56 protein-coding genes, 1 tRNA gene and 1 pseudogene (1 of these 58 running past the window's edge) are annotated in these 57,671 nt (G+C 37.9%); 29 read left to right on the top strand and 29 right to left on the bottom strand.

The genetic code is table 11. The features are described 5' to 3' along the window. From HNR32_RS07755 to HNR32_RS07695, 14 genes are all read right to left on the bottom strand, one after another. A protein-coding gene (locus HNR32_RS07755; protein ID WP_183861365.1) for an IS3 family transposase crosses the window boundary here: on the bottom strand, positions 1 to 251 show its beginning. The gene continues 577 nt to the left of window position 1, outside the view; 251 of the gene's 828 nt are visible here — the first part of the coding sequence; the start codon lies at positions 249 to 251; the stop codon falls past the left edge of the window. Continuing rightward, positions 235 to 573, bottom strand: coding sequence for a transposase (locus HNR32_RS07750; RefSeq protein WP_182185465.1), 339 nt, complete (start codon positions 571 to 573; stop codon positions 235 to 237). Before HNR32_RS07750 ends, HNR32_RS07755 begins: the two co-directional genes overlap by 17 nt. Positions 574 to 626: 53 nt before the next feature. Further along, entirely contained in the window at positions 627 to 791 is a 165-nt protein-coding gene (locus HNR32_RS07745; RefSeq protein ID WP_183861363.1) for a hypothetical protein, read from the bottom strand. Between the two features lie 124 nt (positions 792 to 915). Continuing rightward, positions 916 to 1,698 (bottom strand): hypothetical protein, encoded by a 783-nt coding sequence (locus HNR32_RS07740; RefSeq protein WP_183861361.1) that lies wholly within the window; start codon positions 1,696 to 1,698, stop codon positions 916 to 918. A 13-nt stretch (positions 1,699 to 1,711) separates the two neighbouring features. Beyond that, on the bottom strand, positions 1,712 to 2,653 hold the full coding sequence (locus tag HNR32_RS07735; RefSeq protein ID WP_183861359.1) for a YqaJ viral recombinase family nuclease: 942 nt from the start codon (positions 2,651 to 2,653) through the stop codon (positions 1,712 to 1,714). Positions 2,654 to 2,740: 87 nt separating this feature from the next. Then, positions 2,741 to 3,679 (bottom strand): TIGR03299 family phage/plasmid-derived protein, encoded by a 939-nt coding sequence (locus HNR32_RS07730; protein ID WP_183861357.1) that lies wholly within the window; start codon positions 3,677 to 3,679, stop codon positions 2,741 to 2,743. Positions 3,680 to 4,350: 671 nt separating this feature from the next. Further along, positions 4,351 to 4,485, bottom strand: coding sequence for a hypothetical protein (locus HNR32_RS14140; protein ID WP_375782634.1), 135 nt, complete (start codon positions 4,483 to 4,485; stop codon positions 4,351 to 4,353). A gap of 173 nt (positions 4,486 to 4,658) precedes the next feature. After that, complete coding sequence (locus HNR32_RS07720; protein WP_183861355.1) at positions 4,659 to 6,152, bottom strand: DUF5677 domain-containing protein; 1,494 nt, start codon at positions 6,150 to 6,152, stop codon at positions 4,659 to 4,661. A 135-nt stretch (positions 6,153 to 6,287) separates the two neighbouring features. Next, positions 6,288 to 9,239 carry a type I restriction endonuclease subunit R gene (locus HNR32_RS07715; RefSeq protein WP_221300582.1) on the bottom strand — a complete coding sequence of 984 codons (2,952 nt, stop codon included), beginning with the start codon at positions 9,237 to 9,239 and terminating at the stop codon, positions 6,288 to 6,290. Between the two features lie 11 nt (positions 9,240 to 9,250). Next, positions 9,251 to 10,630, bottom strand: coding sequence for a restriction endonuclease subunit S (locus HNR32_RS07710; protein ID WP_183861351.1), 1,380 nt, complete (start codon positions 10,628 to 10,630; stop codon positions 9,251 to 9,253). Between the two features lie 4 nt (positions 10,631 to 10,634). Continuing rightward, on the bottom strand, positions 10,635 to 12,749 hold the full coding sequence (locus HNR32_RS07705; RefSeq protein ID WP_183861349.1) for a type I restriction-modification system subunit M: 2,115 nt from the start codon (positions 12,747 to 12,749) through the stop codon (positions 10,635 to 10,637). A 103-nt stretch (positions 12,750 to 12,852) separates the two neighbouring features. Further along, a complete protein-coding gene (locus tag HNR32_RS07700) occupies positions 12,853 to 14,658 on the bottom strand; it encodes an N-6 DNA methylase (RefSeq protein WP_183861347.1) in 1,806 nt (601 codons plus the stop codon). Between the two features lie 320 nt (positions 14,659 to 14,978). Continuing rightward, positions 14,979 to 15,107 (bottom strand): hypothetical protein, encoded by a 129-nt coding sequence (locus HNR32_RS14135; protein ID WP_260162606.1) that lies wholly within the window; start codon positions 15,105 to 15,107, stop codon positions 14,979 to 14,981. Beyond that, complete coding sequence (locus HNR32_RS07695) at positions 15,085 to 15,561, bottom strand: hypothetical protein (RefSeq protein WP_183861345.1); 477 nt, start codon at positions 15,559 to 15,561, stop codon at positions 15,085 to 15,087. The genes HNR32_RS14135 and HNR32_RS07695 overlap by 23 nt, the downstream gene beginning before the upstream one ends. Before the next feature lie 48 nt (positions 15,562 to 15,609). Between HNR32_RS07695 and HNR32_RS07690 the strand changes: the two are divergent. Both HNR32_RS07690 and HNR32_RS07685 read left to right on the top strand, forming a co-directional pair. Then, positions 15,610 to 16,095, top strand: a pseudogene (locus HNR32_RS07690) (transposase); the annotation flags it as partial. A 98-nt stretch (positions 16,096 to 16,193) separates the two neighbouring features. Next, positions 16,194 to 17,582 (top strand): IS3 family transposase, encoded by a 1,389-nt coding sequence (locus HNR32_RS07685; RefSeq protein ID WP_183861343.1) that lies wholly within the window; start codon positions 16,194 to 16,196, stop codon positions 17,580 to 17,582. Between the two features lie 235 nt (positions 17,583 to 17,817). On the opposite strand, the gene HNR32_RS07680 is transcribed toward HNR32_RS07685, so the two are convergent. From HNR32_RS07680 to encB, 11 genes are all read right to left on the bottom strand, one after another. Further along, the gene (locus HNR32_RS07680) at positions 17,818 to 19,242 is read right to left on the bottom strand and encodes a hypothetical protein (RefSeq protein WP_183861341.1); all 1,425 of its coding nucleotides are present in this window, start codon (positions 19,240 to 19,242) and stop codon (positions 17,818 to 17,820) included. Then, entirely contained in the window at positions 19,236 to 20,123 is an 888-nt protein-coding gene (locus tag HNR32_RS07675; protein ID WP_183861339.1) for a TerB family tellurite resistance protein, read from the bottom strand. The genes HNR32_RS07680 and HNR32_RS07675 overlap by 7 nt, the downstream gene beginning before the upstream one ends. Before the next feature lie 33 nt (positions 20,124 to 20,156). Further along, a complete protein-coding gene (locus tag HNR32_RS07670; protein ID WP_183861337.1) occupies positions 20,157 to 20,867 on the bottom strand; it encodes a YaaW family protein in 711 nt (236 codons plus the stop codon). Between the two features lie 57 nt (positions 20,868 to 20,924). After that, positions 20,925 to 21,839: a helix-turn-helix transcriptional regulator gene (locus tag HNR32_RS07665; protein ID WP_196611184.1), complete on the bottom strand. Its 915-nt coding sequence runs from the start codon at positions 21,837 to 21,839 to the stop codon at positions 20,925 to 20,927. Between the two features lie 371 nt (positions 21,840 to 22,210). Continuing rightward, positions 22,211 to 23,680: a TniQ family protein gene (locus tag HNR32_RS07660; protein ID WP_183861335.1), complete on the bottom strand. Its 1,470-nt coding sequence runs from the start codon at positions 23,678 to 23,680 to the stop codon at positions 22,211 to 22,213. After that, positions 23,677 to 24,927, bottom strand: a complete 1,251-nt coding sequence (locus tag HNR32_RS07655) for an AAA family ATPase (RefSeq protein WP_183861333.1) — start codon at positions 24,925 to 24,927, stop codon at positions 23,677 to 23,679. Before HNR32_RS07655 ends, HNR32_RS07660 begins: the two co-directional genes overlap by 4 nt. Then, entirely contained in the window at positions 24,924 to 26,753 is a 1,830-nt protein-coding gene (locus HNR32_RS07650; protein WP_183861331.1) for a TnsB C-terminal domain-containing protein, read from the bottom strand. Before HNR32_RS07650 ends, HNR32_RS07655 begins: the two co-directional genes overlap by 4 nt. Then, entirely contained in the window at positions 26,740 to 27,222 is a 483-nt protein-coding gene (locus HNR32_RS07645; RefSeq protein WP_231038160.1) for a PDDEXK family nuclease, read from the bottom strand. The genes HNR32_RS07650 and HNR32_RS07645 overlap by 14 nt, the downstream gene beginning before the upstream one ends. Positions 27,223 to 27,577: 355 nt before the next feature. Continuing rightward, a complete protein-coding gene (gene guaA, locus HNR32_RS07640; protein WP_183861329.1) occupies positions 27,578 to 29,128 on the bottom strand; it encodes a glutamine-hydrolyzing GMP synthase in 1,551 nt (516 codons plus the stop codon). Between the two features lie 221 nt (positions 29,129 to 29,349). Beyond that, a complete protein-coding gene (locus HNR32_RS07635) occupies positions 29,350 to 30,165 on the bottom strand; it encodes a family 1 encapsulin nanocompartment shell protein (RefSeq protein ID WP_183861327.1) in 816 nt (271 codons plus the stop codon). 35 nt (positions 30,166 to 30,200) lie between these two features. Further along, complete coding sequence (gene encB / locus HNR32_RS07630; protein WP_183861325.1) at positions 30,201 to 30,557, bottom strand: encapsulin nanocompartment ferritin-likeEncB family encapsulin nanocompartment ferritin-like cargo protein cargo protein; 357 nt, start codon at positions 30,555 to 30,557, stop codon at positions 30,201 to 30,203. A 229-nt stretch (positions 30,558 to 30,786) separates the two neighbouring features. Between encB and HNR32_RS07625 the strand changes: the two genes are divergently transcribed. The 4 genes from HNR32_RS07625 (at position 30,787) to HNR32_RS07610 (ending at position 32,832) form a co-directional block, all read left to right on the top strand. Continuing rightward, positions 30,787 to 31,308, top strand: coding sequence for a nitroreductase family protein (locus HNR32_RS07625; protein ID WP_183861323.1), 522 nt, complete (start codon positions 30,787 to 30,789; stop codon positions 31,306 to 31,308). A gap of 249 nt (positions 31,309 to 31,557) precedes the next feature. Beyond that, complete coding sequence (locus HNR32_RS07620; RefSeq protein ID WP_183861321.1) at positions 31,558 to 32,142, top strand: hypothetical protein; 585 nt, start codon at positions 31,558 to 31,560, stop codon at positions 32,140 to 32,142. 96 nt (positions 32,143 to 32,238) lie between these two features. Further along, a complete protein-coding gene (locus tag HNR32_RS07615) occupies positions 32,239 to 32,622 on the top strand; it encodes a hypothetical protein (RefSeq protein ID WP_183861388.1) in 384 nt (127 codons plus the stop codon). Between the two features lie 135 nt (positions 32,623 to 32,757). Further along, a tRNA-Arg gene (locus HNR32_RS07610) sits at positions 32,758 to 32,832 on the top strand. 394 nt (positions 32,833 to 33,226) lie between these two features. Here HNR32_RS07610 and HNR32_RS07605 read toward each other — a convergent pair. The 3 genes from HNR32_RS07605 to HNR32_RS07595 form a co-directional block, all read right to left on the bottom strand. Next, complete coding sequence (locus HNR32_RS07605; RefSeq protein WP_183861319.1) at positions 33,227 to 33,529, bottom strand: hypothetical protein; 303 nt, start codon at positions 33,527 to 33,529, stop codon at positions 33,227 to 33,229. Between the two features lie 338 nt (positions 33,530 to 33,867). After that, positions 33,868 to 34,167, bottom strand: a complete 300-nt coding sequence (locus HNR32_RS07600) for a hypothetical protein (RefSeq protein ID WP_183861318.1) — start codon at positions 34,165 to 34,167, stop codon at positions 33,868 to 33,870. A 421-nt stretch (positions 34,168 to 34,588) separates the two neighbouring features. Continuing rightward, the gene (locus tag HNR32_RS07595; RefSeq protein ID WP_183861316.1) at positions 34,589 to 34,801 is read right to left on the bottom strand and encodes a cold-shock protein; all 213 of its coding nucleotides are present in this window, start codon (positions 34,799 to 34,801) and stop codon (positions 34,589 to 34,591) included. Between the two features lie 256 nt (positions 34,802 to 35,057). Between HNR32_RS07595 and HNR32_RS07590 the strand changes: the two genes are divergently transcribed. Next, complete coding sequence (locus tag HNR32_RS07590) at positions 35,058 to 36,005, top strand: AEC family transporter (protein ID WP_183861314.1); 948 nt, start codon at positions 35,058 to 35,060, stop codon at positions 36,003 to 36,005. 13 nt (positions 36,006 to 36,018) lie between these two features. Here the strand turns inward: HNR32_RS07590 and HNR32_RS07585 are convergent, their stop codons facing one another. Beyond that, positions 36,019 to 36,537 carry an acyl-CoA thioesterase gene (locus HNR32_RS07585; protein ID WP_183861313.1) on the bottom strand — a complete coding sequence of 173 codons (519 nt, stop codon included), beginning with the start codon at positions 36,535 to 36,537 and terminating at the stop codon, positions 36,019 to 36,021. 260 nt (positions 36,538 to 36,797) lie between these two features. On the opposite strand from HNR32_RS07585, the gene HNR32_RS07580 reads away from it, so the two are divergent. The 22 genes from HNR32_RS07580 (at position 36,798) to HNR32_RS07475 (ending at position 57,523) form a co-directional block, all read left to right on the top strand. Beyond that, a complete protein-coding gene (locus HNR32_RS07580) occupies positions 36,798 to 37,187 on the top strand; it encodes a winged helix-turn-helix transcriptional regulator (RefSeq protein ID WP_183861311.1) in 390 nt (129 codons plus the stop codon). 28 nt (positions 37,188 to 37,215) lie between these two features. Then, positions 37,216 to 37,587 (top strand): TIGR02328 family protein, encoded by a 372-nt coding sequence (locus HNR32_RS07575; RefSeq protein ID WP_183861309.1) that lies wholly within the window; start codon positions 37,216 to 37,218, stop codon positions 37,585 to 37,587. Positions 37,588 to 37,704: 117 nt separating this feature from the next. Further along, positions 37,705 to 40,107, top strand: a complete 2,403-nt coding sequence (priA, locus tag HNR32_RS07570) for a primosomal protein N' (RefSeq protein WP_183861307.1) — start codon at positions 37,705 to 37,707, stop codon at positions 40,105 to 40,107. Between the two features lie 61 nt (positions 40,108 to 40,168). After that, a complete protein-coding gene (gene def / locus HNR32_RS07565; RefSeq protein WP_183861305.1) occupies positions 40,169 to 40,639 on the top strand; it encodes a peptide deformylase in 471 nt (156 codons plus the stop codon). Continuing rightward, entirely contained in the window at positions 40,632 to 41,564 is a 933-nt protein-coding gene (gene fmt / locus HNR32_RS07560; protein WP_183861303.1) for a methionyl-tRNA formyltransferase, read from the top strand. Before def ends, fmt begins: the two co-directional genes overlap by 8 nt. Positions 41,565 to 42,043: 479 nt before the next feature. Continuing rightward, positions 42,044 to 42,748: a TVP38/TMEM64 family protein gene (locus HNR32_RS07555; RefSeq protein WP_183861301.1), complete on the top strand. Its 705-nt coding sequence runs from the start codon at positions 42,044 to 42,046 to the stop codon at positions 42,746 to 42,748. A 442-nt stretch (positions 42,749 to 43,190) separates the two neighbouring features. Beyond that, complete coding sequence (gene dapB / locus HNR32_RS07550) at positions 43,191 to 43,979, top strand: 4-hydroxy-tetrahydrodipicolinate reductase (RefSeq protein ID WP_183861299.1); 789 nt, start codon at positions 43,191 to 43,193, stop codon at positions 43,977 to 43,979. Between the two features lie 18 nt (positions 43,980 to 43,997). Next, on the top strand, positions 43,998 to 45,026 hold the full coding sequence (locus HNR32_RS07545; protein WP_183861297.1) for an aspartate-semialdehyde dehydrogenase: 1,029 nt from the start codon (positions 43,998 to 44,000) through the stop codon (positions 45,024 to 45,026). Between the two features lie 329 nt (positions 45,027 to 45,355). Continuing rightward, a complete protein-coding gene (gene thrS / locus HNR32_RS07540) occupies positions 45,356 to 47,266 on the top strand; it encodes a threonine--tRNA ligase (protein WP_183861295.1) in 1,911 nt (636 codons plus the stop codon). Positions 47,267 to 47,436: 170 nt separating this feature from the next. Next, positions 47,437 to 47,835: an Asp23/Gls24 family envelope stress response protein gene (locus HNR32_RS07535; RefSeq protein ID WP_183861293.1), complete on the top strand. Its 399-nt coding sequence runs from the start codon at positions 47,437 to 47,439 to the stop codon at positions 47,833 to 47,835. Between the two features lie 15 nt (positions 47,836 to 47,850). Continuing rightward, positions 47,851 to 48,420 (top strand): alkaline shock response membrane anchor protein AmaP, encoded by a 570-nt coding sequence (gene amaP / locus HNR32_RS07530; protein ID WP_183861291.1) that lies wholly within the window; start codon positions 47,851 to 47,853, stop codon positions 48,418 to 48,420. A gap of 24 nt (positions 48,421 to 48,444) precedes the next feature. Next, complete coding sequence (locus HNR32_RS07525; RefSeq protein ID WP_183861289.1) at positions 48,445 to 48,705, top strand: DUF2273 domain-containing protein; 261 nt, start codon at positions 48,445 to 48,447, stop codon at positions 48,703 to 48,705. 19 nt (positions 48,706 to 48,724) lie between these two features. Further along, positions 48,725 to 49,129, top strand: coding sequence for a transcription antitermination factor NusB (nusB, locus tag HNR32_RS07520; protein WP_183861287.1), 405 nt, complete (start codon positions 48,725 to 48,727; stop codon positions 49,127 to 49,129). Between the two features lie 47 nt (positions 49,130 to 49,176). Beyond that, a complete protein-coding gene (xseA, locus tag HNR32_RS07515) occupies positions 49,177 to 50,376 on the top strand; it encodes an exodeoxyribonuclease VII large subunit (RefSeq protein ID WP_183861285.1) in 1,200 nt (399 codons plus the stop codon). A gap of 2 nt (positions 50,377 to 50,378) precedes the next feature. After that, the gene (xseB, locus tag HNR32_RS07510) at positions 50,379 to 50,630 is read left to right on the top strand and encodes an exodeoxyribonuclease VII small subunit (RefSeq protein WP_183861283.1); all 252 of its coding nucleotides are present in this window, start codon (positions 50,379 to 50,381) and stop codon (positions 50,628 to 50,630) included. Beyond that, positions 50,623 to 51,498, top strand: coding sequence for a polyprenyl synthetase family protein (locus HNR32_RS07505; protein ID WP_183861281.1), 876 nt, complete (start codon positions 50,623 to 50,625; stop codon positions 51,496 to 51,498). Before xseB ends, HNR32_RS07505 begins: the two co-directional genes overlap by 8 nt. 14 nt (positions 51,499 to 51,512) lie before the next feature. Then, complete coding sequence (gene dxs, locus HNR32_RS07500; protein ID WP_183861279.1) at positions 51,513 to 53,396, top strand: 1-deoxy-D-xylulose-5-phosphate synthase; 1,884 nt, start codon at positions 51,513 to 51,515, stop codon at positions 53,394 to 53,396. Continuing rightward, positions 53,396 to 54,220, top strand: coding sequence for a TlyA family RNA methyltransferase (locus HNR32_RS07495; RefSeq protein WP_183861277.1), 825 nt, complete (start codon positions 53,396 to 53,398; stop codon positions 54,218 to 54,220). Before dxs ends, HNR32_RS07495 begins: the two co-directional genes overlap by 1 nt. Positions 54,221 to 54,239: 19 nt before the next feature. Continuing rightward, positions 54,240 to 55,106: an NAD(+)/NADH kinase gene (locus tag HNR32_RS07490; protein ID WP_183861275.1), complete on the top strand. Its 867-nt coding sequence runs from the start codon at positions 54,240 to 54,242 to the stop codon at positions 55,104 to 55,106. Further along, complete coding sequence (mnmM, locus tag HNR32_RS07485) at positions 55,090 to 55,650, top strand: tRNA 5-(aminomethyl)-2-thiouridylate-methyltransferase MnmM (protein ID WP_183861273.1); 561 nt, start codon at positions 55,090 to 55,092, stop codon at positions 55,648 to 55,650. The genes HNR32_RS07490 and mnmM overlap by 17 nt, the downstream gene beginning before the upstream one ends. Positions 55,651 to 55,656: 6 nt before the next feature. Further along, positions 55,657 to 56,109 carry an arginine repressor gene (gene argR, locus HNR32_RS07480; RefSeq protein WP_183861271.1) on the top strand — a complete coding sequence of 151 codons (453 nt, stop codon included), beginning with the start codon at positions 55,657 to 55,659 and terminating at the stop codon, positions 56,107 to 56,109. A 31-nt stretch (positions 56,110 to 56,140) separates the two neighbouring features. Further along, positions 56,141 to 57,523, top strand: a complete 1,383-nt coding sequence (locus tag HNR32_RS07475; RefSeq protein ID WP_183861269.1) for a DNA repair protein RecN — start codon at positions 56,141 to 56,143, stop codon at positions 57,521 to 57,523. Positions 57,524 to 57,671 lie beyond the last annotated feature (148 nt).

The following is a 57,671-nucleotide window of genomic DNA, read 5'->3' as shown; positions in this document are numbered from 1 at the left end:
ACTTTCAGCATTAACCGGCGCACAGTCTTACGACATACGGGAAAGCCGTCTTCCAGCAGCTTGATGATAATTTTACGAGATCCAAGATAAGGACATCTGGTATGCCAATGGTCGATACGCGCCATTAAAGACTCTTCGAATTCAACAGCTGTTGCATCCGGCAGGATGGCATTGTAATACAGGCCGGAGCGATTCAGCCTCAACAGCTCGCACTGACGACGTATGGAGAGCTCATTATCCCTTTGAATCATATTCTGGGATTTGTGGGATGGCTTCTCCAGCTTGGCAAAAGCAGTCCTGAAGAAAGTCGCGTTCCAGCGTCAACTGACCGATGGTCTTAAGCATCTGGTCGTTCTTTTTCTTCAGGTCATCCTCCTTTCTCTGAACGGCCTTACGTTCAGAATCTATACCAAAGGCGAGATGGGCATTTTTTAGAAAATCCTGCTTCCATTTTCGGACCATGCTCGGATTCAAGTCGTTCTCAGAACAGATAACATTGAATTCCTTATCGCCTTGAAGAATCGACAAAACCATCTTTGTTTTGAACTCAGCAGTGTACTTTTTTCTTGGCATGATAACAACCTCCTATTTTGTTACCTATACTATATCATGTGCTCTTAAAATTTTCAGTACTGGTCTGAATCCTTGGGTCCATTATAACTGCTGATTTCTTTTTCACTAGCGTTCATTAATGTACTAATATTGGGGTAGTTCTCAATCAGAGCATCTACAACATACCCATTGGCACTTTCACGCAAGCAACCCGCTAATAAACTTCTCATTCCTTCCATTTTCATACACTCCTTACAAAATAAATTGCCAGCCCTGAATTACAAGGCTGGCTTCTTTTAATACTCATTGGCTAACATCATGGTTGAGTGACTACCGTCATCAAATACCAAGCTGTTTTTCAATTTAACTAGCTTCTTGAACAATTGGTTCCAAATCAGCATCATTGAACATCTTCATAAACTGCTGACCAAAATTTCTAGCTTGCGTAGCTTCTTCCGAACTAAGTTTACTAACAGTTTCAAAATTGTACAAGGAATAAGGCTGTCCCGTTTTATTAGTGGTTTTTGCTAAAGTAATTTTGGTAACAACTCCAGAGAGTGGCAGCATTTTCCCAATCAATCTTGTCATATAGCGTTGGAAGATTAGCTTACTTGATACTGGAACTCTAATAATGATTGGCATGATATTATCCGGTCGGAGAAGGAAAATCATAACTGATTCCTTACAAGCCTTGGCATTAGATTCTCCATCTTTTGAACCAAAATCATTAAACGGGCAACGACTACATGCCTTCCCTTCATAAGAGATTATGCTGTCGTGGCTGTAACAAACAGGTGGCGTACCTTCCACCGGGTCTGGCGTATCCCAATAAGCACGAGGAGTAGCATAATCAAGCACAATTCCAGTTAATTCTTTATACATTTCATCTCCCGCTATCCCTGGTACAGTAAACATAGTAGCTCCACCAGATGGTGACTTAACAATATCGAAAAGTTGAAAGGATAAAGGTTGCTGCTTCAGATTTTCCCGGATAATATCAATTGCATTATTTGTCAACGCAATATAATTAGAATTTACTGTAGCTAACGCTTTTTTCGTCATAGTCTGAACCTGCCTTTTTTCTGTATTTTCTTGTAACCCTTGTAATTTATCACCGAGGCGATTTTTAAGTTTTGTTATATTCATATATTCCTCCCATTTATATATCCGCCTTTATAGAAAAACGGCGATATGATGTTTTATTAGCATACTTTTTGTAAAGAATCGGATGTTCTGCTTTTAATGTCTTACTATCTAAACGTTCGCTTGACATGCTTTTCCACGTAATTACCCTTTCCCCCACTGTACCAATTTCATGATCTCCAATCATTTGTTTTAGCTTGTTTTCGGCTTCCTGTTTCTGCTCAGTATACTGATGTATATTTTCACTGGCGGCTTCGTATTGCTCTATTAAACTGGCAGCACTATCAGGTAACTTAATTTCTGATTTAGGCAAACTATTGGGAAACTGGTCGCTAAGAAATTTGGCCGCTGCTGCTGAGCCATCTATCGCTGGAGGAGTCATAGTTTGAACATGTTCCCAGAAGTCACCTTCCAACTGGATCAACATTGAAATTATTTCCTCATCCCGTTCTATAAACTTCCAACGAAACGTATTCCCTCCGATCAGAACAGCAATGTACGCTCCTCTGTACCCAGTAACTGCCATATAATGTTGAACCTGCAGCACATATGCGTCTGGAATGGCATCATCCCATTCTCCCGTTTTATATGCCGAAGCTGTCTTAGCTTCAAAGATGCACTTCCCATAGGTGGGGTGAATGCATTCTCCATCTAAATTTGCCAACATAAACGGATGCTCCTTACTTTGCAGGAGTTGCTCAACCTGCTTAACCGCAATGCCTGTTCTTTTGGCAAACTCAGTCCTTACTAAACTTTCAAGCTGTGTTCCCCAATAGGCAGCTTCCCCGGCTTCTTGGTATGGGAGCTGATTCGTTTTTTCCATCCAGAGTTCCACTGGCGACTTATATCGGTTAATTCCGCAAACGATAGAGGCATCCGAACCTCCGATACCTTTTTTGCGCCAGTCTAGCCATTCCCGATAGTCCATGTCTTCAGTTGAAGCTAAAATAACTGCCATACATCGCACCTCGCTTTACATAATCAAATATGGGTATGCAGTGAATTCACCACATACCCTTTGCTCAATTAACTTTTAATGCTGGTATTATGCCGCTGATTGTACGATTTCATATGCCTTATCAATCAGCGGATTGCCATCCACCGTCTTAGCAAACATATTCTCCCTGTAACTAATAGTTTCACGTAGCGGCTTCGCATGAGTAGCAAAGTCTGACACTGCGCAAATAAACCGATAGGCATTCTTGCCAACAATCCCCTTGAGGTCGGGAGCATCGAAATATCGAAGTTTTAAATCCTCGCGGATTCTAGCTATATTTTTCTTGTGAGTATCCGTAGGATTGTCATTCATCGGCAGCAGCATATCAACATACTCCATTACCTTAGCATCGGTCAACTTTATTTTGGATAGCCGCGAAAACTCTGCGCCCAATCTCCCCATGTAATTCTCTGCCAACAAAAGGGTATTATGAGCATCATCCATCTTGCGGGCCAAATCACCCACATGAACAGTTGACCAAGTACGTCTAGCCGTAGCCAAGGCAATGTTGAGCGTATTCTGGCATACCACCCGCACCGGAGTCATGGCTACCTTAATAGCGCCATTACCATCATGAGAGCTGCTGAATACAAGGTAAGGCTCAATTTGTTCACCCTCAATGATGTACTTGTCTGGAAGTTTAGCAAGCAGCCAAATCTTACGGCCTTCTTGTAACGCTCCCGCCGTTTCATAGCGCACTCCCTCGCCCAATAGAGAGTCTGTAAACGCAAAGGCTTCCGAGTTTTGGACAACCTTATACCGGTCAGTAACTACGCCAAGAATTTTTTCATCGCTATCGCGGATATTGGCTTTGTAACCGGGGATGGGGGTATAGTTGCTGGTCATGATCGGGCGTTGGATAACATCCCAGTTAAGTCCCGACTGCTCAATGGCTTCGCCTGAGCTTAAAGCATCTTCTACACAAACACCAAGACCGTGCCATGGGGCTACCCTCGTGTAAAACATAGTTTCTACATTTGCTGACATTGAAAACATCTCCTCTATAAGTTTTATTGTTGAATTAACGTGAAGAACCCTTCGATTTCATACTTGTCTAAGCAGATAAACAAAGGACTTCCTCAACGGGAAGCCCTTTGTTTGGTAATTATGAAGTTTCATCGTTATCTTCTTTGGGTTCTTCTTGCTCGACAATAGCTTTTACCACAGCTAGTAGCACAGAAGCTGCCATCAACACTATATCCATTATTTTATTCTTTGACAATAAAATCCCCCGCCTTCTATATATCACTCATTTCATAATATATAGGCGAAGAATAAGGCTATTCGATTTGCAAAACATTCCTGCGAATCAATTACCACAAGTCGAAAAACATGCTTCTTCATAGAAGTTCAGGACTTATGCTTGCCTTCCATAAGCCTATAATACATTTGGTAGTTATTTGACTTACAACTTGGACAAGGGTTATCGATAAATTTCACTTGCCCGAGAGTATATGGACATTTGGGGCAAGGTGGTTTTATTAAATGAATTAATTTCATTTCGACCTCCTGTTAAACAACGTTTCCGTGAAAAACGCCTAATAAATTCTTCATCGCTACCATCTAAAACGCCAACTCAAAAATCTTTCAAGCAATCCCACAATGCCCAGTATGAGCATTGCCACCAATACGGATTTTCCCACAACACGCTCCAGCAGTTAAAGGTCGTTCTGCCCTTTGACCTGATACTCTTTTAGCATTGCGTTAAAACCTCCGGTGGTGTCACTTTCAAGCCCTTCCATGGAACCGCTCTTGTCGATAATAAATACCATTTCACTTAAGCCTTTTTTCATGTTAAATCCTCCTTGTTTTGCATTATGTCAATAATATATAAGTGGTTTAGCGTGATATACGCTTAAACGTTTATAAAGAAAAGCCCGCGGATTGCAACCGAGAATTATATTTAAGTGCCATGGCGTTCTATGTGCCAGAATAACAATAGACCGGCAAACGCCGGCCTATTTCTTTATTTCGCCTTGTCACTTTCAACTGCGCTTGGTGCGGGCAATCTTTCTGTAAATCCTGGATAGCTTCCATCAAGCAAATCAAGAACCATGCTTACGAGAACAACGGCATCCGCCGTAACATCGTTCAATTCTCGGCGATTATTCGGTATTCGATGGAAATTATGCAGTGGGTTCGCGCACGTCACAAAAACAGAGTCCCTGACCGCGCCCCAGTGTCCATGTATATAACCAGATGGCCAATCATATAAGGCATCGTAGACATCTTTGACTCCCGCTTCTTCACTTAATTTTCTCAGATTTGAGGCACCCCAGTTACCAAGTTCTATCGGCAAAAACTCTTGCCAATAGTCCTCATTGGCCAACATTTCCAGATCTTTGACACTAACCGAGGATGTCTCCAGATCCACCTTTTCCGTCAGCTTTAGAAGAGAGAGTTTTGCTTGTCCTGTTCCGTATTGCCGATAAGCTTGCCAAAGATCGCTTTGATCCTTTTTTGTTAAATATGCTAACGTAATATAACATTCAACAAGGCTACGAATCCCTGATCTTCCGAGAATTCCGGTGCTGTTGCCACTCTGAACTAATTCCTCCAAAATCGACAAGCAATAAAAGGCAATGCCAAAGACGGTATCTCTTTTGGGGTTAATATCCGTATCATTAACTGTTTGGTCCCAATGCATCTTCAGCTTTTCGACCAGTTCGGTCACTTCTTGTTTTGTCACGTGAGATTTAAGTACTGCATCGTTATCTGATAAGTCTACAGGAATACAATCTGTACGTTCCATGCATATCCTCCAAAATGTTTTGGGCCAACTTAGATCAGGCTTTGCACCAAAATCAAGCTGCATCTCAGTTTCCCTGATTCGGGGACGAACAGTTGTCATATCCCCTGCATAAGGATAATCGAACAGCGTTTCCGCAAAGTCCCTACGTTCATGAAGCTTTCCAATTACCATCCAGTAGAATACTCTTAACCACCTACAGTCAGTAGCGGTTTGTGACTGATGGTCGATCACTTCGAGTACAGCTTTGGCTAGGATATCGCCCATTTCAGGTTCGGCAGTACCCTGCAAAGCCTCTTCCCAAATTGCGCTACCAGGAAGTTCCGGGCAAAATAGCAGTAATGGTTGCAATGCCTGTTGGCTAGCTTTGTCGGAGCATAATTTCTGAAGGAATTCACGCAGAATTTCACCGGGAATACTTGCGAGCCCAGTGTGTGTAATATCGTAGGGTTGCTGATCTTTGGGCTTTCCATACCAGAATTCAACCGCTTTCTTCATTACCGCTATTGCTTTTGCACGCCCTAATCCGACAAGCAACAATTCAGCCCAAAGCCACTCTGGCAACCTATCATCCATCCATGAAACTCTTTGCATCTTCTGTATTTTCATGATAGGGGGGATTAACGTCTTTCCCTTGCGGTCATGTGAGACAAGAGAAGTTGTCATTAACCGTTTTTGCGATCTCTGCAATTTACGCTTAAATGATGCCATCTATTCACCCCATTCTTATTAAGCTGCGTCATATAATTACACTATATACCAATCTCTCACTACCATCAATGTAGGGCCTCTATAACAAGACGACATCTTCCGCAGCGAACTTGATTTTACACTATCATTTATCGCCTAAATCCTAGGCTGCCCTTGATAAACACTGCCATCCGTATTAAACGTCAAATTGAACACCATATCCGACAGCCATTTTTTAAATGATGGATTGTCCTGAAACTGCTTGAATACTTCCATGTTATCCGCCATTGTATTGAGTACCGCGCGATTCAATGCTTTGTCGCTCTCTATTTTTGCATTTTGCTTATCCGAATTTTTCATGGCATTTTGATAATCTTTATTTTGGGCAACCATTTCCGGAAACTCTGAGATACGTTTTTTAACCTGATCCATATCTTTCCATTCTATATTGCCAAAAAGATCGTTGAAGTCAGAAAGAATATTACTTAATAAATCAAGCTCCGATTCTCCTTTCCCGCCTCCTGCACTGGTTGGCACAGGATCTATACCGTATTCACCTTGATCTTCAAGAACAATAGACATCGACGTTTGGGCCTCCACGCGATAACTATCTAAATCTATAGCCTCTAATATTCCCGCTGACAAATCATCTTCGACAGGCGCTGGAAGCTTATGAATTAGGAAGTTCAAAAATATGGACAGTTTTTCCCAATCGGCATTGCCATAAGGCAGTATGGATGCTAAGAATCCATATGTCCTGACAAAAGCCTTGCATTTGCTTTTAAAATCTACTTGTCCATTTTCATCGAGTTCTTTTTCATAGTTATGCGCACATGCATCTAAGATAGGATCAAGACGGTCTCTGTCAGCTCCGTTCAAATACAGTTCAACAACCGTATTGACATGGTAGTCGGTAAAAACATGGTAAGCACGAATGTCCGATTCTAAATCGTTGAGTTTGTCAGGATCGGTTTCGTCTGACAAAACCGTCGTTGTATAGTATTTTTCAAAAGACTCCTTAATCACTTCTGTATCATTTGCAAAATCAAGAATAAAGGTATCATATTTCTGGGGATGTGCCCGATTCAGCCTTGATAATGTCTGAACCGCCTTGATGTCTGTGAGAATCTTGTCAACATACATTGTGTGCAACAGCGGTTCATCATATCCCGTCTGATATTTGTTTGCAACAACGAGAATTCGATATGGCTCTCGTTTCATGCGCCGTTCAATTTCACTGCTGGCAAATCCGTTAATTGATGCTTCGGTCACTTTTTTTCCGCCATACTCATGTTCTCCCGAAAAGGCAACTATGGCCTTATAGGCACTTTTACGCTTTTGGAGATACACGTCAATGGCATAATAATACTGGATTGCTCTTTCGATACTGCTGGTGACAACCATCGCCCGAGCTTGCCCGCCAATTTTTCCTTTTGCAATAACCTGGTCATGAAAATGATCCATCATAATTTCCGCTTTAAGTTCGATTGCCTTCTCTTGTGATTCTACATAGCGCCGCAGCTTTTTTTGCGATTTTTTCTTGTCAAACAACGGATCATCTTCGACGATTTTCGCAATCTTATAATAGCTGTTGATTGGCGTATAGTGTTTAAGCACGTCCAGTATAAAGCCTTCTTGAATGGCCTGTTTCATTGAATAGTTATGAAACGGGCGATGTTTGATCTTTCCTTCCGCTTCATAGGGAACCCCAAACATTTCAAGCGTTTTGTTCTTTGGCGTTGCCGTAAATGCAAAGTAGCTTGCATTTTTAAGCATTTTCCTGCCTTCAAGAATTTTATTGATCTTATCTTCTGTTGACTCTTCTTCCCCCTCATCATAGTCCGCAGAAAGAGCCATATTCATTTTCGCTGACATATTGCCGCTTTGGCTGGAGTGAGCTTCGTCAATAATGATAGCAAAATTGTTTTTACGATGTGCGGTCCCAATGTCATCTAAAATAAAGGGGAATTTATGAACGATCGTTATAATGATTTTTTTACCATCTTGCAGTAGCTTTTTCAGATCGCCGGAACTGTCTGCATGTCCAACCGTATTTGCTACCTGCATAAATCCTTTGATGGTATTTTTGATTTGTTTATCCAGATTGATCCTGTCGGTGACAACAATAATGGAGTCAAAAATGGATTTTCCGTCCTTTTCCATCGAAACCAGCTGGTGCGCCAGCCAGGCAATCGAGTTTGACTTGCCGCTTCCCGCGCTGTGCTGGATTAAATACTTCTGACCAGCGCCAACCTGAAATACGTCCGCTAATAGCGCTTTAACCGCTGAAAGCTGGTGGTAACGCGGAAAAACTTGCTTGGGTTTTGGTTTTTTCGTTTCTTCGTCTTGTTCTTTGATAATTTGCGCAAAATTTTCAATAATATTTGATAGTTCACCCTTGGTAAATATCTCTTTCCAAAGATAGTCCGTTTTTATTCCAGAAGGATTGGGCGGATTACCAGCCCCGCCTTCGTTTCCTTTATTAAACGGCAAAAACCAAGATTTCTTGCCGTCCAGTTTGGTACACATAGCGACTTCATTGTCATCCACTGCAAAATGCACCATGCAACGTCCGAAGTTAAAAATTAGCTCTTTCGGGTCTCGGTCATTTTTGTATTGATAAATGGCATCTTCAATGTTTTGTTTGGTCAGTTTGTTTTTCAATTCGCAAGTAATTATTGGCAAACCATTTAACAAGATCGCAAAATCCAGTGCCAGTTTGGTATTATCTTTTGAGTACATCAACTGTCTTGTCACACTGAAAATGTTCTGCTCATACAACGCTTTCGATGCCGGATTGTTTTTCGAAGGCGTCAAATAGAACAAATCAAACGACGCTGGATATACCTTAAACCCATTACGCAAGACATCAATGACGCCACGTTTGGCAATTTCACCTTGCAAACGGTTCAAAAACTTGATTTTGTTCGTCTCGATATCCAACCCTAGTTTTTCAAGTTCTTCCGGCTGTGTGGCTCTTAGAAAGCGAAACAATCGTGTTTCATCGATCGCATAGTCCTTATTATAGTCATTATTTTTGCCTTCCTCATAACCATTGACCTCCGTCAAATGCTTAACGATCAGGGTTTCAAACCCTGATTCTTTCATATTGGTAGGCATTATTCATCACCTTCCTCTATATCAGTCTCTCCTCCATAAGTTAATTCTTCATCTATATCAGACTCATCTCTGCCTACTTTCTTTGGTTTCTCTATGAAAACATGTTGAACATCCACTTTACCAGTCACTACTTCCGAAACAAGACTGCTTTTATATTCTAAAACAAGGCCAATTTCATGTTCGATTTTTTTAATGCCAGCATCATAGACTGCAACAGATTCATTAATTTTAAGAACAATTTTTTTCTGTTCTTCGCAAGGAATTGAAGGCACCATAATTTTCTTAGTTTCTTCTTGATTTAAAATTGGTAGTGTAGTATATTTAGCAATCGCAAAAATATGCGTTCTTACTGCCCGCATAAAATAAACCAAAAATTCAGGTATAATGTTTTCACTACATAATATCGCATTAATTTGTTGATTACATGAACATTTCTTTTCCGAAATTGATATCTTCCCCATTGTCGCTCCAATTCCGATCATCATAACAGTTCCTTGGGGAAAGATATTAACTTCACTTTTTCCAACATTAGATAACTGCCGATTTGAATTTGATAAGTAAAGCTCATCATTGAAATCACTCGGAGTGAACCAATTAAACCCAATTGGTTCAAAATATTTTTCGTCAGCTCCCGAAGGAGTCCCCCCTGTCTTAACAGTTTTAACTAATCTTTTTAATTGAACCATTGTCCAATGCTCAGGTATATCCCCCAACCATTCAATTCCTGATGGCTTCATTCTCACCTTAGAGTCAAATCCTTTAGTTACAGCTTGATTGATAATTGCTTGTTTTTGTTCTTTCAACGCCGCAATCAGCTTTTTCTTGGCTTTGATGAATTTATTGATCTTCGCGAGTTTATTGTCAAGATATTTGACAATTTGGTCTTGCTCGGGTAGTGAGGGGATTGGAATATATATATTCCGCATTTCATAAAATCTGGTTGTCCATAGGTCTGCAACAATACCTCGTCCATTTCGATAGAACTCTTCTATAAAGCTGTTGCTTTTAAAGAGATAATGAGCATACTTTGAATTAACTTCATATGGTTGTAAGACAATATTAATAAGTGATACTGAGCCATTATAATTTGATAAGCCACTGGACCCTTTTCGATCCGAGCGACTATTAATAACAAAATCACCTTGTTTAACAAGCTTACGATTATCCCCATCGTTACTTTTAGCAGCAGTAGATAGCTGAGGAACGATTCCATTTTTGGTGACCGATAGCGGCATAAACTCCTTATCAGATACCTTTGTCCTTCTTTCTCTGAATTTCATGCCAAGCTTTACACAATCCCAGTGTTTCGGTAGCTTTCCATGCCAAACATCTCGAGTATCTACATATTCCTCATAAGGTCTAAGTTCATTATTCATCATCCGCTTAGCCCCCTATAATCTCGTTAAGTAATCCGTCTGTTTCCGCTTCCAGCACTTTAATATCAGCAACAATTTCCTCTAACGATCTCAGTTTTACAGGTTTATAGAAATACTTCGTAAAGCTGATTTCATAGCCGATTTGCGTCTTTGCTACATCAATCCAGGCATCTGGCGCAAAAGGCAGCACTTCTTCTTCAAAGAACGCTCCAATGCCGCCTTCATGCAGAAGCGGAATCTGTTCGGTATCTCTTAAGGCTGCGTCCGGCTCATATTCCACAATCTTGTTTTCTATATCATACAAGCCGTACAAAGAGTTCTTTTCTGCTTTTCCTGCCTTGTGGATTTTTTTAATCACTGGCGCGGCCTGTTCGTTCACTTCTGTAAATTGACTTTTGATAAAATTGATGCGTTTTGCAGGAAGCTTGATATCCAAATTATCCGCTGCTTGGTCAAGCTTCTTCAAGAATGCGTTATAATCCATAACCATCGCATAATCTAACTGTTTCGCTACCTCGCGCAGTACGCTCATAACTGCCATATCATCAGTTACTTGGCAAACTTGTTCAAATTTATCCAAATTGGTTTCTGATAAGTCAACTGCAAGTCGTAATGGTCTTTCCACGGTCACTTTGTAATAACCAAATTCGCGGTTATCAAAGACTTTTGATTGCTCGGTCTCTGCAAAATTCATTAACAGCTTCGTAATCTCGTTTCGAATTTCCGGCGTCAATTCGCAGTTTTTGTTGCCAAGATTTTTTCTAAGCGGCGACTTCATGGCAGTTGCATCAATTAATTGAACTTTTCCCTGACGGTGCGGCGCTTTTCGATTGGTTACAACCCAGATAAATGTCGCAATTCCAGTATTGTAAAACATGTTTTCCGGCAAAGCAATGATCGCCTCCAGCCAGTCGTTTTCAATGATATATCGCCTGAGGTTGCTTTCGCCCTGTCCGGCATCACCGGTGAATAAAGACGAACCATTATGGACTTCCACGATCCGGCTGCCAAGTTCGGTGTTATGTTTCATTTTGCTGATTTTATTGGCCAAGAACAAGAGTTGTCCATCACTGGAACGAGGAATCATTTTCAGTTCCGGTTCGTCTTTGTGCGACACAACAAACCTTGTATCGGTAATATCTCCTTTGCCTCCCAAACGATCCAAATCTGTTTTCCAGCTTTTCCCGTATGGTGGATTCGACAACATAAAATCAAAATACTTTGTTGCGTGCTGGTCGTCAGAAAGAGTTGACCCAATTTTAATATTTTCGGCCTGTTCACCATCACCTTTTAACAACATGTCTGCTTTGGTAATGGCATAGGTTTCGGGGTTAATTTCTTGCCCAAAGAGGTTGATCGACACTTGTTTTTTATACTTATTTGCAATCTCAAGTAGGCGCTCTTCTGCAATAGTGAGCATCCCACCCGTTCCGCAGGCGCCATCATAGACAAGATATGATCCATCCTTTATCTTATCAACTACTGGCAGAATGCTTATATCCGCCATAAGCTCTACAACATCCCTAGGCGTAAAATGCTCCCCCGCTTCTTCGTTATTTTCTTCGTTGAACTTGCGAATCAACTCTTCGAAAATTACACCCATCGTATGATTATCAAGCCCAGGCAACTTAACCTCGCCGTTATCTTCTAATACCGGATGAATGCTCAAATTGATCGTTGGGCTGACAAACTTCTCGATAACCGCGCCTAGTATATTCGCATCGATCATCCGATCGATCTGGTTTCTGAATTCAAATTTGCTCAATATTTCTTGGACGTTCGGAGAAAACCCGTCCAGATAGGCAATAAAGTCTGCTTTCAACTGTTGTTGTTTAGCTCTGGATTTCAGGTCTTTGAGAACAAACGGCGATGAATTGCAGAATGCTTGTCCAGCTGCGCTGCACAAACCGGCCGTTTGCTCGATAACACCTGCCTTGTCCAATGCTTCTTTCATTTCTAGCACCGCAGCCTTGGTAGGCTCCAAAACCGCATCCAATCGTCTGATGACCGTCATCGGCAAAATTACGTCCCTGTATTTTCCACGAACGTATACATCTCTCAGGCAATCGTCAGCAATGCCCCATATAAAATTAACAATTTGATTGTATGTTTGGTTATCCATTTGAATCCCTCATTTCATTTTTCTATTCAATTCGCAGATTTTAGTCATAAGTTACCAAAGCTTACATTGTGTTACGAAATCACTTACACTTTACGCATCAAGTTCAAATACCTAATTCCTTGCGGATTTCTTGTTCTTCCTTTTCAAATTTCTCTTTAGCTGTTTCTATGCTTTGGCGATATTCAAGGATACTTCTTTTTATCCGCGCCCCTATTTGGGTGCACTTTTCAAGATCATAAGCAGGAATTTCTATATTACCTAATTTGCTAGCATTGATTACCTTGACGCCAGCGCCTGTGGTAACGCGGTCCAAAACAAGCTTGCCTATCTCGCTTTTCAAATACTTTAGCAGCACATACGGGCTATACTTTGCTTGGTTCACTCTGATGATACTCAAGTTGTTGGATATAAATGCCGGCTGGAAGTCATCTGGTACGATAACTGCCTTGGTAGTAGTTCCTTTTGTTGTCAAAATGATATCCCCAGCTTGAATATCATATTTACCATACCAAGTAACCTTCTTATCGCGAATGCGCTCATCCTCATCATAGAAAATCTCATCATCTTGAATATTCTTCACGTTGAGAAAATAGTGAGTAGCATTTCGCTTTAATATTTCAAAATCACTCGTAGACACTTGTACTCCTGGCAAAACATCAGCGACTTCCTTAAGTATTATAGAATCGCCTAACTTCCGCTCAATCTCTTTGAAATTCAAATAAAATGATGCATTCAGATTGTACTCGTTCCTTTCAAGTATTGTTCTATCGACAATTGTCGAAAATCCTTCTTCTTTAATCCAGTTTTGTGTAACATTTACAATCCGGAAAATTGTCTCTTTAGTCATCGCATTCTGTTTTCTAGTTATCTTTACGAAATCTTTCGTTGCATCTACCATAAGAATTTTGTTTTTTCTTTCCTTTGGCTTTTGCTTATTTAAAACCAACAGCGCCGTCGGTATCGAAGTATACGCATACATGGCGCTAGGAAGCATTATGACGGCTTCCAGCAAATCATCTTTAATCATTCCTGCCCTGATTTTCTGATCCGTCGATCGATTAAGACCTCCTACAGAGCTTGTGACAATCGCTTTTCCTGTTGGCTTCAATTTATGAACTGCGATCTGATAGTTCGCCCAGTCTGCAGCACTTTTGGCTGGAAGACCGTACTTATAAACAGGCTTTTCTTCAATCGTTATACTAAGTGCAAAGGGAGCATCCATTAGAACGTTGTCAAAACGTTCTTCATCATCTCCAGAAGAACTGTACACATTTCTCTGTGCAATCCGCCCAGCGCTAATTCCATTGAGAAGGAACAGCATGTTTGAGATACCATACATATCAAAATTGATTTCCTCACCGTATAACTCCGGCGTTAAGTCCTTATATTCCTCATTCACCTCAACCAGGCAGCTCCCGACACCCGAGAAAAGATCGGCAACTTTCATGTTTTTCCGGGGAGCAACGAGCTTTACCATTAACTTTCTAATGCTTTCCGGGGTTGAATAAATCTCCTCCTGGCCATCTGCTTCCATTACTAATTTATTAAACAAGCCCACAAGCTCTTTGGACTCATATTCCCGCCATGCAGACAAGAAAAATGCTTCCACAATCGCCTGCAGATCACTCTTATCATTTTTAGTTTGAAGCGGCAGTAGCGATAACAAGCTTCCTTTGATAATCGGATACGTTTCTTCGATACAGTTCGTGACCTTTATAAGTTCCTCAACAGCTGATTCCTTATTTTGCAGAGTCACATCATTAAAGCTGTAAAACTTAAGATTCTCTTGCTGCAACGCCCACTTTATAAATATTATAGCAATATTAATTCTCACGATTTCGCTCGACTGAAAATGGCCTTTTAACAAATCAGATAATGCCCAAATCAATTGTTCGTTTTTCTCAATCATAATCCGCGCCTCCTTTTTAGTATTTAATTACTTAATAATACGATATTTGGCTATTTATTTTCTTTCTTATTCTTATACTATACCTATTTTTTAAATATGTCAAACATTATTTTTTAAATATTTGAATACTTTTTATATATCTTTTATTTTTTCCTCACCTTTAACGTAATATAATGGTGAATAATTCCATATGTAATACATCATATAAATTGAAAACTAGTTCTCCGCGTATCCGACACCAACAGTCTCATCAACGTAAAACAGAGACATTCTACCGATTAAAGAAAGAAGTACAAGGGATTATCCCTGCACTTCTTTCTTTAATTGTTTTTTAACTTGGAACCTTTATTCAACACATTATTTTGCTGTCCAAACATCACATTATTAATATCAAAGTGTTCTTCATCGATGGCATTCAAACAGCACTTACCACACAACCTCTTCTCCATCTTCTATAATTCCTTCACTTCGTAATTGCTGTAAATGAAGGTTAATCTTGGCTATATCACCGCCGCTAACTTGCCAACGTTTCCCTAAAGAATCAACAGCATATAATCCAAGAAGATATATGCCATCTCTAACCATCTGTTCAATCGTCCCATCATATGCTTCCACATGTTTCTTGGATTCTTCTAATGTAATAGGCAAATTATCCGGCGTAATAACGAAATCCCCTGTTTCGGATCTACCAAAAAACATTTCTATTTGAATTGGCCGCTTACCGGCATTAACCATTTCTATCATAAGTACATTGGGTGTAGTTATATCTCCTTGATACTTCGTCACTACTGCTGCTGAAATTTTCATCTTTGCTTTACTTTGTTGCCACTGGTAGACATTCCACGCAATCGAACTTAATCCAGAAAGAGCGCCAACAATCGCCAATACATCAGTGATTGACACTTATGTTCACCACCTTCCCATCTTTTGAGCTAAATTACATTTCAATGGTTAGTCAAAGCAGCCAGAGAATCTTTCCTTGGCTGCTCCTGGCAACGCTGCAAGGTTCATTTTATGCGTAACATATTGGCACATATTTCAGGGAAAAACAAGAAATCTTTTGCCGAAAAACTTAAGCAAATCTGGTTGCAGCCAGACTATGAGAGTGCTAAGAAATATGCCAATGGATTCATGAATGACTATGACCTGCAATACCCACAGGCTATATCCCTATTAGAAGAAGGCCTTGAAGAATCGTTGCAGTTTTTCAGCTTTCCAGAAATTGATGCCAGAAAAATATCGTCTACGAACCTGCTGGAACGGTTAAACAAAGAAATTCGTCGCCGAACAAAGGTGGTTGGGATTTTCCCTAGCATGGATTCATATATCCGGCTTGTAACCAGCTATCTGATTGAGTACAGTGAAGATTGGTCCAGCGGACGTTCTTATATAAATCCCAAAGTTATTACAGATCTTATCTTAGCAAAGAGCGCTTAATCGGATTCGGAGATTGATGGCTTTTGCGAACATTGCTTGACACTAGGGAGTGCGGACATAATCCTGGACTGTAAATAATGTCGAAAGGATATGGTGACATGTATACAGAAGAACAGGTAACTAAAGCACTTGCAGTCTATAAAGAAACAACCTCTATTACTAAAACTATAACGCAATTAGGTTATCCATCACGACGACAAACGCTGTATAATTGGATTAAACGAAAACCGCTGTTGCCGGAAAATAGATATACTTTTTGTGGAGTCAATACCCCTGAACATCCTCGACATCCATCTGTAAATTTCAAATTGGAGATTCTCCATCGTTGTTTTGAATTAGGCGAGAATGTACAGGATGTTTCATCCGAAGTTGGTTATAGCACAGCGAGTATCTATCAATGGAGGAAAAAACTTCTCCAGAAAGGGGTAGTTGCTTTAATGAATCCATCTAATGAACGTTCCAGAGGTCCCCTTTTCCCTGGTAAACCATCCATTGATTCGGAAGCATTCGATGAAATGAAGACCAAACTTCAGGATATGCAGTTGGAATTAGATATACTTCGTGAAACCATTCATGTCTTAAAAAAAGACCAAGGTGTCGAGCTAACCCCGTTAAGAAACCGGGAAAAGGCAGTGATCATCGATGCCCTGAAAAGTAAGTATTCACTGCCAAGTTTGTTAAAATCTTTGGATATGGCAAATAGCAGTTACTATTATCAAAAACAAGCTATGTGCTGTAAAGATAAATATCAATCAATAAGGGAATGCATCAAAAAATATTTTATAGAGTACAAACAACGATATGGATATCGTCGTATTCACTGTTTGCTAAAAAGAGATGGGCTGATTTTGTCAGAAAAAGTTGTTCGTCGAATTATGTTAGAGGAAGGACTTATCGTTAAAGTTAGATGCCACAAAAAATATAACTCTTATCAAGGAGAAATCTCTCCGGAAGTGGAAAATCTTATTCAACGAAATTTCCATGCAGATAAGCCAAATCAAAAATGGCTTACAGATATTACAGAGTTTTCTATTTCTGCTGGTAAGATTTATCTCTCAGCCATTGTTGATTGCTTTGATGGATTTCTTCCTAGTTGGACAATAAGTACACGCCCTGATGCGAAGTTAGTAAATGATATGTTGGATGCAGGTATTCAGCAGCTTAAACCAGCAGATCATCCAATAATTCATACAGATCGAGGCTGTCATTACCGATGGTCGGGTTGGATCAAGCGTATGGAGAATGCCGGACTTATTAGATCTATGTCAAAAAAAGGATGCTCCCCAGATAATGCAGCTTGTGAAGGATTTTGGGGATTATTGAAAAAAGAAATGTTCTATAATCAAGATTGGACTAATATAAGTATTAAAGGATTTATTCATGTACTAAATGACTATTTGGATTGGTATAATCATACAAGGATTAAACAATCTTTAGGATATCTTAGTCCAGTGGAATACAGGCAGAAGCTTGGATTATCTGCATAATCGTAGTCCAAGAAAACGTCCGCACTCCCCTATCTAAATCAATGGCTGTTCTTTTTATATACACTGTTTTATTATGCTCTTACCGTTCTGGGGAAAGTTTTCTTTGTCTGGCCATAATAAAACCTCCTAAATTAATATTTATTCTAACATTAATCCAGGAGGAATAGCTCATCTATTCTATTTACACATAATTTGTTACAGTCTCGAAAATATATAAAAGTTTTCATTTTTGTGTCTAAATTATTGACTGTGGTTCACTAGCTCCTAACGTTACAAGTTCTATATTCTCAAATTTTGACTTACGTAGCAAACTATCGGAGTTTTCCAGCAATTCATTCCAAATATTGTCATTAATGCTTTTAAGATGCTTTACTTCTAATTCTGCTTTATCAAATAACCAGTATTTAACTGACGGAACAAGGTACTTTAGTAACATCAACCACTCAGCGTAATTGATAGCAAGTGGGTTTCCTTGACGTAGATACACTTTACCAGCATTTGCCGCACATGCTATGGCATGAGCGCTTAATAACATGGAGCGATATTTAGGATTATTTCCTAACTCAAAAACAGTAGCAATATCAAAATCAATATCATCATTTTCAGCATAATAACGAAGCATGGTATACATTCTCAAAATAATCTCAATAGACATAGGAGTTATGCTCATCGTAATAAAATGCCTCAAATCATACCCGTTGCGATACATCCATTTCGTTAATTGACTAATAGTTGCAGTCTTTCCATTGGCTCTTTTAAAACTACCGACATTAAGCAATTTAAAAATTGAAGCAAAAGGAACAGGCAATCCTCTTTTTGTGCAAACATCTGAACATAAATGCAGAAATTGCTTCACAATTGCTTCAAGCAGATTTGTCCCCTCCCCTATCTTTTCAATGATAATAGTTCCATCCTTTATGGATGTAGAAGTCCCCCTTACTAAATCGATAATTCCAAAAATAAAACCCAAAATTGGGTCGTGCCCAAACGTATCCATTCTATGCTCAGGGCCACCAGTGTTATCATACGGAACCTTAGCTACATTCTCAAGCCATTCTTGCACATTATCAGGTAGTCTTAAACTTTGTAGCCACTTTGTCACTGAACTACCTTTTTGACCTTTATATATTCCTGATGTCATATCTTTAGGTATTGCTACAATAAATATATCTGTGAGTGCGGCCACAATTCCTGCAAGTCCAACGAATGAATAATCCCATTTATCCCATTCGAACTGCTTACTATACGCTTCATTATTTATCATCGCCAAATCTGCTTTAGTTAAGAACATCTCGTATGGAATAAATTTACCAATATCATTTTTTATAGCATATTTGTAACATTCTGCTACATAATCATCCCATGTATTAAATTTGATTTTTTTGATATGTGATTTTATTTGGGCTTGCTTTTGCTTATAAATAGCATCAATACACTCTGTTTCTCGCTCAGCAACAACAATATCATCTTCAGAAAGCCAATCGATATCCTGTAAAACAGCATCCAACTCTTTTTGCACAGACACAATATCTATAGCGGTTTCTCCATTTGTTGAAAAAGCTACTTCTATATCCTCAACTTTCTGAGTTAACTTGTTTACCAAGCTATATTGGACATTCAATATAGGAAGCAAATCATTTAGCTCTTTTGGGGTTAGCATGTTGCACGACCTTGTTTCTTTGCATTTTGTATCTGCCTCAGATTCCGTATAATTTCCTGAAGTTTATGAATGGCTTCTCTATTGGCAACTGCATCCTGAGCCTTCTTCTCTAATTCTGAAATTTTATCAATTAAACAATTTATTGTATCCTGTAAATTCCTAATAACTTGTTCTGCACGTCGTTCTCTTTCAAGCTGAACTTTTTTCTCCTGGTTTTTTCCGCCAATATCAAACAATTCTTTTGCACCTATAAAAATGACTGCTCCTATTAAAATAGCTACACCTATTCCCGGTACCATTCCAAGTCCTAATCCAAGTGCCGCCAGTCCACTTGTGATACCCGCTGCACTTAATCCAATTACACTGCCACTAAAATACACAGCCGCTAGTGGAACTCCAACACCGCCCAAACCGGCAATTGCGCTTTTTAAAGCATCTTTGGCATACGCATCATCAATTCCTCTATCAGCAATTTCTTTAGCCTTCTGAGCAAATTTACGCATCTCTTTATCTTGCTCGTCGGTTATAACAAATGCCTTCTTCAGTCGTGCAAGCAGTTCTTGTTGAGCAGTGTTTATTTCGTCATTACATATTGAAATTTCAATGGCATTTAAATAAGCTATGTACTCAATTTGCTCAATCCCCATATTGATATCCATCTTAAAATTGCGAATTATTTTTTCAATGTCAGGCTCTTCGACTAAATAGTTCTGTATTACCATTTTACCTTGTTCGGAAAACTCATCTGTGTTCATAACCTCAAAAATTTTCCTTAATTCGTCTTTATCTAGTCCCCCATCAACATATGCAACTTTAAATAAGAGTCCATATATGTTGAGTAATTGCTTCTCACTAAATTTAGCTTCTTGTATTTCAGACATAATATGCCCTCACTTTCTTAATCTTTTATTAACTTACAGAGAAGAATTTTTATAATACTCAGAACAATGCACCTGCCTTAGTGCCGCTATGTAAATTATTGCTGGAACTGTAACGCTATACGCAGGACCAGTAATATCCATAACAGCCCAAATTCCTGTCAATATCAAACCAATAGGTCCTGCAAAAACTGCCAAACCTCTACCCAAAACTGCCCCAGCAACAAATGGTAATCCCCTACCTAAAATTGCTTTGGCAATTGAATTAGCAATAATCATTGCCAACTTATATGAATTAAATCCACCAGCTCTAAAAATAGCAATTAATGCTCCTGCGGCAAATCCACCTACATCACACTTCTGTCCCCCGGCTTTGAGAATTTCTTCTTTATCTTCATCAGACATTTTATCCCAAGACTCCTCCAAAACATGTTCTAATAGAGCATTCTCTATACGTTCTAACGATGCTTTTTCATTAAAAGGGGTTTTGGTTTTTTTGCATACATCTATCAACATCTCACGATAAGGAAGCTCCCCTCTCCGGAACATATTCACAATTGTGTTACCGCCAAATCCACGCAATTCTTTTTTGATCTGCTCCACATAGCATATGTGATTGGGATGATGTGATTTGTAAGTTTCATCGTGCGACAAAGTTTGCGACTTCCATCCTTTCTCAATTATAATCTTAACCAATACTTCTAACTCGTCATTACTGAATTCATTCAATATTTTTAAACCGCTCACAAAAAATCCCCCATTCATATTTAAAATATTTATTGAGACAGAACATCGTTCTATAGCTCACAAGATAACTAAATCCCCTTGGCTTCGCAGCCACATATCAATGCCATTTCCATAAACCTCTGTGGAAACAGTATAAACCCCGCCTTTCTCAGCCAAAATCTTCGCCGTCGGCAACCGATCCAATACCGCCTCAATTGCAGGCCCGCTATATTCAAACTTTACCCTCCGCAATTCCCCCGAATACATAAACTGCACCCGCTTACGAAATTCTCCATCATCAAATTTGTCCCTGTAGGGAATCTTGAATTGAGCGCCGGTGCCTTGGAAGTCAGCAATTCGATCAATTCGAAATACCGTCGGAAAGCCTTTGCTTCCGTCCGCCATATAAGCAATCAGATAAAAATAATATTCCGAAAACATCATCGCCACTGGCTTTATTTCATGTTCTCGCTCTGTACCATCCTGACGGCTGTAGACGATACGAGTCACTTCGCGCTTCGTTATATATTCTGAAAGACCCCAGATGATGGTAAACAGCTTTTTGCCATGTCGCAACGGAACATAATGAAATTGCTCATTTCGAATGAGTTCTTCTACTTGCTTGCGGTGACTGGGAGTGACTTGCGCTACTAGCTTCGTCACCAGTGACTCTAACTCGCCTTTACAGAAAGCGCGGCTTTCTAAAAGTATTTTACACACTGCCAACACTTCTTCATTGGTCAACCACTCCCGTTCCATGCGAACCAGATAGTATCCTGAACGCTTTTTGTCGTAAGCAATCGTGACTTCGCTCCCCTCAAAATGAGTACAGGCCAGATATTCTCTTAAATCTTCTATATCATGTTGTATGCTTTTTTCGCTTACCTCATATCGTGTCGCCAGATCGGCTTTTGTTACTACTTCACCCTTATTCAGCAATTCGTAGATACTCAGCAGTCGAAATCCCTTATTGCCATTAAATTTAATATGCAAGTTGCTCCTCCTTTCGACTGTTTTTTCTATTATACAAAAGCAACATGGACATATCTTGGGCTTCTATTATTTTTCTTCTGTTTTTTTTACACTCTTTCAGAGCAATCTATATCGAAACAAGCAGATATATGACATAAAATATATAAATTACCTATTCGCCTCATTTAATCCATCTCCTTGTACTTTTTGTTATTTTTTTCTATTGTTAAACATAGACTATGAACTGACATGACAAAATAAGTGCTAAGAGATGGGAAACCGTTTGAAAACGTTGATCTTAACTTATACTACCAACTTATTCCATCCCCATTGTTCGATCCATATACAAAATTAGAATTTTAATACGTTCACCATTCTTATACAATCATTTACTAAATTTTCAGCAGGTGTATTATCTGTCCAGCAAGCTCACTATCTGCATAATTATGAACATACGGCAGACAAGCTTCAAAATCCCTACGGCGCATATTTGTTAAATCCCGTATCTTACGCCATGTCAAAGTGACACCACTATCTTCTATCTGACGTGCAGCCCAAGCTACTTCTCTAGCCCAATATTGCTCCTGTAATTCCTCATGCCGCTTTATCTCAGCAAGGCATTTGGGCAGATGCAACGATATTTTCTTACTTGAAAGATGCAAGATTTTCTCCACAGCAAAAACCGTAACCTTTTTAGGTCGGGTTGTTCCATCACCCTGCAACTGGCGAATAGCGGTCTTTACAAGCGGTAGTGTATCTTCGTCAATCTGTCGCCAGTCTCGTGGCTTTACCCCGCTTTTCAGCGGGGTTTTTGGTGTCTTACGATAAGTTCCATATCTACGTTCACCGATAGCCTTAACAGTCACATATGGGGCACCGAGAGCTTTCGCAATAGCTGGATACTTCAACCCTTGTTCATGAAGCCTGTAAATTTCTTCATCAAAAAGCTGTTGTTGTGTTTTTCCCGGCAGCTCCATATGTACCAGTTTCTCAGCGGTAATACCAAGAAACATAGCCATGAGACAAATTTCATAGAAGTTCACCCTATCATTCGTCAACACCTTCTGTATCTGCCATAACTCCGTAAACCTGTTTTGGGACAACGCCATGTAATATTCTTTAAAATTCTTATGAAATAATGCAATATTACGCTGCTCTCCACGTACAGACCGATATTTTGTATAAGCCATTTTGAAATGAAGGAACTCTCCAACCGTAACACATGAATCCACATCAACATCAGCCTGAAAAACCTCCGCCATATATGCGGCTACACGGCTTTCAATTTCATTATCCGCAAATACGCACGATTTCGATTGTGTTATCATTTCCTCAGCTGTCTTTAAAGAAGGCGTAGCTTTCCCACTGATCATCACACTACTATCCATCAAGTAACACTGATGAACTGGGCAAACATGAATTCCTATTATCTGGTGTATCCGATGCCAATATGCTTCTCCATATTGTTCTCTATCATTAGCTGCACAAGCTAGACAGTAGCGCAAACAGCGAACTTCGCCATTCTTGCTTTGAGGTATCGGCAGAAGGTTATGGTAATTTCCCTTCATAGCTATCAATGATTGAAATGCTTTTTGTCTGCGTTCTTTCGGCAAAAAACGCCCATAGCAAGGAAACATGGTATGTTTTTCAATAACTTCTTCCATAGATATATCTCTTGTTATGGCCTGTAGTGCGCCAGGAGTGTAAGTATTAATAAAATCCATATCCGGGCGTACCGTCTTTGATACAAACAGGTCTTCCGCCGCAAAGCTGTAAGCCATATATCCTGATTTCGTATAGTATCGTGCCAACTGGCTATAAAGCAGCTCATCTGGATATGCTGTAGGGAAAGAAGCAATCATACCGCTACCTCCACAACAGGAATATTGGACTTTAAAAGCTGCACAATATCCATATTTTCATTCTTGGCTTTAGCAACCAAATCAGCAATACTAAGACAATCATCTGAAATTTTATTATCTGTAGCCATCACAGTAGAGATCGGCGTTTTTTTCTTGATTTTGGAGGTCTGCTTACCTAGTGAAATAGACGGTTGAATATAGCCATGAAGCAAGGATAACCGTTGTTCATATGCTTCATTTAAAGATTTCAGATTCAAGATTTCTTTGCCATTCAAAATAGCGATTTCCTGTGCATCATGAATCAACGCTACCACAACCGATGTAATTCCTGCACTATGTTCATAAAGCCAGGCAATGATTCCATCTGTGATTTCCGTTCTCTTTTGCACATATTGATACTGAAACATAACCTTGCAGAAGTCTTGAAAATATTTGTCATTGCTCATAGTGGTATATTGCAATCCCACGGAACGTCTTGCAAGCTGTATTGCCGATTCAAAGAATCTGCTGCTCTCGGGCGTACCAACCATACAGATGCTAATTCCACTATTATTGATAAGCTGTGTCAAAGCCCCAATCAGACTTTTACCATTTTTACTGTTGGCTACATTCTGGATTTCATCTACCACCAACATACCAATATGATTCAACGCAACTTGACTGACAGAACCAATGAGCATATCGGTTGTAGCCCTTGCCCTTAAAGCATTTTGATAATATTTACTGTCTAAAACTTCATCAACTTTGCGCAGAACTTCTAGTAATAACCCCTTTACCGATGAATCAAAGGGGCATTGCACGATTATACATGGAATAACATGTGTATAGGGATTGTCAGCTTCAATCACTCGATTCTCCGTGATCAAATTAATAGCCCTACTTATAGCAGAACTCTTACCGATTCCTGATGTGCCAATAATGGTAAAGCTATCCGATCCACCCATGATACCGCTGTATTCTTGCTGTATGATAGCTCTGTAGTTTTGATTTTGCTGCTGTACGGCCAGCTTCGTTCCTTTTTTCTGCATAGATCGCAAAAGAGCCAAATACAATTTACTGTAGATTTCCAGCGACATCTGCGAAGGAATATACACCCTGTATAAGTCCGATAGTGCCATAAGCCTTACGGAAGTATCTGTGTTGCGGATTTCAGGATTGTACCCTGGCAATACTTCCAATGCAGCTATTAATGAGTCCCCTGATTTCATACAAGGTAGGACATTGATAATGTCTGAAAGATTTGTCATGACTTAGCTCCTTCCATATAGTTTCTATGGCGTTTATGCTGTTCACATTTGCGGTTATCTCGAATATTTTTTACGCTCACATCGGCACTGCGCCTGGCACTACCAGCGATTATCTCAATATGCCGCGCAAGATGAATCTGAGCCTGTAGATTATCTTGATTAGCTCCTTTGGTAATCGATCTCTGAGCTGTCTGTAACTCCTGTACGGCAATCAAATCTTTACCCTCAAATCTAGATTCAATAATGGTAAATTTAGCATATATTCCATTTTCCAATAGCCATACAGAAGTAACATCCTCTGGATTATAGGCAACGGTAACTTCATCACCTTTAAGATACTGCTCTGTATACCCGTCACAGTGATAGCGCATTTTGTTTACTTTTAAGCCAAATCTACTGAATTTACCTGTAGTTCTTGGCAATAGCGTAAGTATAAGCTCTTCAGCACTAACTTTAATCAAATGGGCACCGAATTGGGATTTACCCCAATTCCAGATACAGCTTGCATAGGGTTTTACATTTTCGGCAATCATGGCTTCAGTGTAGGGGAAATTTTCAATGATCCGTTGCGAGTTGTAATACATGATGCAATGAAGGATAATTTTCTCAAAATCCACCATGGTCAAACAGGCATCTTTCCGATAGTCATGCGCGCCCCTTTCTTGATAATCAACTTCAATCACACCCTTCCCTTTCAAATGCTTTTTATAGTTCGCCTGAACCACATCAAAGAATTTCTCCACCATGCCTTTCAGTTCAGGTCTATATGAAGGAAGATTGACTATTTTAACACCCAGCTCTGCAATTTGCTCAAAGTTTTCCGATTTGTATTCACTCCCCATATCCGTAACCATCGTCGCAGGAAGTTTGTTACAAGACCAATCCTCCTTATTTATAGAAATGCCAAACTGCTTACACCAAGTAGCTTTATCTGCTATAACGTTCAGCATCAATCCTCTAAGGCTGTATACTCCACCAGACCATGATAGGACATAACCGCAGCACACACCGCTGTAAGCGTCAATACAGGCTGTTAAAATGGGTCTGCCCACAATATTACCAGTATCATTGATGAGGTAAATATCGCATACAGTAGAATCCAGCATACCAACGCCAATAGCAGGTGCAAATGATTGTATCCCATCGCCAATCAGAGGTCTGTTGTTTCGTTGGTAATTCTTCAATCCGTTTCTGGAAATATAGAAGTTCTGCATCTTTTTTGTCTTACGATAGAAATAACGAAATTGATAAAAAGACGGGTATTTATCTGCTAGAACATCCATATTGTCACAATACTTCTCCTTCAGCATCATGGTATAAGCAGTCATAAGGGATTGCTTTTTTGTAGTATAAAAAAATTTATTCAAAGCCCATCGTATGTTTTTTTCATCTTGTGTTAGCTTAATATCATCTAACCGTTGCCTTGGGGCAAGAACTATTATATTCATATAGGCCAGATACAGGCATAAATAGCTTCTGATGGTCTGTTTGGATATGTTGTGTTCTGTAGCTATGGAACCAATAAGTTTAGAACGCATTCTTTCATCTGCTATAAAAGGTAGAATTGGTGCAATCAATGTGTAACGGTCATACATGGTTCTTTTCTGATCAGCATTCAGATTTTCAATATCAGTAACAGTAACAGTAAAATTCGTAGTCTGGTTCAATACTTCATCAGTGCACCCAATGAAAGAATCTAAAACCGAAGATTTCACCCATACAGGCATAGTCCTTTTTGCACAATCAATCATGAGGATTTTATCAGGCTGTATCTCTAAAACCCTGATAATGTTGTTACCATCCTTCAATAAATCATGTTTCTTCATCGATGACCAGCCCCCAATCTGTAACGCCATGCCGTAACCAGTACTCCCTTGAAGCATCCAGCAGCTTGACCGTAAGCGGCTTCATCAGAAATTTACGGAATACACATTCACGCACCATCAAATCATTGTCCGACTTGACGCAGACAAAATCTGATGTATATTGGCCAATGTCCCGCCCATCAAGCGGGACATTGCACCTGATCTCTTTTACTTCATCACTTGCTTGCAGAATATCCGCATAGGCGTACTGAATGGCATCATATGTCCGGCACACTTCATTACACTTGGCAATGACACGTTTTTCACAACGACCTTTAAAATTTTTCTTCCTCACCTTTGCAAAACCTCCATAGTAGGAACGCTCTGCTGTTTGACACCATTTTCCCAAAAACGCTTCCCAAAAATGAAATTGGGGAGGTTTTAGTGGATTTGGAGATTCGTTTTTTGGGAAACAGAAATTCATGACCATATTCTCCCGCCCCGTATTACGGGCATTTGAGTCCAACACTCATGAAAATCACAGCATTATGCTTTTTCCCAAAAAGCATTAAAGAAAATATCACCATGTCGCGGGGCACTGACGTTTATTCTGTAAAGGGCATTTTTCTTTATTCTCTCTGGCTTTGCCAGTTATGCCCGCCACTCCATGGTGAACGTTCTTTTTTCGCAAGCAGAAAGTCCTTTATTTACGCGGGTTGAGGATAAAAAAAGACCCTGCATGAGCTTCGTTAAAAGCTCTAATGCAAGGTCTTTTTGTCTATGTCGGCGGGTTAGCCATTTTTGCCCTTATTCAGAATAAATGGCAGTGCCCCGTGACACTTTAATTATTCGAACTCAATTGTAGCAGGTGGTTTACCAGTGCAATCATAAAGCACACGGTTAACGCCTTTTACTTCGTTTACAATACGAGTGGTAACAATAGACAATACTTCCCATGGTAGTTGGGCACTTTCAGCAGTCATGAAGTCGCTGGTCATTACAGCGCGAAGAGCAATAGCATAATCGTAAGTACGACCATCACCCATTACACCAACGGAACGCATATTGGTAAGAGCTGCAAAATACTGTCCAAGGTCTTTAGCAACACCAGCTTTGGCTACTTCTTCACGATAGATAGCATCAGCTTCCTGAACAATTTTTACTTTTTCTTCGGTAACTTCACCAATGATACGAATACCAAGTCCTGGACCTGGGAATGGCTGACGATTGATTAGGTATTCCGGAATGTTAAGTTCACGACCGGCTCTTCTTACTTCATCTTTGAACAGCAGACGAAGTGGTTCAACGATTTCTTTAAAATCAACGCAGTCAGGCAATCCGCCAACATTATGATGTGATTTTATAACAGCTGATTTACCTAAGCCGCTTTCAATAACATCAGGATAAATGGTACCCTGACCAAGAAAATCAACTTTACCGATTTTTTTTGCTTCTTCTTCAAATACACGGATAAATTCTTCACCGATAATTTTGCGTTTTGCTTCCGGTTCGGTAACACCTTTTAATTTATTATAAAAACGTTCTTTAGCATCAACACGAATAAAGTTTAAATCATAATGACCATTTGGACCAAAAACGCCTTCAACTTCTTCACTTTCATCTTTACGCAAAAGACCATGATCAACGAATACGCAGGTAAGCTGTTTACCAATGGCTTTTGATAATAAAACTGCTGCTACAGAGGAATCTACACCGCCAGATAAGGCACAAAGGACTTTACCAGTACCAATTTTTTCTCGTAATTTTTGGATGGTTGATTCAACGAAAGAATCCATTTTCCAGTCACCAGCACACTGACAAACATTGAATACAAAGTTTTGCAGCATTTTGATACCTTCTACGGTATGCATTACTTCAGGATGGAATTGTACAGCATATAACTTTTCAGTTTCGTTTTCCATTGCCGCTACCGGACAAACAGGGGTTGTGGCAGTAACTGTAAAGCCTGTTGGTGCTTTTTCAATGTAGTCGGTATGACTCATCCAGCAGATAGTTTTTTCAGAAACGCCAGTGAAAAGTTTGGAATCATTTTTGGTAATAGCAACTTCAGTTTTACCGTATTCACTGACTGGTGCTGTAGCAACCTTGCCGTCCAGTAAATGTGCCATAAGCTGAGAACCATAGCAAATACCTAATACAGGAATTCCTAATTTTAATAATTCTACGCTGCAGACAGCAGAATCTTTTTCGTAAACACTATTGGGACCACCTGTGAAAATAATCCCCTTGGGATTCATTTCCTTTATTTTTTCAATGCTCAGCGTATGTGGAAAAACCTCACAATATACATTACATTCTCTAACGCGTCTGGCAATCAATTGATTATATTGTCCACCAAAATCCAGTACCAGAACAAGTTCATTATTGTTACTCAAAATAAGTCCTCCTAGTTTAAACTGCTTTGTTCAGTATAACATCCCAAATAGTATTAATAAATACAATTATAATAAATAATGGCTGTTTTGCCAATAACAAAAAGGATGATTGTATAATCAAAATTAAATAGCAATTAAAAATTCTTTAATAAGCATAAACAAAAGCGTAAGAATTCAGCAGAGTTGCCAGTGCTGTTTTCTTACGCTTTTATAATAAGTAGTTATTCAAACTGAATAATTGATTTTGGTCGTTTAATTCTTAAACGTATGGTTTCCAATAACCTAAATTTGTGATTTAATTCAGTTTGTTCTAAGTAGGCTGTTTGAAGATCCTGCCCAATAGCTAAATCAATGTTCCGAGCATCGGCAGATATTAAAAGAGCTTTTTCTTTGCCTAAAACAGGGCTGACAAATACTCGTTTATGCAGAAGTTTTTTTACACGGTCTATTTCTAAGATACCTGTTCCTGGTTGTATGCGCTGCATTTGTAAATACAAATCAGGACTTATTAGTAGTGAATAAGAACTATATATGCCTTCTTTTACTAGTAAGTTAATGGCTTCAGCTATATTTTTAAAAGAATTTTCTCCAATATTCCAGTCTGTTTTAGTAATTTTTTGGGTACCAGCGGCTGTAAATAATCCATCAATTTTGAGCGTGTCATTGCCAAAAAATATGAATTTGTCTTCCTGAATAGCAGCTTGTTCAGCAGCATTTATGGCTTGAGCTAAGTCAACAGGATAGCCGGAATGCTGGCTGGTCTGCATGTCTTTTGCTGATAAGATAAAATCAGTATATAATGTTGGAATTTGTATGTAGCTGCGTCCAGCTGTAAAAATTATGCCATTATCGGCTACTTCTTTTAAATTTTCAACATCGTCTAATTCAATATTGGTAACACCTATTCCTAATGGTCCGTAAATAGGTACAAATCTCCGACCTTGTAAGATTTTGCTGGCAGTTTCTGTAATAGTATTATCTAGCTGCTGCCAAAAATCATCAGCAAAAGGCGCAGCATCTCTCGATAAATAATCCATATAAACGTCCCTCCTAAATAGTTTCATATTATAAATTATTTTATAAGACTTCCAATGGTAGAAGATGAGGCATCAGCTTTATTTTTGTTTTCGGCTTCAAGCTGCTCTAATAATTCTTTAACTTCATTTTCACCAGCAATAAAATGCTCAGCTTCCTGAGGGTCGAGAATTCGGAGCAATGTCATCAGCTCGCCAACGTGGGCTTTTTCTTCATCACGAATATCGGCAATAACCTTTTTAGCGATTTCATTGTCAGTTGCCTGAACATGCGCATCATAAAGATAGATTGCTTCCAATTCACCTGATATATCTAGGCGAACAGCTTGGATTAATTCTTCTTTTGTCAATTTTCGATCTACATTTCCCTGGAAAGGGTTTGCGAAATTAGCCATAAAATAAAGACCTCCTTATTAATTAAGAATCATTTTCTGTTGATAATTATAGCATAATAAAGCTATAATTGCAAAATACATAAGAATATTTCTCCAATAATAATATAAATCCTGCTAGTATCATAAAATGAATTTAGTAATTTTTTAAGATGATAGTATATTTTAGTGTATAATTAGATATGAAAATTCGTATTTAGTAAAAAGATATTAAACAGAATAGGTGAAAAAAGTGAATACTTTATTAAATATAATGACCCGTAGGAGCATTAGAGCCTATAGACAGGTACCTGTAAAAAAAGATGATATTGAAGCTGTTTTAAAAGCTGCTGTCTGTGCTCCATATGGTGGGAGCATCCAGCCTTGGCGATTTTCTGTAATTATGAAAGATAAAAAATTACTGGAAAAAATAGCATCATTGACAATTTGTGAAAAATGGGTAAAAGACGCCTCTTGCTTAATTGCAGTGTTTTTAGATACCGATAGTATGAAAGATGCTGAAACGCCAAAGGTATATATGAAACATGCTCAAGCTATTGGTGCTGCAATACAAAATATGCTGCTGGCTGCCAATGAACTTGAACTGGGGACATGTTGGCTTGGCGAAATAATAAAAAATGAAGAAAGTATAAAAAGACTTCTAGAGGTATCTGACAAATTAGAACTTATGGCAGTAATTGCTATTGGATATCCACAAAAAATTCATAAAGGAAAGTATAAAGATGTTAATGACAGTATTATTAGTTGGAAATAAGGAAAGAATAACTAAGGAAATATATAAAAATGATAGGAATTTTTAAACAAATGTCGTATATTAATTAATAATAGATATTGTGATTTGGTATTACTGCGCATGAGAATTGGAAGTATTGGCTTTTGTAAAAGCTTAAAACATCTTATTTCACATGCGTTATTTTTTAAAGTGAATAAATATTTGCGCATTAGTAAGTTTTTCTTTGTATGTTGGGGCACCTGGAAAAAATATTATTTGGAGGGTACGCTGATGACACATTTAACACTTGTTCAATCGCAAAATGACACAGGAAAAATGAATTTAAGTAATTTAGTTATTGGGAAAAAATATACTGCAGCAGAAATAATGTCATTAGCAAAGGATAATAATCCTCGTGCTATGGGCATTATTACCGTAGGCAGTGAACCGGATTATAAAGCGATTATAATAAAAGTCACTTTAGCAGATAAGAAATATCCGCATGAATGGATTAATAAGGGAAAAGAATTAAAATACTATATGTTTGCGGTAAAGGGTAATTACAGCTTGGACTATAAGGTCAATAAGGCTGTTATTAATTCGCGTGGTATTCCAATTTTTGTATTTACCAGACAAGATAAAAAGGATAGGTTTTTATTGGTGGGGATTTTTAGTTATTTGGATTATATTTGTGAAGCTGATGGCACAAAATTTTTTAGACTGCAAAAATTATCATCGGTTAAGATTAAGCTTACCGCCATTGAAAATAGTAAGAAAAGAATTAATAAACAGCTAAAAAAAATTACTAATAAAATAAATGTAACACAAGGGAAAGTATTATCATTGGTACCACAACTGGAGCAATCACAAATTTAAAAAATGTCACAAAAAAGTCACAAAAAATGATAAATAAGCTGTTATAATTAATTATGCAAAGTAAACAAATACTTACCAAAAAGGAGCTGTAATATAATGGAATTGAAATCAAAAAAAATAACAGCAATTGTTTTATCAGCTTTTATGACAATGAGCATTGCAGGTACTACACTAGCAGAAGCAAGTTCTTATCATCATGATAATGGCTATCAGCGAGACTATAATAATGAGCACCACAATCAGCATTGGGACAGAAATCATCATCGCTGGATTAATGATGATGATAGAAATAATAACCGTCATTGGGAACATGATAAAAAACGCTGGGTAGAAAATAATGATCGTGATAATCATCGCCATTGGGATCCAGATAATCGTCGTTGGGTTGATGATAAGGAAAAAGGGCATTCTCAAGGTGAGGTAAATACGGCAGGCATTGTAGGCGCAGTTATTGGAGCAATAATAGCAAAAAATACCTAATAATGGATATGGTTTTATTATGAGAGGCTATTTAATGAAAGGGCGTATTAATAACGTAAGTGGATGATTAAAATAAGTTAGCATAGAATGTGGAAAAAAATGTAAATCTATGCTATAATATTATTCGTTGTTAATGCGCCCGTAGCTCAGTGGATAGAGCACTAGCCTCCGGAGCCAGGTGCGTGGGTTCGACTCCCGCCGGGCGCACCAGCAAACTCCAACCGGTAACGAATCGTTATGTTATCAAGGGTTATGACTATTTTTTCAATAAAGTGTTGTATAAGAATTTTTAATGTGTACGCATCATTACTATAAATATCATTTCGACACTGATCGATAAATTTTATAATCTGCTCTTTACTGAGCGGAGGAATATAGCTGCTTTCTAATTCTGCAATTGTACTGCGGATAGAAAGCAGCTCTTTTTGTTGCAGCAAGCAAATTGTAAATATTATTGAGTACATAAAAAAGAGAACCGAAATATCGATTCTCTTTTAGCCAGCTAGATGAAAATATCGCTATTGCTTATTGGGAGTTTTTGGCTGGACTTAGGTGATTATTGTAATATAATCTGTGCAAAAAGCCATTCCGAAGATTATATTAATTAATTCCAGCAGCCGCCATAACGTCCGCCACGATCGCCGCCGCGATCACCGTCACGATCTCTATAGCCAGGACAATAGTCTTCTCTGTCACCATCACGTCGATCACGCTCCACGGCAGGTTTGCTCTGTGTATTAGAATCTGTTGATTTTTCAAGTGATGAGTTTACTGTAGGTGCTGAGGCTGAAGTAGTCACAGCTGATGTAACAGGCGGAGTTCCTGTAGTTGTCGTAGCGGCAAAAGCAGTAATGGATGCGGCACCAATCACTGCGGCTACAGATAAAGTAACAAATAATTTTTTCATGATTATACACTCCCTCATAATTATTTATATGCTAGATAATTTTTACCAACTTATTAAATAAAATTTAATATTTCATTTATTATTATATCAGTATAATATGACAAAAATATGACAAAATAAATTTATTTATAATTAAAATATTGTTATTAATCTAAAGTGAGTAAAATTTTGATCATTCGGTCAACTTGGCCGTTTCTATCTTCTTTTCAGAAAAATATTTAGAGATTTAAACGAGGCTATTATTGATGTGCTGATTTATATTGAAGTAATTTAAAAAATAAAAGACTGAGTTGCTTGAAATCCTTTATATGAAGATATCAAGTAAATCAGCCTCTTGTTTATAGTTCATCAATATTAAAATTAGAAAAGCCAACAGCTTTTTCCCATTTGGTAAAAAGCGGCATAAATACAGTTTTTATTTGTTCGGTACTAAGCTCGGTATTTAATTCTATCGGCGATTGGGCAAAAATAATATGGTTTTCTTTTTTTAATGATCTTGGGTTTGAGACTGTACAGGAATCACCGGGCTTGATGATATCATGGATAATTAAGGCGTGGTATATATCGCTATGAATATCGATTCTGCCAATTGGTGTGTGTTCAGCTAGGTTAAATGTTAGTATTAAATGCTTCTTCATTTTATCATCCCCTTGTAAGAAAATATTTCTACATAGGGAAATGATATCCTGCCTAATGTCAAGAAATAAAAACAACTAAAAAAAGCTGCCCCACATAATTGAAAAATGTGTGACAGCAGTTATGTAAACTCATCAAAACACAAATGACAGGGTAAGAGGAAGGAGATTTACTTTGTGTTTGATGAGGTTTGGCTAGGGTATAAAAAGCTCTGGAGCGTTCAGAACTTTTTATACACAAGGAATGGTATGTAATTGTTGGCGACAACTACAAGATAATAATAACATTTTTACCAGCATAGTTTGTGACAATAGTATGACATTTTCTTGAAGATTAAGTGAAGAACTGTTAAGGCGCAGCATAAAATGGTAAAAAAAAAGACCACAGCGTTAATAAATAACACTGTGGAACTTTTTGCAAAAATTAAAGAACCTGTACGTTAACAGCTCTTAATTTGCTAGCGTCACGATCATCTTGTTCGATATCGAAAGAAACGCTTTGGTTTTCGTTAAGAGTTTTATATCCATCAGATTGGATAGCGGAGAAATGAACAAAAACGTCGCCTTCGCCATCTTCTCTAGTAATAAATCCGAAACCTTTGTCTGCGTTAAACCATTTTACTGTACCTTTATTCATAAAAAGTACCTCCTTGAAATAATAAATAATATTGGCATAAAAAAAGCTCACACACTTTTGTAAATCATCGCACAAACAATAACTTACAAAAATATGTGAGTTTAATTAGCACATGTTTAATACAAATATATAATAACATAGATAAATAGACCTGTCAAACAAATTTAATAAAATATTTTTGGTAAATTGACATATTATTTTTCCTTTCATATAATAAACTCCATGTATTAAATAACCCATGATAGAAGGATATATAATGTCGAATCTTATTTTTAGTTTAAATGCCACTATTCCTGTATTCTTATTGATGCTATTAGGCTTGTTTTTTCGTAAAATAGGTTTATTTGATGCCGAGTTTATTACGAAAATGAATAAATTTGTGTTTGTGGCAGCTTTGCCGGCACTATTGTTTATTGATATTGGTACAGCTGATTTTTATGCAGCCTGGGACACAAAATATGTCCTGTTTTGTTTTGCAGCAACTTTTATCAGTATAGTGATAGCATTTTTTATATCGCTGGCTTATAAAAAAACTGTCTCACAGGGAGAATTTATTCAGGCATCTTATCGCAGTAGTGCTGCAATAATTGGTATGGCTTTTATAAAAAACATCTATGGAAATTATGGTATGGCGTCATTGATGATAATAGGAACAGTACCATTATACAATATAATGGCAGTAATTGTTTTAGCAGCATTTAAAAAAGGACAAAAAAATACATTAAGCAAAGAACTTATAAAAAAGACAGTGCTTAATATATTAAAAAATCCCATCATTTTAGGAATTGCTGCGGGCGGTATATGGTCGTTGCTAAAAATACCAATGCCGATTATTATGCATAAGACCTTAAGTGGAGTGGCTGCTTTGGCAACGCCATTAGGTCTTATGGCTATGGGCGGGGCACTAAAATTCAATGCTATAAATAATAACATTAAGCCTATTCTTATTTGCAGTGTAATAAAGCTATTAGTTTTTTGTGCCTTGTTCTTACCCATAGCCATACATTTAGGTTTTATGCAAAGTAAATTAACGGCAGCTTTAGTAATGCTAGGCTCGGCTACAACCGTCAGTTCATATATTATGGCTAAAAATATGGGACATGATGGCATATTAACCGCAGGAACAGTAATAATTACGACTGTTTGCAGTGCTTTTACACTGACCTTTTGGCTGTTCGTTTTGCGGACATATGGACTCATCTAGATAATAAATTAAATTATCCTGCCAAATTTTGTTCATCAAGAAATTTGGCATTTTTTTGTGCCTTCTTTTCTTTTTTTAGTGCTTTATATCTTTCATAGCGCTGTTGTCCTTCAATAAAAAGAGCCTTTTTTTCACTAGTTGTAGGACTTAATGCGGGGATAGCCTGGGGCTTCATATTACGATCCAAAGCTACCATGGTAAAATAGGCTGATAAAGCTTCCTGTGGTCCAGATTCATTTTCCAAATCTTCTACATCGACTCGTACCATTACCTCCATTGAACTGCGGCCGACAAAAGTGATATCGGCTGTACAGATTAAAAGATCACCAATCATAATAGGCTTATGAAACTCAAGTTCATCAACACGTGCTGTTACTACATTGGCACGCGCATAACGACGGGCTGTAGCATAAGCTGTTGAATCCATGATTTTCATTATCTCGCCACCATGTACATTACCGGCGACATTAGCTTGGTTGGGCAGCATGATCTGACTGATCACGGTTCTTGTAATTGAGTCATAATTAGACATAAAAATCACTCTCCTAAAAATAAATGCTGTGTGATATTCAATAATTAGCTTATTGTAAAATAATAAAGACACTTCAAACACGATGTTTACTAATAAATAAATTAGTGAATATAATATATTTAGAGTTTATCATGAGAGCTTAAAATGGAAGCTTTACATGCATTAAAAACTATGTTTATAATAATGTATTAGTTATTTTGTTGCAAGTAGGCACATTTTTTTTATATAGTATCAAAAAAAATACCATTATGAGGTGCAGAATGAAGAAAATTATTACTATCGGTCAGCATAAAGAATGCCCAATGAATGATAAATGCCAAAAATATGATGTATGCCCGATGATATTAGTACAGGAATTATTGTCGGGAAAAAGAAAAATACTTATTTTATGGTATTTAAGTTATAAAACACTTAGATTTAGCGAAATAAAAAGAAAACTTCCTGATGTGACACAAAGAATGCTTACATTGCAGCTGCGGTCACTTGAGGAAGATGGTCTGATTAATCGCAAAATTTATCCAGTAATGCCGCCCAAGGTAGAATACAGTCTCAGTAAAAAGGGCAAGTGCATTATCCCTATTTTGGAAATGATGCATAAATTTGGTGTCAAATATCTCGAAGAACAAGTACAATCAGATAAAGCAGAATAAGTATAGATGTTAATTTGGAGGTGGTTTGATGCGTTTATGGCATATTGATTTACTGCCGCTTTTGCCAAGACAGCAGCTTTTGGGACAGCATCGTGAATGTTGTGCTTTGCGGGGCAATGGCTGGGGGAAAAATCATGCTACAGTAAACTATGTATTTACCTATCATCCGCAGATGCTGTTTGAATATCATAGTGCTGTTATGGATGAAATGGAAAGACGTAATTATAACGTTGACCTATTATGGAGACAAAAAAAATATCGAGGTAAAAGCTGCAATGAAGATTATGCGCAGCAATATTATAAATTGCCCTATAGAAAAAGATATACTGAACATAACGAAGTTTATCTCAAATTATGTTTAGAAAATTTACGCCAAAAAGGTATTGAAATAAATGTTTAATAAAGCTGTTAAAATAGAAAAAATAAATTTGGTGTCTATTATATCAAATATACATTTAGCAAAAACACTAACTGAAATAAAGAGTCATATATGTTATAATCATAGCGGTGATTTTAAATGAAAAAGTTAGCGGATATTTATATAAATATACCAGTAAAAACGATTGTTCATAGCTATACGTATATTATTCCCGAACAATTCAGCTTTTTACAGGCAGGCAGCCGTGTGGTAGTTCCGTTTGGAGCCCGTAAAATGGAGGGCTTCGTTGTAAAGATTTATCCGATGGATGAAGAAAATAGTGATTTATTAAAAGAAATAGTTGATATAATTGATACGGAGAGCTATTTTACTACTAAAATAATGCAGACAGCCCGGTTTATGGCGCAGTTTTATCTTTGTTCATTAGGAGAAACACTGCGCTTGTTTATTCCAGGGAAAAACAGCATAAAAATACGACAGATATATATAGTTAAGGATAAAAATGCTGAAATAAGTAATGAGGAAAAGGCTGTTTATGAGTATATTAAGGCTAATCCTGAATGCGATATAAAACAATTGCAAGCCATATTTAAAGAAGATGCCGAGATTATTATAAAATCTCTACAGAAAAAAAATATTATAGATAGTGATTATGCTTATAAAAATCGTGGAAAAAATAAATATAAAACATATATAAAAATAAATTCAACTGTGGTAACAACAGAGCTTTTAGCAGCTATGACCCGTAAAAAAGTGCAAAAAAAAGCTTTGGAATTTTTAGGTGATGAAAAATTTCATAGTATTGATGAACTTAAGAACAATGGCTTTTCCAGTACTATTGTCAAAGCATTAATTGAAAATAATTATGCAGTGGCCGAGGAAAAGCAAATTTTTCGTGACAGCTATGATATGGTCAGACCACAGGAGCTTATGGATATTGAACTGACTGATGAGCAGAAAAATGTTATGCAGCAAATAAGCCCCTATATTGAGCAGGGGTTAACTAAGATGTTTTTGCTGCATGGTGTCACAGGCAGCGGCAAGACACAGATATATATTGAAGCAGCAGTAAAAGTACTGGCGCAGGGAAAGCAGGCGTTGATTCTTGTACCGGAAATAGTGTTGACGGGTCAACTGGTAGTTTCCTTGAAAAAAGTTTTTGCTGATGACGTAGTTGTGATTCACAGCCGCTTAACTGTTAATGAACGCAATGATGCCTTTATGCGAATACGCACAAATAATGTTAAAATAATAATTGGAGCGCGTTCGGCTATTTTTGCACCATTTTTCAATTTAGGACTTATAGTAATGGATGAAGAACATGATGCATCGTATAAACAGGATGAATCACCGCGTTATCATACGCGCGATATTGCAGTGAAAATGGCAGAAATTTATAGTTCTGTTTTAATATTAGGGAGCGCTACTCCATCAATAGAAAGTTATTTTGCGGCGCAAAACAATGAATACCAATTATTGGAAATGCCGCATCGAATTGATAATAAGCCCTTACCACAGATAAGGTGTATTGATATGCGTGAAGAACTGCATTTTGGCAACAGGCATATATTATCGAGACCTCTTGCAGCGCTGATTGAAGAGACACTGCAGCAAAAGCAGCAGATTATTATTATGCTTAATCGCCGTGGCTTTTCGACGTTTGTGATGTGCCGTTCCTGTGGTTTAGTAATGAAATGTCCGCAGTGTGGTTTGCCGCTTGTTTATCATCGGCAAAATTATCTGCAGTGCCATCATTGTGATATCAGGCTGCCAGTACCTGATGTGTGCCCGGACTGCCAAAGTAGATATATAAAATTTTTTGGTTCGGGTACGGAAAAACTGGAACAGGAATTAACGGAAACATTTCCCAATGCCCGCACGATTCGTTTGGATCGTGATACCACAGGCAAGAAAATGGCTCATCAGGAAATACTGCAGTCCTTTAAAGCGGGAAGATATGATATACTTTTGGGTACGCAGATGGTGGCCAAAGGCCATGATATACCTAATGTTACAGCAGTAGGCATAATAAGTGCTGATGCCAGTTTGAATATGCCGGATTTTAGGGCAGCGGAAAGGTGTTTTGGTCTTATTACCCAGACGGCTGGTCGGGCGGGACGAGGCGACGTCAAGGGCAAGGTTATTATTCAAAGCTATAATCCCGAGCATTATGCTGTACTATGTGGTATTAAGCAGGATTATGCAGCTTTTTATAAACAGGAGCTGTATTTGCGTAAAGAACTCTTTTATCCGCCTTATGCTAAATTAATTAAATTGACTGTCCAGGATAAAGTTGAACAGTCGGCCTTAGATAAGGCATTGCAGTTAAAGGAAAAATTTCGGAAAACATTTAAAGATTTTTCTAGGTACCAGATTATTGGGCCGGCTCCGTCAATTATTGCTAATTTTCGGGGAATATATCGTTTTAATTTACTAGTGAAGACAGTAAGCTTGGCAGATGTAAATGCATTTTTGCGGGCAGAAAAAATTGATATAGATAAGGCCGTCAAAATTGATATAAATCCATTAAATACAATGTAATTTGTATTTTATGGTCAGCAATGATAAAATTATTACAGATTTATAGGGAGATGATGTATTAATGTCACTAATGGATGTAAAAAAAATAGGTAGTCCAGTATTAAAAAAAATAGCGGAGCCTGTAGAAACAATTGATGCAGAAATTCGCAGGTTGCTTGATGATATGGCACAGACTATGTATGAGTCAAATGGAGTTGGGCTGGCAGCCCCGCAGGTAGGAGTATCTAAGCGGGTGGTTGTTATTGATGTAGGTGAAGGGTTAATCGAACTTATCAACCCGGAAATAGTAAGAACAGAAGGCAGTATGAAGGGAACGGAAGGCTGCCTGAGCGTTCCGGGCATGAGCGGAGAAGTGGAACGATTTGCCAATGTCTCAGTAAAATATTTAAACAGACGCGGCAAACAACAGCGGATTTTAGCAAAAGGTGATCTGTTATCGCGTTGCCTGCAGCATGAAATTGATCATCTTGAAGGTATCTTGTTTGTGGAAAAGGCGAGTAATCTCGTAAAAGAGGAGACACAAAATGACTAAATTAAAAGCGGTCTTTATGGGAACGCCGGATTTTGCTGTTCCCTGCCTGGCTAAATTGCATGAAATTTGCGATGTGATAAGTGTTATTACACAGCCTGATAAAAAGAGAGGCCGTGGACAAAAATTTACACCATCACCAGTTAAAGCTTTTGCTGTGGAACATAATTTACCGGTACTACAGCCAACTAAGGTGAAAACTCCTGAATTTGTGGAAGAACTGCGTAAGTTGCAGCCGGATATAATCATTGTTGTTGCTTTTGGTCAGATTTTGTCACAGGAAATTCTTGATATTCCGCCGAAGGGCTGCATTAATGTTCATGCTTCTTTATTGCCACGTTATCGTGGAGCAGCACCAATTCACTGGTCAATTATTCGCGGTGAAAAAATGACGGGTGTTACTACAATGTATATGGATGCTGGTCTTGATACCGGGGACATGATATTAAAGGACAGTGTAGAAATAACAGCTGATATGACAACCGAAGAATTGCACGATAAACTCATGGCAATGGGTTCGGCGTTACTGGAAAAAACAATTCATGCTGTTGAAGATAATTCAGTAATACGGGAAAAACAAGATGATAAATTATCTACTTATTCACCGATGTTGAATGATGATACCTGTCGTATTGATTGGACGAAATCAGCCCAAGAAATTCATAATCAGGTGCGCGGACTTAATTCCTGGCCAGTAGCTTATACCATGCTTGATGATAAAAAAATAAAAATTTGGCAAACTGCTGTAGTAAAAGGAAATTTTTCCAAGCCTGGTGAAATTGTGGAAATAAGCAAAAACGGGTTAGTAGTTGCTACTGGCGAAAATGCTGTGGAAATTCTTGAACTACAGGCACCAAGCAAAAAGCGAATGAGTGCTAAAGCTTATGCCAATGGGCATAAATTAGAACTGCCACTGCAATTTAATTAAGTGATGTGAAATGGACCTGTCGTATCTGCGGCAAGCCCATTTTTTTTATAGAAATCATAAAAAATATAAATATAATCGTGTTGTGCTAGTTAATAAACTAGTGTGTCTTTAAAGCCGTCCCTGCACAGTGTGTACTGTATTTCTAAAGTGCTAAAGCACTAAGAACTACAGCATAGGGAAGGTGGCTTGACGAAGTCAAGTCGGAAGGGTTAACCCCTCAGGCAGCTTTGCTGCCAGCTCCCCTACAGGGGAGCCTTTCAGTCATCTAAATTTCAATTAGCACAATGCGAAAATATAAATAATATATAAATTTTTTCTTAGAATTTTATTAAAAGTTATAAAAATAATAATAAATATTACGGAAAAGCTGCACGATATTTATAATATGTGATAAAATTAAGCAAGTCTCATTTAAAGATTAGATTTTACGATAATTCTGGTGTAAATATAATGAATAACATAAAAGGATGATAGGGTTTATGCAGGGGAGTACAACGGTGAAAGCAGATAATAAGGTAAAACTGATTGGCTGGGTAGTATTGTTTGTTTTAATAATAGGAATACACATTGCTGCTCCTGACTTTTATACAAAATTATTTAGTGTGATAATAAGCGGCGATATGCAGGAAATAACAGCTTATATAAATTCTTTTGGTGGGCTGGCGGTGTTTTTAGGATTTTTATTGGTGTTGTTGGTCAATGTAGTGGGGCTGCCGTCTATTTTTGTAATAACAGCCAATGGGGTATTGTTTGGGCCGGCTATTGGCATTGTTTCCTCCTGGCTGGCTGAAACGATCGGCGTAATAATTGGTTTTTGGCTGATGCGGACAATTTTACGGCCATCGGCAGAAAAGCTTATCAAAAAAAGTAATAAATTAACCAGAATAGATGAATTTAGCGGAACAAATGGTTTTAAGCTTATGCTGATATTACGTTCACTGCCGTATTTTCCATCGGGATTGTTGACGGCTTTAGGAGCGATAAGCAAGATAAAGATGAGAGACTATGCATTGGCCAGTCTTATTGGCAAATTGCCTGCAACGGCTCTGGAAGTTATGATCGGCCATGATGCCTTTATGTATAAACAGCATTTAGGCAGATTGACAATCATTATAATAGGGGCAACTGTTATATATGGCGGTATATGGTTATTAAACAGAAAGAACATTCGTAATAAAAATTAATACTTTTATTAACCAGCTATTGATTTTATAGCTGGTTTTAGTATAATAGAGCAAGATGTTTATCTAAAAAGCAGCAGCTTTTTGATTTATATGTATATGGATGATACAAATTTACATATTGTATATGGGAAAATGTAAATTTTAAATGTGATGGCAGATGATTTAAATAATTTTGTAATTGTGCTAGTAAATAAAATAGTGTGGACTTAAAGCCGTCCCTTCAGGGAAGGTGGCTTGACGAAGTCAAGTCGGAAGGGGTAACCCCTCAGGCAGCTTTGCTGCCAGCTCCGCACACGGTGTGTACTATATTTCTAAGCGCTAAAGCGCAAAGAACTATAGCATATAGGGGAGCCTTTCGGGAATCTAAAATTCAACTAGCACAATTTAAAATAACTGTTATTAGGTGTCAGCTATATAAGAATTAATTACAGGGGGTCGTATTTTGACTAAGGTTATAGTAAATGGTGCTTGTGGACGAATGGGACAGGCAGTTTTAAAAGCTGTTTTGGATGATAAGGAATTAGAACTTGTTGGAGCAGTTGATATAAAGGGCGGTAAGGATGTTGGGGAATTACTTGGGATTGGTAAAACTAATATTATAGTTGGTGAGGACTTGCAGACGGTAATTAAAGCTGTAAAACCGGATGTAATGGTTGACTTTACCCGCCCAGATGTTATTTTTAATAATGCCTGCACAGCTCTTAAAAATCATGTCAGCCCGGTAATTGGGACAACAGGCTTGTCTGATGCGGAAAAAGATAAGCTTAATGAATTAGCAATAGCTAATAATACACCAGCATTTATTGCTGCTAATTTTGCTATTGGAGCAGTATTGATGATGATGATGGCTAAAGAAGCGGCTAAATATCTGCCTAATGTGGAGATTATCGAGCTGCATCATGATCAAAAACTTGATGCACCATCTGGTACGGCGATAACCACTGCTGAAATGATCAGTGAAGTGCGTAAACCAATGAAACAGGGACATCCTGATGAAACAGAAAAGATTACTGGGGCACGTGGCGCCGAATACAATGGTATTCCTATTCACAGCGTAAGACTGCCTGGCTATGTTGCTCATCAGGAAGTTATTTTTGGCGGTCTGGGCCAAACACTTACCCTTCGTCATGATTCCATTGACCGTACATCATTTATGCCTGGCGTGGTACTGGCATGCAAAAAAGTAACGGGATTAAAGGGTCTAGTAAGAAATCTCGATCAGATACTGTAAATAAAGGAGCAATTTTCAATGAAAAAATATAATGTAGCAATCTTGGGTGCTACCGGCGCAGTAGGTCAGGAATTTTTAAATCTTATCGAAGAAAGAAATTTTCCTTTTGCTGAGTTAAAATTGTTGGCATCAAAACGTTCTGCTGGCAAAAAGATAGATTTTATGGGTAAGGAATATATTGTAGAAGAAGCTACGGATGATTCTTTCGAAAATGTTCAGATAGCCTTATTTGCCGGTGGAGCAGCCAGCAAAACCTTTGCTCCGGCAGCAGTAAAAGCAGGTGCAGTTGTAATTGATAATTCCAGTGCTTTCCGCATGGATCCGGAAGTTCCGCTTATTGTTCCAGAAGTAAATCCAGAATGCATTCAAGATCATAAAGGGATAATCGCAAATCCTAACTGTTCAACAATTATTATGGTAATGGCATTAAAACCATTATATGATAAAGCTAAAATTAAACGTATTGTCGTTTCTACATATCAGGCTGTATCCGGCGGCGGTAAAGAAGCTATGGCGGAATTACAGCAGCAGGCTGAAGACATCGTGGCTAATCGTCCGGTGAAGGCAGAAATTTTGCCGGGAGCATCTTTGCCTAAACATTACCAGATTGCTTTTAACCTTATTCCGCAGATTGATGTGTTTAAAGATAATCTTTATACCAAAGAAGAGATGAAGATGATCAATGAAACACATAAAATTCTGCAGGATGACACCATTGGCATTACAGCAACAACTGTTCGTGTACCGGTATTTAGAAGCCATGCTGAATCGGTAAATATTGAATTTACCGATGAAGTAAGTGTAGAAGAAGCTAAAAAACTCTTGGCTGATTTCCCCGGCGTAACCGTACAGGATAATCCTGATGAAATGGATTACCCGATGCCGCTTATGACTTCTGGGAAAAATGATGTATATGTTGGTCGTATTAGAAAAGATAATTCGATTGAACATGGTCTTAACTTATGGGTAGTAGGCGATCAGATACGAAAAGGTGCAGCTCTTAATGCTTTGCAGATTGCCGAATACATGGTTAAAAACGACCAATAATTTAAAACTACTTGACAGTGGTTTTGCAAATGGTATAATTAGTTCATCAAAAGTAATGCGAAAGACATGATTTTAGGGCCGCTGTTTTTCTAGAGAGAGATGCAAATGCTGGAAGTATCTTAAAATAAGCCGATAAAATTACCACTTTCAAACTGCACAGCGGAATTTAAGTATGTTGTGCCGAGTTATCATCGTTAAAAGATAAAATGAGAGGCCTTTAACGGCAATCAGGGTGGAACCGCGAGTATATAATAACCTCGTCCCTGTATGGATAGCTATTCATACAGGGACGGGGTTTTTTTGTTTATATTTTCAGGAGGTTATTTTAAATGGTAAAAATTACAATGAAAGATGGCAGTATCCGTGAAGTAGAGCAAGGTACTACGGCATTGGATTTTGTTAAATCAGTAAGCAACAGCTTGGCAAAAAAAGTTTTATCGGTAACAATCAATGGGGTTAACAGCGATCTCATGACAAAAATAGAAGAAGACTGCGCTATTAATTTTATGACCTTTGATGATGCCGAAGGACGTTGGGCATTTCGTCATACCTCTTCACATATTTTGGCGCAGGCAGTGAAACGCCTTTATGGTGAAAATAAGGTACAGTTGGCTATTGGGCCGGCTATTGACAATGGTTTTTATTATGATATTGATATGGAACAGCAGCTTGGTCAGGCTGATTTAGATAAAATCCAAAAAGAAATGGAAAAAATCGTTAAGGAAAATCTGCCGGTAGTAAGAAGCGAAGCAGCAAGAGCCGATGCCATTAAAATGTTTGCCGATAAAGGTGAAAAATATAAGGTGGAATTAATTCAGGATTTGCCTGAAGATGTACTTATTACTTTATATACACAGGGTGAATTTACTGATCTTTGTGCCGGACCGCATCTTGTTTCTACTGGTAAGGTAAAGGCAATAAAACTACAGAATGTAACAGGCGCATATTGGCGTGGTGATTCCAATAAGAAAATGCTGCAGCGCATTTATGGAACATCCTTTGAAAAGAAAGCTGCGCTTGATGAATATTTAACCTTATTGGAAGAAGCTGCTAAACGCGATCATAGAAAATTGGGTAAAGAACTTGATTTATTCAGTCTGCATGAAGAGGGGCCTGGTTTTCCTTTCTTCCATCCCAATGGTATGGTAATAAGAAATGAACTTATTAACTATTGGCGTTCAGTACATCGCCGCTATGGTTATCAGGAAATAAAAACGCCAATGATTCTTAATCGTAAGTTGTGGGAACAATCAGGTCACTGGGATCATTATCAGGAAAACATGTATTTTACTAAGATTGATGATGAAGATTATGCAATTAAACCGATGAACTGCCCAGGCGGTATGATTGTTTATAAAACCCAGCCGCATAGTTATCGTGAATTGCCATTAAGAACAGCAGAACTGGGACTTGTTCACCGCCATGAATTATCAGGTGCTTTGCATGGTCTTATGCGTGTACGTAACTTTACTCAGGATGATGCCCATATCTTCATGCTTCCTTCACAAATTGAAGAAGAAATACAGCGCACAATAGATTTGTTCGATGAAGTATATAGAACGTTTGGACTTTCTTATCATGCTGAACTCAGCACTCGTCCAGATGATTCTATGGGTTCTGATGAAGTTTGGGAAACGGCAACTGCAGCTTTGCGTAATGCTTTAGATCATCGTGGTTTAAAATATGTAGTAAATGAAGGCGATGGAGCTTTTTATGGTCCAAAAATTGACTTTCATCTTACTGATTCATTAGGTCGTACATGGCAGTGCGGTACAATCCAGCTGGATATGCTGATGCCGGAGAAATTTGATTTGACTTATGCTGGTGAAGATGGACAAAAACATCGTCCGGTAATGGTTCACCGCGTTGTTTATGGAAGCATTGAACGTTTTATCGGTATTTTAATTGAACATTATGCCGGTGCTTTCCCGGTATGGCTTGCACCAGTGCAGGTTAAATTATTGCCAATTACCGATAGGCATGCAGATTATGCCTATGAATTAAAGAAAAAAATGTTTGACTTAGGATTACGCGTGGAAGTTGATGACAGAAGTGAAAAAGTTGGTTACAAAATGCGTGAAAGCCAGGTTAAGAAAATTCCTTATATAATTGTGGTTGGTGATAAGGAAATGGAAGAAAATACTGTAGCAGTAAGAAAACATGGGGAACAAACTACCGAAACAATGGCTAGTGATGCTTTCATTGCTATGCTGCAGGAACAAATAAAAGACAAGAAATAATTTTTCCAAACGTCCGCTTGATGTGAGTTGTTTACAGCAGGCGGACGTAATATGTTGTTACAATCATATTTATTGTTATTAATAGCAGGATAATAGCCGCAAACGTTGTATAATAATACAATGTTTGGTATAATAATAAAAAATACTAGATAATAAAAGGAGAGATAGTCATGGATACTGCTGCAGACAAAAAAACAACAAGTTTAGGAACAATTCGTATTGCAGATGAAGTTGTAAGTATTATTGCTGGGCTTGCTGCAACTGAGGTTGATGGTGTTGCGGGAATGAGCGGCGGCTTGGTTGGCGGCATTGCAGAAATCTTAGGAAGAAAGAATTTTTCTAAAGGTGTAAAAGTTGAAGTCGGTGAACAAGAAGCGGCAATTGATCTATATCTCATAGTGAAATATGGTGTGCGGATACCTGATATTGCACTGATTATACAGGAAAATGTAAAAAAAGCTATTGAAACAATGACAGGTCTTAGAGTGGTGGAAGTGAATGTTCATGTACAAGGTGTAGCTTTTCCTGATGAAAAACAGGCAGAAGAAGAAATAGTCCGTGTCCGTTAAGAAAGAGGATTTTTAATGGGTATTATTAACAGGATTTTATTATTCTTTTATACATTGCTTATTGCATTGGTAGCAGTGGGGGTTATAGTAATTTGTTCAGGTGTTATTTCACTTACGGAAATATGGAATAATTTTTTGTATGCTAGTGGACGCTTGGAAACAATTGCCGGAGCAGTTGTACTGTTTCTTTTAAGTATTGAGCTTATGGGCAACTGTTTTTCAAGTAAAAAGGATAAGGATTTTGGCACTGAAGGAATTATTGTGCATGCCGAGCAGGGTGATGTAAAAATTTCTAAGGGAGCTATATTAGAACTTGCCAATAAATTATGTTACAATGTTGCTGGTGTGCGTGAAGTAAAAATTAAGACTAAATTTGTAAAAAAATCAAATGCCGAGGAATTGTTGACAGTTCTTAAACTAAAATTAACTATTGGAACTGAATATAGTGCTGTTAATATATCTAATGAGATACAGGCAAATATAAAAAATCAGTTATCAATGTATATGGGACTTGATAATGTATCACTTGATGTTGTTATTGACAGTATTTCTAATGCCAATGCAAAGAAGAAACGTGTAGTTTAATAAAGAGTTATTTTGGAGTAGGTTATGGACAATTTTTCCTGGAAAAAATGTATAACTAATTTGTGGCAGAACCATCGCGCAAAGACAATAGGCTTTAGCTTGGGTTTTATAATAAGCGTGGCTATTTTAGTTTTTGGTTTTTTTAAGACATTATTTGTTATAATTTTTACTGGCGCAGGGTTGTTTATTGGAAATAAAATAGATAAAAACGATGATTTATCAGATGTGGCAGAAAATTTCTTGGATATAGTCCAAAAAATAATTCCGCCGATATTTCGTCGATAAAAAGGAGAAGTTTTAATTTATGAGTCGTAGGCAGGCTCGCTGTGCAGCTCTACAAACATTATTTCAGCTGGATTTTAATAATATTCTGGACAAAGAAAACGCTATTAATGCAGTTTTGGATATTACAAAAACATTAAAAGAATCTGATTCATCATATATGTATGAGCTTATAAACGGCGCGATAGATAATAAACAGTATATTGATGAAAAAATCAGTGCTGTTTCTGGTGATTGGCGTTTAGACAGAATGCCGGCAGTAGATAGAAATATTTTACGTATTGCTGTTTATGAATTGGAATTCGGCGATGAAAATTTAACACCAAAAATAATAATAAATGAGGCTGTTGAACTAGCAAAACAATTTGGAACAGACGATTCCGGTCGTTTTATTAATGGCATCTTGGGTTCAATTGTGAGAGAATAATTAAAAGCCGGGCTAATGCCCGGCTTTTTGTTTGAAGAGGATAAAAAATGACGATTTATAACGTCAGCGAAATTAATAATTACATATATAATCTTATTTCTGCCGATAATATTTTGCAAAAAATCATGGTGCGCGGCGAGATTTCCAATTTTAAATTACATACGTCAGGTCATTGTTATCTAACCCTTAAAGATGATAAGTCGGCTATAAAGACAGTTGTTTTCCGTAGGGCAGCACAAAAAATAAAATTTCGTCCGGAAAATGGTATGAAGGTAATAGCTTGTGGTAATATTGGTGTATATGAACGGGATGGAGCATATCAACTGTATGTATCCCAGTTGATTCCTGATGGCGTAGGTGAGCTTAATCTTTATTATGAACAATTAAAGAAAAAATTAGCCAATGAGGGATTGTTTGAGGAAATTTATAAAAAACCGCTGCCGCTTTATCCTAAGTGCATTGGTATAATAACATCAAAGACTGGTGCGGTACTACATGACATTTTTCATGTGGCCTCCTTGCGAAATCCTACTGTTAAATTATTGTTGTATCCGGTAAAAGTTCAAGGTCAGGGATCAGCTGAAGAAATTACGGCAGCATTAAAATTTTTTAATAAACATAAATTATGTGATGTTATTATAATGGGGCGCGGTGGTGGTTCAATTGAAGATTTATGGTCATTTAATGATGAAGATGTTGTACGTACGGTGTTTAAATCTAAAATTCCGATCGTTTCAGCTGTAGGACATGAAACTGATTATACCCTTACGGATTTTGTCAGTGATATGCGGGCGGCTACTCCTTCACAGGCAGCTGAGTTTTGTGTGCCGGCACGGGAAGAACAATTACAAAAAATTGAACTTTATCGTACTAAAATATATAATTTAGTTTGTCAGCAGCTACAGTATTATCGGGAGCGTTTAAATAATTGTCAGCAAAGCCATGTGTTTAAACAGCCCTATAAATTATTGGATACTAAATATCAGTGCATTGATACACTGCAGTTAAAAATAAATGATATATGCGATAAATATATTACAGAGAAAAAGCATTCTCTGGATATTTTAGCAGAAAAATTATTATTGCTTGATCCGCATGCTGCCCTGCAAAGAGGCTATAGCATGATTTATAAGGATAAACAGCTGGTCAACAGTATTAAAAAGATAAAAAAAACTGAACAAATACAGATAAATGTATCTGACGGCTTCTTTTCAGCAACAGTTGACGAAATAATGGAGGGAAAATAAACATGCCGCGAAAAAAACAAAATTTTGAAGAGTCAGTAACAAATTTAGAAGAAGTGGTGGCAGAACTTGAAGCGGGCAACCTGTCGCTTGAAAATATATTGAAAAAATATAAAGAGGCAACTGATTTAGTAACGTTTTGCCGCAGTGAATTAGATAAAGCCGATAAAACTGTCTGTGATTTGGCAGAAATAGATGCAGCGGGCATGCAAAAGCCTTTGAGCATTGAGACGAAGGGACATAGTGACAATGAATGATTATATGAAAAGAAAAATTGAATTAGTCAATAATGAACTGACAAAAATTTATCCAGCCAATACAGCATTGAACAGTATTTTGGCTGATTCAATGAATTATAGTCTTTCAGCTGGCGGTAAAAGACTGCGTCCGATAATGCTCATGGCGGCAGCCGATGCAGCAGGTACAAATGGTGAAGCTTTTTGCCGTATAGCCTGTGCTTTGGAATTTGTACATACGTATTCACTTATCCATGATGATTTGCCGGCTATGGATAATGATGATTATCGGCGCGGGAAATTGACCAACCATAAAGTTTATGGTGATGCAACGGCAATTTTGGCGGGAGACGCTCTCTTAACCATGGCTTTTGATATTATCACTTCAGTGAATACAGTAAAGCCGGATATTTTGCTCAAGGTGATAAAAGAATTGGCCTATGCTGCAGGAGCAGAAGGAATGGTAGGCGGACAGGTTATTGACCTTCAGTCAGAAAATAAAAGAATTAATATTGATGAACTGCGCAAGCTTCATAGTGCCAAAACCGGTGCATTATTTTGTGCGGCAATACGGATAGGGGCAATTTTAGCTGAGGCCAGTGATGAGCAGCTGCAGGCTTTGACTAGATATGCCAAAGAATTTGGTTTGGCTTTTCAAATAACCGATGATATATTAGATGTAATTGGTGATAATGAAAAAATTGGCAAACCAGTCGGCAGTGATGAAAAAAATCACAAATCAACATATGTATCGTTATTATCATTGGAAAAAGCACAGAAATTAGCAAAAGCATCAGTTGATAACGCTGTGCAGGCATTGGACATATTTGGCGATACGGCTGATTTTCTACAATCTTTGGCAAAATATCTTCTGACCAGACAGAATTGATAAGGAGAATTTCTTTGGGTATCTTAAAAAAAATGAATGAGCCGGATGATTTAAAATTGCTATTGCCGCAGCAATTGCAGCAATTAGCTGGGGAATTGCGTGAGCTTATAATCAATACCGTTGCTAAAAATGGCGGACATTTAGCCCCAAGCTTAGGGACAGTAGAGCTTACCATTGCCCTATATAAGGCTTTTAATTTTCCTAGTGATAAATTAATATGGGATGTAGGGCATCAGGCTTATGCACATAAAATATTATCAGGACGACGTGATAAATTTGGTACACTGCGGCAGAAAAATGGCATAACTGGTTTTCCTAACAGGTTTGAGAGTAAATATGATGCTTTCGGTGTTGGTCATGCCAGTACTTCGATTTCAGCAGCTTTGGGAATAGCGGCAGCACGTGATATTGATAATGCCAAATATAAAGTTATCGCTGTAATCGGTGATGGAGCACTTACCGGCGGTGAAGCTTTTGAGGCCTTAAACAATGTTGGAGCAATGAAAAAAGATATGCTTATTATTTTAAATGATAACGAGATGTCCATTGCTAAAAATGTTGGGGCGTTATCAGGCTATTTGTCGCAAATTCGTACAGCACCTGAATATACAAAGGTAAAAAAAGATTTTGGTAAATTGTTGTCAGCTCTGCCTAAGGTAGGTCAGACTGTATATAAAACAGCGGAAATATTAAAGGACAGCGTGAAAAATGCTTTTATAGCTGGTGGATTGTTTGAGGAAATGGGACTGTCGTATATTGGTCCTGTAGACGGTAATGATTTAGATGCAGTTATAAGTGTATTGCAGCGGATAAAAAATATGTCTGGGCCAGTACTGCTGCATGTATTTACCAAAAAAGGCAAAGGTTATTTACCAGCAGAGCAGGCACCTGCTAAATTTCATGGTGTCGGCAGCTTTGATGTTACTACGGGGCAGGCACTAAAAAAAGCTGCTGCTGTTCCAACCTATACAAATGTTTTCAGCCAGACTTTGCTGCAGCTGGCGGGTGAAAATGAAAAAATAGTGGCGATAACGGCAGCCATGCCAGATGGAACCGGACTTAGTAATTTTGCCAAAATTTATCCACAAAGATTTTTCGATGTAGGTATCGCTGAAGAGCATGCTTTAACTATGGCAGCAGGCTTGGCAGCTGCCGGCAAAAAACCGTTTGTGGCATTGTATTCAACCTTTGCCCAGCGTGGTTATGACCAAATTTTACATGATATCTGCCTGCAAAAATTGCCAGTGGTCATTTGTCTGGACAGAGCAGGGATTGTCGGTGAAGATGGACCAACACACCATGGTGTATTTGATTATTCTTTTCTGCGTAATATACCGGATATTATTATTAGCGCACCAAAGGATGAAAATGAGTTTCGCCATTTAATATATACAGCAGCTAGTATTGATAAGCCAATGGTTATTCGTTATCCGCGTGGTCAGGCCGTAGGTGTATCGCTCGATTCTGGTTTGCAGAATTTATCTATTGGTAAGGCTGAATTGCTGCAGGATAATGGGGAAATTTTGATTATCGCAGCGGGAACGATGGTCTATCCTGCAATAGAAGCGGCAGGAATATTAGCGATGGATAATATCAGCTGCAGTATCATAAATGCCAGATTTATAAAGCCACTTGATGAACAATTAATATTAGAAACAGTGAAAAATAAAAAATACATTGTTACAATAGAAGAAAATGTATTAGCTGGCGGTTTTGGTTCAGCTGTATTGGAATTATTGGCTGATAATCATATAGCAATGAATAATGTAATACGTATGGGTCTGCCGGATGTGTTTATTCCCCAGGGACCACGCAATGAATTGCTAGCTGATAATAATCTTACAGCGGAAAAGATTGCAGCAAATATAAAAAATATAGCTGATAATGGAGTTATTTAATGAAAAAACAACGATTAGACGTAGTATTAGTGGAAAAAGGCTTGGAACCAAGCAGGGAAAGAGCCAAGGCTACAATTATGGCTGGACTGGTGCTTGTCAATGAACAAAAAATAGATAAGGCTGGAACGATGATCGATCCAGAACTTCCCATCCGGGTATTAGGTGACAGCATCGGTTATGTAAGCCGCGGCGGTTTAAAACTAGAAAAAGCCATCAGTGCTTTTGACCTTGATCTGCAGGATAAAGTTTGTATTGATATAGGTGCCTCAACCGGTGGTTTTACTGATTGTGCGTTAAAAAACGGTGCCAAAAAGGTATTTGCCATTGATGTTGGGTATGGACAGCTGGCTTGGGCACTTAGAACCGATGAACGTGTTATAAATATGGAGCGAACAAATATTCGTTATGTGACACCAACCGATTTGGGCGAATTAGCAGATTTTGCTTCAATTGATGTTGCGTTTATTTCATTAGAGAAGGTACTGCCAGTTGCAAAAACGCTGCTTATGGCTGATGGGGAAATTGCGGCACTTATAAAACCTCAGTTTGAGGCTGGACGCGAATTTGTCGGTAAAAAAGGTGTAGTTAAAGAGCCTGCAGTACATAAGGCCGTTATTAAAAAAATTGTTGATTTTTCGCTCGAAACAGGGTTTATAATTAAGGCCCTTACTTTTTCCCCCATAAAGGGACCAGAAGGTAATATTGAATACCTTATTCATTTAAGTAATTCACAGACAGCAGCTGCAATGACTATTGATGATGCTGTTATAGACGGCATTGTAACAGATGCACATAAAGATTTAGATAAAAAATCACATCATTGATGATGACTGAGGCGAAACGATGAAAATAGGTATTTTTCCTAATTACACTAAAAAAGAAAGCAAGTCTTTATTAGACAGGATTATAAAATTTTTTATTGAACATGATGCTCAGGTAGTTTTAGCTGAGGATATAGCCAAGTTTTTTAATTATGAAAATTTGGCTGTGGCTGATATTTTGCAGGCTGATATTGATGTCGGACTCAGTATTGGCGGCGATGGGACATTGCTGGGGGTTTGTCGTTTGCTGGCACCACAGGGAATTCCTGTGTGCGGCATTAATATTGGTAATTTAGGTTTTCTCGCTGATATTGAGATAAGCGAATTGGAAAATAAATTATGTAAAATATTATCGGGAAAATATAACATAGAACAGCGGTTGATGCTGGCGGGGTATATCAAGAAGGATGATAAACTTACCTTGGCTGGCTACGCAGTTAATGATATAGTAATTACAAGCGCTGGTGTTGCCCGTATGGTAGGTTTGCAGCTGGAACTTGATGCGTATAAAGTTGCTGATTACCGGGCAGATGGATTAATTGTTTCTACCCCGACTGGTTCAACGGCGTACTCTTTATCGGCGGGCGGTCCTATCATAAATCCTAAGGCAAAGGTACTGCTGGTTACGCCGATATGTCCACATACATTTTATGTGCGGCCGATGGTTATAAATGAGACAGAACAAATTGATATAAAAGTAAAAGACACACGCCAGCAGGTAATATTAACATTTGATGGACAGGCAGTATATCCGATTAATTCTGATGAACAGATATTAATAAGTAAAGCTCCTTTTTTAGCACAAATAATAAAATTTGATGATAAAAATTATTATAAAATCCTATTAAATAAATTGGTTCGGAGTAATTCAAATGCAGAAATACAGTAATACTATTGAAGTCAGCCATTTGCTTTTAAAAGGAGCACTAAGGGATGCTAAAATAGTAGTTGATGCAACCTGTGGTAATGGCAATGATACCTTATTTTTGGCAGTAAATGCGCCAAAAGCACAGATTTATGCTTTTGATATACAGCAAGAAGCTATTGAAAATACCAAGCGGAAAACTATTGATTATAAAAATCGCATTGAATATATATGTGATTCACACAGTAATGTAAAAAAATATATTACTGCTGACAAGAAAATAGATGCAGCTATGTTTAATTTAGGCTATCTGCCCAAAGCCAACCATAGTTTGACAACAGATAATACTACGACATTAGCAGCGGTCAGTATTGTACTGGATCAACTGCAGACAAATGGTGTCATTTCTATTTTGGCGTATCCAGGACATATGGCAGGAAATGAAGAATATATGTCTTTATTAAAATATACACAGAAATTAGATAAGCATATTTATACTGTTGGCTGGTATCAGCTGCACAATCATCAAAATGCACCAGCCTTATGCTGGATAGAAAAACAGGGGTGAGAAAAATTGAAATCATTACGACATGAAAAAATAAAAAGCATTATTGAAAATTCTGTTATAGAGACTCAGGAAGAACTGGCCGAGGCATTACGCAACCATCATATTGAAGTAACCCAGGCTACGGTGTCGCGTGACATAAAAGAAATGATGCTGATAAAAATACCAACTGATGACGGCAGATATCGCTATGCCTGTCCATCAGATAAAAAATTCTTCTTTTCGAAAAACAGGATGGAGCGACTCTTTCATGACAGTGTTGTACAGCTTGATTTTAGTGAGAATATTATTGTTATAAAAACACTGCCGGGTACTGCTAATGCAGTAGCATCTACACTGGATTATGCTAAATGGCCGGAAATAATTGGAACAGTTGCCGGTGATGATAATATATTTATAGTTATAAAGCCTGTTTCTGCCGTGGACAAAATCATGAAAAAATTAGAAAAATTTATGGCATAATTACTAGCGGTAAAGAGGGTGATTACATTATATGCTGAAAAAATTAACTGTATGGAATTTTGCGCTTATCCGGCATATACAAATTGATTTTACCAGTGGCCTTAATATTATCACAGGTGAAACTGGTGCCGGTAAATCATTATTATTAGGGGCATTAAGTCTTTTAATGGGACAAAGAGCCAACATCAATTCTATAAGAAATGATGCTGATTATTTGCGTATAGAAGCTGTCGTTACGATAAACAGTGAAAGTATTCATGCTTTTTTAGCGAATAATGCTATTTTAGATGATAATGACGAAATTATTGTTATGCGTCAAATCAATAAAAATGGGAAAAATATTATTCAAATAAATGGCTGCCAGGTGCCATTAGTAATATTAAAGACATTAGGGGAATTAATGATTGATATCCATGGTCAAAATGAGAATCAATCATTATTGCGGCCGCAGGCTCAGCTGGATTTGCTTGATAAGTCAATTGCAGATTTTAAGCAGTATAATGATGAATATTATATTGCCTATAACAAGTATAATAATTTAAAAGACAAGCTTGAACAAAAACAATTAGCAGCACAAAATTACAGTGATCGTCTGGACATGCTGCGCTGGCAAAGTGATGAAATAGAAAATATTGCCATAAAACCAGAAGAAGCACAGGAAATTGAAGAAAAAATAAAAAAACTTTCTAATTATGAAAAAATAGCCGATTTAGTAAAAATAACTGATGATACTTTATCTAATAATGCTGATGATATTACTATTTTGTCGGCAATATCACTGGTGCAGAAGAATTTAGAAACACTGCTTAAATATGATAATCATTTCGAAAATGCCAAAAAAATCATAGATGATGCCTATATCCAACTGCAGGAAGTTTCGTATGATATTCGCGAGTATGCTGATGATATAGATTTTAATCCTAATGAACTTAATAATTTTTTGCGGCGCAGTGATGATATCGAGAGAATATGCCGAAAATATGGTCCTACAGTAGAAGATGTACTTAATTATCAGCAAAAAATTCGTCAGGAACTCGATGAGATAGAAAATTATGATACAATAATAAAGCAATTACAAATAGAATTAAACACAGCTGAAACAAAACTAGGCGAGATAGCAGCGCAGATAAAAAAAATGCGTAAAACTGCTGCTGAGAGTTTAGCAAAAAAGATAAAAAAACAGCTGCTTGATCTTGGGATGGCTAATGCTCAAATTGTTATTGCCGTACATGATTTAAAAGAGTATACATTGTCAGGGACGGAATCTGTCCAAATAATGTTCAATGCTAATTTAGGTGAAGAGATTCAGCCTTTGGCAAAGGTGGCTTCTGGTGGTGAATTATCAAGAATAGCACTGGCAATTAAAACGGTTACGGCCGTTAATGATGATATAGGTATCATGGTATTTGATTAAATGGGAGCTGCACACTCGTGACTTCAGTCATGAGTCAGGCGACCAAACTAGTTAGTATGTATAGAAATATGCATATAGAGATTGGCAAAAGACCAATCCAATACTGCTTGAAATGCTGGAAACTCCTAAAGACAGTATAGCCACAACG

The organism is Pectinatus brassicae, from assembly GCF_014201835.1.
Lineage (GTDB): Bacteria > Bacillota > Negativicutes > Selenomonadales > Selenomonadaceae > Pectinatus > Pectinatus brassicae.
Note: the sequence above shows the minus strand (reverse complement) of the source record. Positions and strands in the feature narration are given on the sequence as shown.

Coding starts and splice junctions, on each gene's coding strand:
- HNR32_RS07750 (WP_182185465.1), bottom strand. CDS start 573: ATGCCAAGAAAAAAGTACACTGCTGAGTTCAAAACAAAGATGGTTTTG.
- HNR32_RS07745 (WP_183861363.1), bottom strand. CDS start 791: ATGGAAGGAATGAGAAGTTTATTAGCGGGTTGCTTGCGTGAAAGTGCC.
- HNR32_RS07740 (WP_183861361.1), bottom strand. CDS start 1,698: ATGAATATAACAAAACTTAAAAATCGCCTCGGTGATAAATTACAAGGG.
- HNR32_RS07735 (WP_183861359.1), bottom strand. CDS start 2,653: ATGGCAGTTATTTTAGCTTCAACTGAAGACATGGACTATCGGGAATGG.
- HNR32_RS07730 (WP_183861357.1), bottom strand. CDS start 3,679: ATGTCAGCAAATGTAGAAACTATGTTTTACACGAGGGTAGCCCCATGG.
- HNR32_RS14140 (WP_375782634.1), bottom strand. CDS start 4,485: ATGAAAAAAGGCTTAAGTGAAATGGTATTTATTATCGACAAGAGCGGT.
- HNR32_RS07720 (WP_183861355.1), bottom strand. CDS start 6,152: ATGGCATCATTTAAGCGTAAATTGCAGAGATCGCAAAAACGGTTAATG.
- HNR32_RS07715 (WP_221300582.1), bottom strand. CDS start 9,239: ATGAAAGAATCAGGGTTTGAAACCCTGATCGTTAAGCATTTGACGGAG.
- HNR32_RS07710 (WP_183861351.1), bottom strand. CDS start 10,630: ATGATGAATAATGAACTTAGACCTTATGAGGAATATGTAGATACTCGA.
- HNR32_RS07705 (WP_183861349.1), bottom strand. CDS start 12,749: ATGGATAACCAAACATACAATCAAATTGTTAATTTTATATGGGGCATT.
- HNR32_RS07700 (WP_183861347.1), bottom strand. CDS start 14,658: ATGATTGAGAAAAACGAACAATTGATTTGGGCATTATCTGATTTGTTA.
- HNR32_RS14135 (WP_260162606.1), bottom strand. CDS start 15,107: ATGGAGAAGAGGTTGTGTGGTAAGTGCTGTTTGAATGCCATCGATGAA.
- HNR32_RS07685 (WP_183861343.1), top strand. CDS start 16,194: ATGTATACAGAAGAACAGGTAACTAAAGCACTTGCAGTCTATAAAGAA.
- HNR32_RS07680 (WP_183861341.1), bottom strand. CDS start 19,242: ATGCTAACCCCAAAAGAGCTAAATGATTTGCTTCCTATATTGAATGTC.
- HNR32_RS07675 (WP_183861339.1), bottom strand. CDS start 20,123: ATGTCTGAAATACAAGAAGCTAAATTTAGTGAGAAGCAATTACTCAAC.
- HNR32_RS07660 (WP_183861335.1), bottom strand. CDS start 23,680: ATGATTGCTTCTTTCCCTACAGCATATCCAGATGAGCTGCTTTATAGC.
- HNR32_RS07655 (WP_183861333.1), bottom strand. CDS start 24,927: ATGACAAATCTTTCAGACATTATCAATGTCCTACCTTGTATGAAATCA.
- HNR32_RS07650 (WP_183861331.1), bottom strand. CDS start 26,753: ATGAAGAAACATGATTTATTGAAGGATGGTAACAACATTATCAGGGTT.
- HNR32_RS07645 (WP_231038160.1), bottom strand. CDS start 27,222: ATGGTCATGAATTTCTGTTTCCCAAAAAACGAATCTCCAAATCCACTA.
- HNR32_RS07635 (WP_183861327.1), bottom strand. CDS start 30,165: ATGGATTATTTATCGAGAGATGCTGCGCCTTTTGCTGATGATTTTTGG.
- encB (WP_183861325.1), bottom strand. CDS start 30,557: ATGGCTAATTTCGCAAACCCTTTCCAGGGAAATGTAGATCGAAAATTG.
- HNR32_RS07620 (WP_183861321.1), top strand. CDS start 31,558: ATGACACATTTAACACTTGTTCAATCGCAAAATGACACAGGAAAAATG.
- HNR32_RS07615 (WP_183861388.1), top strand. CDS start 32,239: ATGGAATTGAAATCAAAAAAAATAACAGCAATTGTTTTATCAGCTTTT.
- HNR32_RS07605 (WP_183861319.1), bottom strand. CDS start 33,529: ATGAAAAAATTATTTGTTACTTTATCTGTAGCCGCAGTGATTGGTGCC.
- HNR32_RS07600 (WP_183861318.1), bottom strand. CDS start 34,167: ATGAAGAAGCATTTAATACTAACATTTAACCTAGCTGAACACACACCA.
- HNR32_RS07595 (WP_183861316.1), bottom strand. CDS start 34,801: ATGAATAAAGGTACAGTAAAATGGTTTAACGCAGACAAAGGTTTCGGA.
- HNR32_RS07590 (WP_183861314.1), top strand. CDS start 35,058: ATGTCGAATCTTATTTTTAGTTTAAATGCCACTATTCCTGTATTCTTA.
- HNR32_RS07585 (WP_183861313.1), bottom strand. CDS start 36,537: ATGTCTAATTATGACTCAATTACAAGAACCGTGATCAGTCAGATCATG.
- HNR32_RS07580 (WP_183861311.1), top strand. CDS start 36,798: ATGAAGAAAATTATTACTATCGGTCAGCATAAAGAATGCCCAATGAAT.
- HNR32_RS07575 (WP_183861309.1), top strand. CDS start 37,216: ATGCGTTTATGGCATATTGATTTACTGCCGCTTTTGCCAAGACAGCAG.
- priA (WP_183861307.1), top strand. CDS start 37,705: ATGAAAAAGTTAGCGGATATTTATATAAATATACCAGTAAAAACGATT.
- def (WP_183861305.1), top strand. CDS start 40,169: ATGTCACTAATGGATGTAAAAAAAATAGGTAGTCCAGTATTAAAAAAA.
- fmt (WP_183861303.1), top strand. CDS start 40,632: ATGACTAAATTAAAAGCGGTCTTTATGGGAACGCCGGATTTTGCTGTT.
- HNR32_RS07555 (WP_183861301.1), top strand. CDS start 42,044: ATGCAGGGGAGTACAACGGTGAAAGCAGATAATAAGGTAAAACTGATT.
- HNR32_RS07545 (WP_183861297.1), top strand. CDS start 43,998: ATGAAAAAATATAATGTAGCAATCTTGGGTGCTACCGGCGCAGTAGGT.
- thrS (WP_183861295.1), top strand. CDS start 45,356: ATGGTAAAAATTACAATGAAAGATGGCAGTATCCGTGAAGTAGAGCAA.
- HNR32_RS07535 (WP_183861293.1), top strand. CDS start 47,437: ATGGATACTGCTGCAGACAAAAAAACAACAAGTTTAGGAACAATTCGT.
- amaP (WP_183861291.1), top strand. CDS start 47,851: ATGGGTATTATTAACAGGATTTTATTATTCTTTTATACATTGCTTATT.
- HNR32_RS07525 (WP_183861289.1), top strand. CDS start 48,445: ATGGACAATTTTTCCTGGAAAAAATGTATAACTAATTTGTGGCAGAAC.
- nusB (WP_183861287.1), top strand. CDS start 48,725: ATGAGTCGTAGGCAGGCTCGCTGTGCAGCTCTACAAACATTATTTCAG.
- xseA (WP_183861285.1), top strand. CDS start 49,177: ATGACGATTTATAACGTCAGCGAAATTAATAATTACATATATAATCTT.
- xseB (WP_183861283.1), top strand. CDS start 50,379: ATGCCGCGAAAAAAACAAAATTTTGAAGAGTCAGTAACAAATTTAGAA.
- HNR32_RS07505 (WP_183861281.1), top strand. CDS start 50,623: ATGAATGATTATATGAAAAGAAAAATTGAATTAGTCAATAATGAACTG.
- HNR32_RS07495 (WP_183861277.1), top strand. CDS start 53,396: ATGAAAAAACAACGATTAGACGTAGTATTAGTGGAAAAAGGCTTGGAA.
- HNR32_RS07490 (WP_183861275.1), top strand. CDS start 54,240: ATGAAAATAGGTATTTTTCCTAATTACACTAAAAAAGAAAGCAAGTCT.
- mnmM (WP_183861273.1), top strand. CDS start 55,090: ATGCAGAAATACAGTAATACTATTGAAGTCAGCCATTTGCTTTTAAAA.
- HNR32_RS07475 (WP_183861269.1), top strand. CDS start 56,141: ATGCTGAAAAAATTAACTGTATGGAATTTTGCGCTTATCCGGCATATA.